This is a genomic window from Bacteroidia bacterium (assembly GCA_026932145.1).
Taxonomy (GTDB): Bacteria; Bacteroidota; Bacteroidia; order J057; family JAIXKT01; genus JAIXKT01.
Genome location: JAIXKT010000048.1, coordinates 1 through 57,671 on the forward strand (window position 1 = coordinate 1; position 57,671 = coordinate 57,671).

The window sequence follows — 57,671 nt, forward strand, 5'->3', positions numbered from 1 at the left end:
CAAATATATGAATATAGATACATTTTGGTCTAATTAAAATATCATTATCGTATTAACTCAACGGTTTATTTTTGGGGTTCTAATTTTGTCCGGTGTTTTATTGGGTAACGTAAGCCAAAACGCTGTGGCGGGGGAGAGAACTGCTGACGTAATATCGCTCAAGGGTTAGTTTGGTTTCAGCTATAAACCGGAATATTGCTACTTATTGCCAAAAGCTTTATTATACTTTCTGAAGAACAGATAGAATATCAAAAGCGAAACACCTAAAATAGAGCCTATTTTAGGCGTTTCGCTTTTGATAAGTTTAATTATTTTTTAGGCTTGGTGTGTTAGTGTGCGCGTACGAACGTCTAGCTCTTGCGCAATAACAATAGCATGATAAATATCTTCGTAGTATTCTTTAATCATTGCAAAATCAAGCATAGTTGTGAAAAGACGTGGCTCAAAAAGGTCATTTGAATGATAAATACCCACAGATACTCGGTTTCCAATAAAGGAGATGTAAATTTTGCATCCTGTTTTTTCCTTGAACTCTAAAATTATCTGTTGAAGATCTTTATTTAAGATATAATTTAGCTCATCTTGGTCATGGGAATAACAGAAAAAAGTATTATCAAAGTCAGTATTTCCGGTCTTCAAGGCCGATGGACGTATCATATCTAATTGCTTGTTCTTTAGTTTTTTATACAAACTATCTGAAGGGTCTGATAAAATAAAAACTTCGCTCGTGATTTGGTGGTCTAATTCGGCAGCAAAAAAGATACCTCTAAATACGTAATGCCACTCTGACTTTGTATCTTCACTTTTTACTTCTGAGGATTTAACTTCTGCCAAAACCTCCGATAATTCTATCTTGATATTCCCCACATTTCCAGAAACGAAGTCATCACCAGAAAAACGATTTAAAGATTTTGCAAATAATTTACTCTGAATAAAATGATTATATGAAATATGCTTCGTACTGATATAGCTCAAACTTGGATCTACATACTTCACAATTCTTTGAATAACTTTATTTTTAAAATCGTAATAAAACTCCTTATCAGATTTAAAAAAAGAAATAGTCATCCAAGCTATAGCCGGATAAATGAGTACCGGAATAAGAATTAAGCCGGTTGTATAACGCAGCCAAAAAATTGCTCCAATAGTTAAGGCAGTTAATATCGGGGTAACAACGATTACGATATAAATATTCTTAACAATTTTCTTCCGCTTGGCCTCAACAGCCTCAAGATCCTGAATAAGCTCTTGATTATAAAATTCCTGTAGATCTTCAATTGACTTCATAACGGTTACAGTCACTAAATACATCACAAAGGTAAGTATTTTTTACGAGAGAAAAACAATACCGGATAGAATAAATTTTATTAACACGCATATTTTTTTATGGACTTTTGAAAAATAGAGATTACTGCATAGGTTTTTATGGGGAAATTGAGTACTTTTTGCTCTTTTTTGCCAAAAACTAAATGAAATAACCTAATTTTTAAGCGTATTTAATATTTAATTATGAGATAGTTTATTTTCTTTCCGTTAATATCATTAGCTTAGATAATCCTTTTGTGGAAAATATGTTTACAATAGATCCCGTTTTAGGGCAAAAAGTATCATATCCGAAACTATTAATAACCGTTGTAAGGTGAGAAATACTTAAAAAAGCTATTCTATTGGAAATTTAACCTATAAAAATACGGATGGTTTTAAAAAAGTCGTAATTTCGCTCTCCATTAAAAAATTAAGGCGTAAGCTACTATGTCGCTTTTAAAGAAAAAAACAGGAGTACTATTATTTTTTTTAGTACTTTTTTGTATCCCGTCGAGTTGGGCATCACATGGTTTCGCATTTGATATTTATTTTCAATGTATTGGCCCCAATCAAATTCGAGTTATTTTAAAATTTTATCGAGATTGCGAGGGGATAGATGCGCCAACTCCGAGTATGTTAAGTTCATACGTTGATGTTACGGCAATGTGTGGAGTACCAACCCCAATAGGGTCATGGCAATATATGACTGATGATGACGGAAATCCAATTAATGCTATAGACGTAACTCCCTGCCCAACAGCACGTAATAAATGTGATAATCCTCCTGGAAGTTTACCCGGAATAGAAGAATCAGTATATTTTCGGGATTATGATGTAACCGGTATTAATTGCCAAATTTCCGCTTATTACGAAGACTGCTGCCGTAATTCTGCTATTCAAAACATAAGCAGTCCTGGTGGAGCAGATTTTGGTGTGTTGGCAAGTTATGACCTATCCCAAACAGGAAATTCTTGTAACAACACATCTCCTTATTTTTTAGAGAGACCGATTCCCTATTTCTGCAGTGGAGATACATTGACGATAAATCAGTTAGCTGTAGATTTAGATTCAGATTCCTTAGTTTACCGGCTTGGTAACCCAATGCCAAATACGGTATCATGGGCACCGGGTTATGGGACAAATACCCCCTTAGGTAACGCGCCCAGATACTTCAGCCTAAATAGTGCAACGGGAGAAGTTACAATATTTAGCCCAACTCCGCTTAGGGGAATATTTGTGGTCTATGTTGATGAATACCGAAACGGCCAACTCATAGGAACTATTATGCGGGATATGCAGTACACCATTATTAACTGTGCTGTTCCTTCAGGCTGCCCGCCACAGCGCGTTCCTATTGTTTCCGGAATAGATAGCACCGGAACAGATTCCATTTTTGTGTGCCTCAATGACTTTGTAGATTTTAAAGTATATGCTGTTGATTTAGATACGATGGGGGCTCCTTGTACCAAAGACAGTGTTTATATGGAATTTACCTCCCTTAACTTAAACGGAAACTATACCTTTAACACTCCTAATTTTCCGTTACCTTATTCAACTTGGGGTCAGTTTAACTGGACACCCACCGTTCCTTCGCCGCGCGCCTATGTATTTGCAGTGAAAGGATTAGATACAAAATGTTTCGGAAAAGGTATAACGAACCGAAAGTTTTATGTCATGGTCGGTGGTGGTGTTAAAATCCATAGTGAATATACTGTGCTTTGCAATACTGCGACAATGGTGGCGCACTTAGACTCATTCAGCTATCATCCTCCTTATAAATTTAGGTGGTCAGGACCGGGCGGCGTAAACAACAACCCCAGAAACCAAGATTCTACGTTTTCACACACCTATTCAAAACCGGGAGATTATCCCATAACTTTAACCGTTATTGACAAGTATGGTTGCGCTACCTCCTACCAAGACACTGTTCGGATACCGTTAGCAGTTGCCGTTGATGGAGATGCCGGCCCGGATGTAACAGTTTGTGCCGGAAACCCGCTACGCTTAGGACAACCTCCTCTCCCGCTACAAACTTATCTCTGGACACCAAGCACCGCCTTGTCCGACACAACAGTTGCTCAACCTAATTTCTTTTATCCCAATGATCCCCAATTGCCGGATACCATTCACTACTTGATTACGACCAGCAAAGGTATTTGTACCGTTACAGATTCTGTGATGGTTATTGTAAATCCTGTTCCGGATATTACCATATCTGCTTCAGACACAATAATCTGCCCTGGTGATACCGTAAAATTAAGTGCATCTTCAACTTCACCGAACGTTACATACATCTGGAGTACCGGTGATACAGGAAGCGTTATTTATGTTTCTCCGCACATTAACACAACAATTACTGCTTTCGCAGTGGGAAGTATTGGTTGTTTAAGTCCGGCAGGCTCTAAAACAATCCTAATATCAAATTCACCGACAGGGGCAATTTCAGGAGATACAGCCGTTTGCGGAGACCAGTCAGTAAGTTTAACCGGCTTTGGTGCCCCCAAATTCATTTGGAGTCATGGGGCGGTTGGCCCCGTTACCAGTATTCTGGTTACTCAGGACACAACAATTTTTGCTATACCACAGACCGGTACTTGCTTTGGAGATACTATTTATCATCATATTAGGCGATATACTAAGCCTACGGTTTCTATCAATCCGCAGAATGATCAATGTTTTGATGGAAATCAGTATTCATTTTCGGCGAGTGGCGTTTCGGGTAGCGGAGCTTCCTACCTCTGGCAATTCGGGGATGGTTCTTTCCCTGCAATAGCTACACAGCCAACCGCTCAAGTACGTTATCAAACAACAGGCACTAAAATAATTAAGTTAGTAGTTACCCAAAATAGTTGTGTGAGTGATACTGCTTATATAACATTTTCGGTAAATCCTATTCCCTTTGCAAGTGCAGTTGTTTCCCCATACGGAAACTGTTTAGTAAACAACTCGGTTATATACTATAATTATAGTCGTGCATTACCATCAGCAACCCATACTTGGGATTTTGGTTCAGCGGCTACGCCTGCTACTTACGTAGGGCAATTTCCACCGGCGGTAAGCTACAACGCACCCGGAACATATACCACAACATTAATAGTTTCACAATTTGGCTGTGCAGATACTTCTATTCAGGTAGTAGAAATCTACCCGCCTGCTCCCCCTCCGATAATGGTTGGCGATACAGTATGTTCTGGATACACGACCACATTATATGACGCGAACCCACTACCCAACACTACACAGTTATGGTATAACCAGCCGGTAGGTGGTTCAGCTTTCCATGAAGGCCCCACATTAGAATACCGCCCAGATTATTCCCAAACATTTTATGTTGAAAATAGAAATGACACCACCACCTGTTTAAGCGTGCGTGTTCCCGTTTCTGTTTTTGTAAAAGACCTTCCGCAATTAGATTTTTATGTAGCTGAAGATACCTTAGAGATGCCGGATGCTATAGCAGAATGTTTATTTACAGGAACACCGAATGCTGCGTTTTACTTATGGGATTTTGGGGACGGAGGATTATCAACGGCTGCACATCCTCTTCATCAATATGAAAATGTTGGCCGCTATAATATAGCTCTTTCTATTACGGATTCAAGTGGCTGCACAAATACCATTATCAAACAAAATGCTGTCCTCGTTCGGGAAACTATTAACCTGTTGATTCCCACAGCATTTTCTCCCAATGGAGATGGAGTGAACGATTATTTTTCAGTTTCTTCTCGACTATATCTCCCAGAATTTGAAATCGTTATATTCTCACGAAGTAGCGAAGTTGTCTTTACTTCAAAAGACTTGGGATTCCAATGGGATGGAACAGATTATAACAAAAAAGAACTCCCCGAAGGTGTTTATACCTATCGAGTACGTGCAGTGAACTATCACGGAAAAGCAATTGAACGTGTTGGAACTCTTATGCTGATTCGATGATATAAAAACCAATAGCAAATCAATGAATCCCGATAAGTATATTTTTTACTGTCGGGATTTATTGTTTTTAAAACAGTAAGTTTGCCCGAACTTTCAAGATAGTGGTCTAAAAAACAGAGCAATACCCATCCATCCGAACTTGAGGCAGGAGAAGTTTGTTTACCTAAAAGAAAAAATACTTTTTACTATGTATTGAAATAATCAATCATTAATTTTGCCCAAACACATATTAGAATGGAAGTAAAATTCACCAACAAAATAAAAAAAGACCCCAAAATTTTATTAGGTCTGCTGATTACGGATGAAAGTGCCCCGCTCTTTAAAGAAATACTCCCAAAACCTTTTTATAAAGCTATAGATTGGGATTCAGAACTTTTAAAAAAAGAGGATACTTTGCAGCATATCACTGATTCTGAAAAAATACTTGGCATTGGGCTTGGAAAACTTGAAACACTTACATACGAAAAACTTCGAAAATCATTACACACACTTTTTACCCGTGCAAATGCTTTAAAGTGCAGCCAAGTAACGGTTTTTTTCCCGGGCGCAGCAACGTTTTCTACCCCCAATAAATTGGCACGAGTATTAGGAGAAATGCCCTTTTTAAGTAATTATCAATATCTTAAATATTTTTCTAATGCAAATGAAAAAAAGAATACAGTAGAAAAAGTAAGCTATTTTATGGATGGAAACAAGTCGCTTTCATCAGAAGATGCTACAACTGGATTCTTAGAAGGTATTGCTATTGGCAAAGCTACTTGCACAGCACGGGATCTTGTGAATGACCCACCGAACCAACTTACGGCAACTACCTTAGCAACCATAGCTACTCAATTAGGTAAAACAAGCGGATTTTCGGTTGAGGTATTGGAAAAAACCAAAATAGAAGCCTTAAAAATGGGAGGCCTGCTAAGTGTTAATCGTGGAAGCATTCAGCCACCTACATTTAGTATTTTAGAATGGAAACCTAAAAATCCCGTAAATACTCAACCCATAATATTGGTTGGTAAAGGGGTAACCTTTGATACCGGCGGATTATCATTAAAACCGACTCCAAATTCAATGGATTCGATGAAGTGCGACATGGCCGGTGCAGCTACAGTAATTGCCACCTTATCAGCTTGTGCAGAAATAAAAATCCCACTACATATCATCGGTTTAGTACCTGCAACCGATAATCGCCCGGGTGAAGATGCCTACACACCCAACGACGTTATCTGTATGTATAACCAAACAACCGTAGAAGTTTTAAATACAGATGCCGAAGGCCGCCTGATATTAGCCGATGCCTTAGCCTACGCCAAACAATATAACCCAAAACTTGTTATTGATTTAGCCACCCTTACCGGCGCCGCAGTAGTTGCCGTTGGAGTACAAGGAATTGCAATGATGACCAACGCTTCCAAAAACATAAAAGAAGCTCTCCTAAAAGCAGGTGAAGAATCTTACGAAAGGTTAGTAGAGCTACCACTTTGGGATGAATACAAAGAACTTATCAAAAGCGATATAGCTGATATTAAGAATATTGGTGGCCCATACGCTGGAGCCATTACTGCCGGAAAGTTTTTAGAACATTTTACAAGCTATCCTTGGGTGCATTTAGACATTGCCGGGCCAGCCTACTTAAATGCTCAGGATAACTACCGCCCTAAAAATGGCACCGGAACTGGCGTTCGCTTACTAATGCAATTTTTATTAGACCATGCAACAGAACCCAGAAACAACTAAAATCCCAATATTAGGAATCACATTAGGCGACCCAAACGGTATTAGCTACGAACTACTGCTACGAACCTTTGAAGACAGTAAAATCTTCCATTTCTTCATCCCCGTTGTATATGGCTCCGGAAAAGCTATTTACTACCATAAAAACTTACTAAAACAACAAAAATTCAGTTACCAAAACATCCAAGAAATAGATCAGGCACAGGCCAATCGGGTGAACTTTATTGAGTGTGGACAAGGCTTTGAACGGGTTGAGATTGGAAAACCATCTAAAACTGCCGGCATTGTAGCTTATAATTCTTTATCTCGGGCAGTAGCTCACGCCCAAACGAACCTCATCTCCGCTATCGTTACCTTACCAATCAATAAAGCTGCAATACAAAGCGATGATTTTAACTTTCCTGGGCACACAGAATACCTAACACAAGCATTTCAAAGCACTGATTCTTTGATGCTTATGGTTTATGAAAATCTACGAATTGCTACCGTAACCGGGCATATTCCGTTAAAACAAGTTTCGGAATCAATTAATATCAATACGATTCTTTCCAAAATTCAGATTTTGCATCAGAGCCTTCGGACAGATTTTTGGATTGATAATCCCAAAATAGCCGTTTTAGGCTTAAATCCACATGCCGGCGACTCCGGCCTGCTGGGTAATGAAGAATTAGAAGTGATTATTCCCGCCATAGAAAAAGCCAATCAAAAAAATTGGCTGGTTTTTGGGCCATACTCTGCTGACGGTTTCTTTGCCAGTGGCCAGTACCTTAAATTTGATGCTATTTTGGCAATGTATCATGACCAAGGATTAATACCATTCAAAACTATTGCTCAAGGAAATGGAGTGAACTTTACTGCCGGTATTCCGGTCATCAGAACTTCTCCTGACCACGGAACCGCATTTAACCTCGCTGGAAAAGGAGTCGCTAAAAAAGACAGCTTCTTAAATGCTATCTGGCTTGCTATTGACATTCTACGAAAACGAACAGAGTCTAACATATTGTATTCTAATCCATTAAAAACAGTTTTGCCTGTAGAAGTACTTCAAGAAGATGAATAACCCTCAGTTTATTCAACATTTATCTGAAGAGCAAATCTTAGTATCCCGCTTAGTGGAACTATATCAATGGAGCCAAACTTCCGCTATCTGGCCTATTGGCTTTGGATTAGCTTGTTGCGGCGTAGAAATGGTCAGCGCCTATTTGAATCATTTTGAGCTTGATAGTAATGATTCTTTTCCCAAATATCCTCCGAATGAGGCAAATGTGATGATTATTGCAGGCACAATAACATTCAAGACAGTAGAGCGGATAAAAGCCGTTTATGAACAACTACTTTCTCCGAAATATGTAATTTCGATGGGCTCTTGTGCCAATATTGGCGGCCCTTATTGGGAACACGGCTATCATGTCTTAAAAGGAGTAAATCAAATTATTCCGGTAGATGTATTTGTTCCCGGATGCCCACCCAGACCGCAAACAATTGTTAGTGGCATTGTTGAGTTATATAAAAAAGTAAAAAACGGACGGTAATTTTGCGTAGAGGCATTTTAGTGCTGCCATTATAAAAAATAGCGTATCTACCCATTGACTATTTTTTTGCAAACCCTTCCTATTAGACATTATAAGTAAAAGGTTTTTCTATGAAAAACCATAGAAAATCAAATAGTTAATCTGTAAATAGCTTTTTATTTATAATCTCTAATAGAAACAGAATTGTACCCCATGAAATCTAAAATTTCGCTTACAATCCATTCCTGAGTAAAGACTTGACCTAATGTTTTGTGTTTTTAGGATTCTTATTTTTGCAGCTCTTGCCAAAATTACAAAAAATCGGATACGGGGGTAATCTTCTCAAAATCTAATTTTGTCTGATATTTTGTTGGGCGACATTAGCCGGAACGGCAAGCGGTTCGAACAGGAGATTAGTCCGGAAGGCTACTTACTTTTTTTAGCAACAAGAAAACTATGATACTATTATGATAGCAACAATATTTTCTGAACCAAGATCCTGAATTTGGTTATTATTTCAGTTTAAAGCGGATGGTTACTCTTGTTTTTTGAATTTTTCCGGATTCTATTGCGTTAAATCTCCATTTTTTGATAGCGTCCATACCGGCTTTTTTGAGTTCGGGTGATGTTCCTATAGTTTTGGCAGTTACGCTTTTAACGCGGCCGTCTGGGGATATTACTATTTCAAAGGTGATTTTGGCTTCTTCATCGACTTCATATTTGGGCTGAGGTAAGGCTAAGGGAACTCTTCCGTTTAAGCCGTCTCCTTCACCTGTTCCCCACGCATACAATCCTTCTGGGTCTAACACTGGGGAGTTAGGTGTACCTCTATTTCCTGTTCCGGAGGAATTGTTTCCGTGGTTAGACCCGCCGGATGTTTCGTCATTTAGGGTTTCTGCGGTACGTTTTACTTTCACTTTTTTCTTTTTGGGTTTTTCTTCGGCAGGCGGAGCAGAAACTTCACTTGGTTCAGAAGAAGATATTATTGGTTCTGTATTGTTAGAGGGAGTTGGGTCATCTTGAGCAGTACTGCTGGGTGCGTTTTCAGAAGGGGTTTCCGAAGCCTCAAAAAAGTTATTTATATCTTTACTGCCTTCGGTCATGTCTCCAAAGTCAATTCTACCGGCTGCTATCCACTGATTTTCCTCCGGATTCGGAACCTGCCCATGCACAATAACCAGAAAATAGGTTAATAGAAACAACAGTAACATTATTACTGATGTAGCTACCAAACTTATCTGCTTTCGTTTGCGTTCTTCAGCTTCAAAATCATATACTGCTGGCATGGTTCAAAACTACAAGGTTTTTATCTAACCGGAAAAAAAAGTTATACGAGAAACGCTACCTGCTTTGTTTCAGACTTGTGGATTTATCTTTTTAGGCTAAACTCTGATTTATAGTATTTTGATGTTTTTATAATACATTTAAAATAAATATTTTACATACTTATAGCGATATTATATTTGTAAATAATGCTAAGCAAATACTATATTCAAATATTGGTGCTATTAACGAAACTTATATCAAATACGGAATTATCTCTATAATTCATTACAAATCCAATTTCCTTCAGAATTGATTTTGAAGTGAAATACAGCGGTATCCCTAAATTTGCTATCTGGGATTGGGTTTCCTAAGGGAGGTGAAGAGTATATCCCGTTAATGATTGCTTTTACTGTCCAATTTTTGGGGGTAGTTTGCTCTTTGCTAATCAAATCAATGTTGTGTATGTGCCAACTCCCTCCACCTACAGCAGTACTTGATTTTAGATAATATAATCCGATTTGCTCTTTTATTTCATTATCTATATCACTATTTCTGTTGCAAGCCCAGAAAATTTGCGAAATACCTAATAATGTGATGGCTATGGTTTTTTGTAGCGATGCTGTATTGTTAAAAATATCCATAAATATCAGCAAAAGAAACACAGCAAAATTACTTCTGTTCACAAATCAGCAATGTTCATCGGCAGTTCAGGACTATCTTTCCAAAGAATTTTCCTTCTTTAAGGTCATTGATAGCTGCGAGAGCATCTGAGAGTGGCCGGGCTGGCTCAATAATCGGATGAATTTGATGTTTAGCAACAAAATCCAGCATTTGGGTAAAGTCTGTATCGCTTCCCATCGTGGTTCCTTTGATGGTAAACTGGCCAAAGAAGATACGTGGCATATCTAATTGTGGGACTGCGCCCAGCGTTGCTCCATAAAAGACTAATGTACCTGCCGGCTTTAAGATACGCAACAAGGTGTTAAAGTCTGGGCCGCCGGCACTATCTATAATTACGTCAAAACCACCAGAATCGCGTAGCAGTTTTTCGTGCCACTTAGCTTCTTTGTAAGATACCCCGCCGCTTGCTCCCATGGCTGTGAGTGTGTCAATTTTATCAATACTTCCGGAGGTTACAAAGACATTGGCTTGTGCGGCAATAGCAAACTGGGCTGCAAATTGCGCCACTCCGCCGCCAACACCGGTAACTAATACATTCATTCCGGGTTCAATATTTCCCTTGTAAAAACAGGCTCTGAAGGCTGTTAGCCCCCCCAAAGGTAATGCAGCCGCTTCTTGAGCATTCAAGTAAGTCGGTTTCTCATGCAAACGATCTATCGGAATAGCGATATATTCGGCCAGTGTTCCGTCAGCAGGCATTCCCAAAATACGGTATGACTTTGACTGAAACCGGGGGTCATCACCCCAATTTTGATTGGGGTTTAGAATTACTTGTTTACCTAACCAATGTTGATTTTCTGCTGTATCTCCTATCTCTACTACCACGCCGCAGCCGTCAGACCCTAATATTGAGGGCACAATTCCAGCATACAAGCCCATTCGTATCCAATGGTCTCGACGGTTAAAGGCGGCTGCATCCAAACGAATAAGAGCTTCGTTAGATTTAATTTGGGGGATAGGCCGTTCAACCAAAGATACTTTTCCCGGCTCTTCTAATGCAAAAGCAATCATTTTAATGAATAAAAAAGAAATGTCCCTGCTAATGAAATACCAACTCCAATACCGTACCCTAACCAGACTTTATTCCGTTTGATTTGCCATGAGCGGCTTATGTATGCGTCCACGTAGGGGCGGTTGTTCATAAGTTCTGGATTAGGATACCCTAAGTTATGAGATTTTGGAGGAGTTTTGGTTGTGAAAAAAGCGGGAACTAAACCACAAACGGGGCCACAAGCCGCAGCACTAACTCCTGTAAGAATCATCGGCGTAACGTAACCGTGATAAAAAATGCTGGCATCACGAATGGCTTTTTGATACATATCGCCACCAAAGAGATTAGCGTTTTCATTGCTATTAGGTTTATTAGAATTTCGAGCATCAAAAACCGCTATACGGCCATCTGAGTACCTGACTTCTACAACTTCCCGAAGATTTAGTAAAAAATAATTTCCATTCGGGGCAGCATAATATCGAAAGCTAATTGTGCTGTCTGTATATTGAATATCTGTAACCTGTAACCGCTCCCCATTCGTTTTAACGATAACATCTTGGGCAAATAGATTGACAAAAAATAAGTAAAAGAAAAACAGAAAATACAAACGCATACAGACAAAATTAGTTATAATTTAACTGACAATCAAATAAAGATGTATCAAAAAGTATTACTTTTTTATGGTAATTATCTGTCTTAAATATAGCTAACTACATAACTTAGTAGTATTTAAAAGCCATAACACCAATTAAAAAAAGGTGAAAACCACAACAACTCACTAACACAGAAAACTATATGTCAATGGCCAGTTAAAGGCTAATTCTTATATTAGTCTTTGAGAATACCTATTCTTTGAGAATCAGGAGTCTTTTTTCTTGTCTTCTTCAGCTTTATTTTTTATTTCTTGAACCTCCATACGAATTGTATGGGCAAGGTCTTTCAGGTCTTTCATCCCTTTTCTGATTCGGGTGCCGGCGGATTTATTTCCGTGCTCATAAAACTTGATAAAGTCATCTTCTAATGTTAAGATAAGCCCCTTAATTTCAGTGAATCTACTCATGGTTTTTGGTGTTAATTTGCGGGTAAAAATCGAAAAAAATTAATTAGCAACAAAATTATTTGTGTAAATTCCCGTATCTAATTTTTGGCGTACTGCTGAAAATGCTTCTAAGGTAGTCTGAACATCTTCTATGGAATGCGCAGCCGTTGGGATAATCCGCAGGATAATCACTCCTTTTTCTACAACAGGGTAAGTTACTATGGAAACGAAGATGTGGTAATTATGGCGTAAGTCTTTGGTTAGCAATGTGGCTTCAATTACTCCGCCTTTGAGGTAAACGGGTGTAACCGGTGTTGTTGTAATCCCAATGTCAAAGTTACGCTCGCGAAGCCCTTGCTGTAAAGCGTGAGTTATATCCCATAATTTTGTTCGTAACTCCGGATGATTCATCAATAATTCCAAACGCTTTAATGCACCGATAACTATAGGTAAGGGTAATGTTTTTGCGTAAATCTGGCTACGCATGTGGTAACGAAGATATTGAATAATCGTTTTGTCTCCGGCTACGAAAGCGCCTATAAGTGCCATAGATTTAGCGAAGGTGCAGAATATTATATCTACGTCTTTTTGTACTCCATAATGTTCTGCTGTTCCGGCTCCTGTGGGGCCCATCACGCCGAAGCCGTGTGCGTCATCAATTAACAGGCGGAATTTGTACTTTGACTTTAAGCGTACTATTTCGTCTAATTTTCCGGTATCTCCTTTCATTCCAAATACTCCTTCGGTAATAACGAGGATTCCACCGCCGGTTTGTTCTGCATATTTTGTGGCCTTTTGCAGGCGGTCATCTAACTGCGCCATATCGTTATGAGCAAATACAAATCGCTTTGCTTGGCTCAATAACATTCCGTCAATGATGCAAGCATGGGATAAATGGTCATAAACAATAACGTCTTTTCTATCTACAAGTGCTTGAACTATAGATACAAGTCCCTGATAACCAAAGTTTAGTAGATAAGCATCTTCTTTTTCCATGAAAGCGGATACTTTTTTCTCAAATTCTTCGTGGTAGTCAGTATTTCCGGTAAGCATTCTGGATCCCATTGGGTAGGCAAGCCCCCATTCGGTGGTGGCTTCGGTGTCTGCCTTACGGACTTCCGGGTGGTTAGCTAAACCTAAGTAGTTGTTTAAAGACCAGCAAAGTACTTCTTCACCCATGAAGTGCATCTTAGGCTGAATTTGCCCTTCTAACTTGGGAAAGCTAAAATAGCCGTGCCCCATCTCTGCATATTTTCCCAAATCACTGCGCATATTACGCGCTATTTTGTCGAATATATCCACTTGGTATTTTTGGTTGAAATTATCACAAAGATACACTGTTTTATAACGTTGTTCCGGAAAAAATATAAATTATCTCTATACCTTGACCCAAGATAAATAAACCGTAATCTCATAACTTTGAGCGGATAAAAATAATTTATCAGTACAAACAGCCCTAAAACAGAATCTTTTTGTTTCCTTAGGAAACTTTAAACGGTTCGTTACGTAACTTTGTTTTGGGAATATGGTTTGGGATAAGTTTCAAAAAAAAATAAAGCAATACGTTCATAAGCGAAAGTATGGTATTGATTTAGACCAGCGGCTGGAAGACCCTCTTTTAGCATTAGGACAGATTATGCGGGAGCTGCAAGCCTCTATTTCTGACCACACCAAAGGATTGGAAGTTACCAAACAGCGTCAAGCAGAAATCCGCCAGTATATTCAGCAATTTCAGCAGGAGCAGCATCGGCTGCTGCAAATACTTGACCGCGCCAGAAATAACCAAAATGTTTCAACCCACGAAATTCAACAGCAAATTGTTCTCTGCCAAAACCAAATCTCTCAGTATGAACAGCTAAATCTTTCTATGGAAAACTCCATTAAAGAAGTAGAACAAGCTATCGCTCGATTGCAATTTAAACTTAATGAAACAAGGGCTAAAGAAGCTGTTTTAATCTTAAAAAGAAATACTGCCCAAACCGAAAAAGAATTAGGAAGGCAGCTCAGTCGGGTAGATTTAGATGAACAGGAAGCCGAAATTAATCGAATGGAGGCCGAAGCCGAAGCTCTTCTCCAATTAACCCATACCAACGACCCACAGCAAGAACTTCAAGTATTAGACCAAGAACTTAAAAAGCAAATTCAATTGCAAGAAATTGAAAATCAGCTAATTAAACAAAAAAAAGAAACTGAAAAAAAACAAGCCCAATTATTAGATAAATACTTTGATGTTTTTAACCTAAAAACTAAAAAAGAAGAACCAAAACTACCTGATAAACAGCTATTAATAACAGATTTTTTCAAACCAAAAGATAAAAACCCAGATAATATAAAAAATTTCTTTTCGGAAGAAAAAAAATCTGAGTCATCAAAAGATGAGATTTTAAATTCATTTTTTGACCCAAAAGATGACTCTAAGAAAAAAAAACATCCTAAAGATTTATTGGACGATTTTTTTAAGGACTGAAGATAAATGAAAGTATTATTTAGATTTTTTAAAGCATCTTTTAGGTTATTAATAGATTTTTTGAAGGCTATAATCACCATACCTTTACAGCCGTTACTATTTATTTTCAATCCAAATAAATTCAGTTCTAAGCAGTTATTGCGTTTTTTAATAGGAGTTTCTGCGCTGGAAATCTTGTTTTTGGTTGTTGTAGCTCTCGCCATTTCATCTGCGTGGAAAGATTTGCGCCAAAACGATACCAGACTTATTATCCGAGAATATTTAGACAGCAAGTGGACTGATACAGCGAGAATTGCATTTAAGGAGTCCTTGGTAAGTCGTTTTGCAAACGGAACTTTTCCCGAACCTACCGATACTCCGTATCAAATTCTCCCAAGTAAGATAGTTATCACCTTTTGTGATAGCTTAGAGAACGCACTTCATAGCCAAGATAAATCCAAAAGTTCACACAATAAGATTTTGTCGTTGAAGGGACGTTGGTATTTGGCTTTGTCTGAAAAAAGGGATTCCATCGAAAAGTTATCTGAATACAAAGAATTTGCCCAAAATCATAATTTCCAAAATCAATCAATTACTGAATATACGCAATATTTTGCACCTAATTTATATGCCTTTTGGTTGATTTTATTGATACCGGCTGTTGTTATCGGGCTGTATTATAATCTGAGTTCTATCAAACTCCTTTGGAATATCCCGAATATTTACTTTTCAGAAATTCCTGATTTGTATGATTTTAACCAATTTAGTTCACCTGTGGTGGGGGTGATTCGCTGGTCTTTTCTGATGCTCTATTTATTGCTGTTAATAAACATCGTGATTGGCATTGTAGCACTTATTTCTATGCTGATTGGTTCTGTTATTATTTTGATATTAGGGATACTTGTTGGAGTTATTATAATAGCTACCCTTGGGTTAATTTTGTTGTCAGATAATTTTACGGTGGGAAATTCCTTTGGTGAGGTATGGGACTGGGCTACTTGGCCAGTCCGGTTTTTTGGTTGGGAGGAATCTATCTTACATTCAATAGGAATCACGCCGGAATCATTTATCCTTACTCAGGCTACTATTGCGGTTATTTTACCGGCAATAATTTGTATTTGGCTTTTGAGGCATAAAGATGCGCTGTGGCAATTTGCTAACTCAAAGATTGGTAAGGAATAATGGATAAGAATTATTCTTAGGTTTATTTTAACGTAGTAATCCTAAGACTTCGGTATCCTGCGGTAGATTATTTCCGTGCCATTTTCCCAAGCAAATTCCATTTTTCAGCAGCATAAATCCCAAGTTTGAACGTATCATCGTTTTCAGCACGGTTTGGTCCATACTTGCTACGCAAAAAGGAATTTTGTAATTTGCAATAGTAGCACTTTTAACGTCTCTGGTAGAGGCAGTAGCTCCTAAGACTTTTATTTCTTTGCGGGAAAGCCGTATTGCTAAGTTTGTAAGGCTCACATACTCATCACTATTAATGGAGGCCATATCCCGCATGATTATGATGAATGTATTTCCTTCAAACTCATCCATTTTGCAGTCAAGTCCAATGGGAGTATAATCTTTGGCTATAAATTCTCCTTTTTCGTTTAAAGTTGTGGTGTTATGTTTTATATCAGCACCTACTTTGTAGGGTAAAAAATCCAACATCGGTAAATTTGCCCAATTATACCAAGTTAAGAAACAAGTGCCTGCAAAAACGATGGGTACAAGTATATCATTAACAATATTTTCCCAGAAATTTGTGATTTTTTCTCTATGAACGAATAAGAAGCCAATCATGCCCATCAACACAAGATCTTTTATGAAAGATTCAAGGGGGGTTAGTTTCAGCACATCGCCAAAACAACCACAATCCGAAACTAAGCCGGTTCTGAATGAGTATCCAGTGAGTAGCGTAAAAAAGATTATCATCAGCAGCATAGAACTTGTGGTGAAGCGGGGAACGTAGCCTAACAAAAGTGTAATAGCTGTAAAAACCTCAAAAATAGCAATGGCAGCAGCTATCGCTATCGAAAAAGGCGTAAAATGAATAAACCCCGGAAATAAGTTCCGCTCAAAGACGTGAAAGTACTCTTCTAACTTGTATGCAAAACCAGTAATGTCATTTACCTTGATGAACCCAGATATTAAAAACAAAATACCTACTAAAATCCGAAATGTCCATAATACAAACATTACTTTGGGATTAACGACTTTTTTGTTTCTTAAAAATGGTGAATTCTTGGCAGCTACCATAAATTTATCTTCGTTGGCAACAAAGTTACAACATTCAAACTGTATTCAAACAATTTGGCTATTCTTGCTGAATACTTAAGCGTTAAGGCTGCTTTCGTTCGTTTTGAGAAAGCCTTTTAGCTAAGTTTAAAATAGAGTTTTGAAGCGATTTTAGGGTCTGGTTGGACTCAATGGTCTGGGAAACTTTGTTTCGCAGAAGTGCCCGAAAAGATCGCTCCAAATTGTATTGTTCTAAGCAAAATTCACAGGATTCAATTCGAGATTGGATGCTTTCCGCTTTTTCTTGGCTAATTTCTCCATCTAAAAGTTCTTCTAACTCTTGGATAATCTGCTCACATTCTTCTGAGGTGTAAGGAGAATCCGGCCTTTTAACGCCGTACTTGTTAGCTGGGTTGTTCATATAAAAAAAATACAAATTAGGGAGTGGTTAATAGTTTTACTTAGATAGATAACCCATTGAAATTGCGTAGGGGATTAGCTTGTCTTTCATCATTTTTCTGGCACGGTGCAGCCTAGAACGAACTGTACCTATGGGAACGTCTGTGATTCTGGCTATTTCTTCATAGCTAAAGTTTTCTATATCACATAGAACTACAATCATTCTAAATTCATCTGGTAAGGCACTTAGGGCACCGGAAATTTCATCTCCTAAAGCGTTTTCAAATAATTTATCTCTTGCGTCAATGGATTCTGCATATCTGGCACGCCCTGTGTTTAGAAACAGTTCAGCCTCTTCATAATCTATTTTACCGGGTTCACGGGTAACTTTTCGATATTGATTAATAAAGCTATTTTTTAATATCCGAAATAACCATGCTTTTTCGTTTGAGCCTTTTTGAAAGCTATGAAAAAAACGGAACGCTTTTAGGTAAGTTTCTTGCACTAAGTCATTTGCATCATCAGCATTACCTACTAAGCGGTAGGCAAAGTGATACAATGATCTTAGGTGCGGAAGCATCGCTGTTTCAAAAAAAGCGTATTCTTCTTCATTCAGCGTTGGGTCAGATTCATTATCCGATACCTCCAAATGGGTATCATTTGTAAAATCCTCCGCTTCTTCTATCCCTGAACTTGGGCGGCTATGGTATGTTGATCTTATAGTCATGGTTGTAGTTGATTAAATGGCACATTTTCTACTGCCCGCTGACGCTGCTGTGAAAATGTTAAAAAATAATCCTGCGCAGAAAATAACTCTTTGCTGTCTGTATTTAACTTATCTACCTTTCGATAAGTTCCATCGGGTGATAAAATTCTTGCCTTTTCATTATCTTTAAACATAGTATCTAAAATATCCATTGTTTGTTGCTTCACTAAATCATCATCTAAGGGAAACATTACCTCTACACGCTTATTTAGGTTTCTGGGCATCCAGTCTGCACTACCGGAATATAGGTTTACAATTCCATTATACTCAAAGTAATAAATCCTTGAATGTTCTAAAAATCTACCGACAATGCTTCTCACGGTTATGTTTTCGCTTACTTGCTTGATGCCGGGTATTAAAGAGCAAATTCCCCGAATGACTAAGTCTATTTTTACGCCGGCTACTGAGGCACGGTATAGCTGATAAATCATTTCGGTATCTAAGAGGGAGTTCATCACGATTCTGATACGGGAGGGTACTTCGGCGGTATGGTATTTGATACATTCTTCAATGAGTTCCAAGCATCGCTGACGCATATTTATCGGTGCTATATAGATTTTACGCCAGCCGGTTTGGCGGGAATAACCTGTTAGGACGTTAAAGAGTTCACTTAGGTCTTCACCGATAGCGCGGTTCGCAGTTAGCAGCCCTAAGTCTGTATAAATCTTAGCGGTAGTTTCATTATAGTTTCCGGTACTTAGGTGGGAATACAGCACAACGTCATCTTTTTCTTTCCGAACTATCTGCAATACCTTGCAGTGTGTTTTTAAGCCCATTACGCCATAAATAACGGTAGCACCTGCGGTTTCTAATTCTCTTGCCCAAACGATATTGGTTTCTTCGTTGAACCTTGCTTTGAGTTCTATAAGGGCGGTAACTTGTTTTCCATTGGCAACGGCTTCTTTCAGAGCAGCTACGATGGGGGATTTTCCGCTGGTTCGATACAAGGTTTGTTTGATGGCCAATACCGCAGGGTCTTTTGCCGCTTCTTTAATCAATTCGATAATGGGATAAAAGCTATCGTAAGGGTGGTGCAGTAAAATATCTCGTTTGCGAATAGCTTCAAAGATATTCGACTTATTTAGCAATGCCGGTGGTATCGCAGCCACAAATGGTGAATCTTTAATATCCGGATTTTCAATAACATCAGATAACGATTTTAAGGCATCTAAGCCCAACATCCCTTTGACCACATATAGGTCGTTTGGGTGCAACTTCATAATATCCACCAATGTTTTGCGGCTGCTTTCACTCATAGAGTCGCTCACTTCTAAGCGAATTACTTCTCCATGTTTTTGGTTTCGGATTTCCTTTTCAATCATCTTCAGTAAATCATCGGCTTCAGCTTCAGAAATATCTAAATCCGTATTTCTTGTAATCCGAAATTGGCTGATGTTGATAATTTTCATATTGGGAAAAAGCATATCAATATGTTCTTCCACGATTTGCTCTAAGAGGATTAGGTCATACTTACGGTGGTGATTAAAGTATAGATAGCGTGGTAATATTCCGGGCAAAGGTACTACGGCAATCTTATGGCCGGTTTTTCGGAAAGGTTCGCGAAGCTCTACCAATAAATTTAAGCCAAGGTTTCTGAATTTCGGAAAAGGGTGCGTTGGATCTATGGCTAATGGGGTTAAAATAGGAAAAACTTGATTCCGAAAAAACTTATGTACATATTCCTGCTGGTTATCCGTAAGTGTTTGATAATTCCTAAAACGCACTCCTTTTTTGCGAAGTTCGGGAACAATTTCTTCCAAGATAGTTTTAGAATGGCTTGCAATCATTGGATGGAGTAGCCTATAAATTTTTTCTAATTGCTCACGGGGAGTTAATCCATCCGGTGTGTGTGTAACTATTTCTGCATCAATTTGTTCCTTAAACCCAGCAACTCGAATCATAAAGAACTCATCTAAATTTGTGGTAAAAATAGTAGCAAACTTCCACCGCTCTAAAATGGGATGTCTTTTATCCTGCGCCTCTTCTAATACTCGTTCATTAAATCGGAGCCAACTTAACTCGCGGTTGATGTAATATTTTGGGTCTTGGAGATTTACTGTAGATTGCGTCTGAGCCATAGCTACAAAAATACAACCAAAAACGGCTATAAAATTAAAATAACGTTGAGATTAATTCCTACAATAAGAAGTAACTTTATTATTAACCGATACTATCCCCCAATTTATCTATGGTTTAAAAACCATAGATTTCATACTTTCTGAATCTAAGTATTTTTTAAAGAGATGCTATTATGAATCTTTTTTCTCCAAATTGGTCATTAAACGGGAGCACTGAAGAAAATTTATTTTCCTGAAAAAGATTTATCAATGTTTCTTGTTGGGTATAGTGGTGTTCTATGGCTACAAATCCATTGGGTGATAGTTGTTCTTGCGCGAGTAAGATTAAGTATCTATAGAAAATGATAGGGTCTGTTTCTGGAGAAAAAAGTGCTATATTTGGTTCATAATCAACAACGTGCGGCATTATTGTATGTTTTTCGCTTGCCGGCACGTAAGGAGGATTTGAAATGATTACATCAACTGTTGTTTTTGGATACATTCCAGAAAGTAAATCTACTTGGGAAAAATCAACAGAAAGTTGTAATTGTTGTGCATTTTGGCGGGCAATAGCTAAGCTTTCTAAGCTAATATCCCAACCCATAACGGTTGATTCGGGAATTAATTTTTTAATTAACAATGCAATACATCCGCTTCCTGTGCAGCAATCTAATATTGAAATGTTGGCTTGTTGTTTGATACGTTCATAAACCAAGTAAACCAGTTCTGCAGTTTCCGGCCTTGGGATGAGTACTGCAGGCGAAACGGTGATTTTTAAGTCATCAAAATAAGTGTAACCCATAACATACTGAACGGGTTCGTGCTGCCTCAGCCGTTGCAAATATTGAACTATTGTTTGATTTTGTTTGGCAGAAAAGGTTGTGTTTTGAGCTAATAGTTGAATTCTATTTTGGTTAGTAATGGCTTCAAGGACTCTGAATGTGATTTCACGAGCTTCTCCTGATGAATAGTATGGTGTAAGTGTTTTTTGAAATTCGGAAAGCCAGTGTGCAGCATTCATAGCTGAATATTCCTAAGTGCTCGTTTTAAGATATAGCGTGTTTCAGGAGTTTTTTCCTTGGTATTTGCCCAACGGGTACATAGGTCTTTTACCCATTCGGGGTTGTATTTTCCGGCATCGTTGAGCCAGTTTGCTACACTATTTTGGACGTATCTGCTGGTATCGGCACAAACGTATTCTAATAAATGGGCAGCTATTTCGGGGTTCTTTTTTAGAATAGGAATATGCTTTGTCCAAACGCCGCAGGGTCTAAGTACCTCAATAGCAAAACGGCGGACGTTAGCATCAGCATCTTGTACCCAAGATTCCAGCAGCCTGATAGATAAGGCAATATCATTACTAAGAACAGGCCGAACGCTTATCCAAGCACTTTCTCGAACGGCAAAGTGGGGATCTTTAGCATACTTCAAAATACTATCTAAGAGTAAACTAATATCTTCTTGGTATTGAGCAAAAAGCCAGAAACACGCCCACTGCCGAACCATATCTGCTTTGTGGTTATGGATAACAGCCCATACTTCGGGTAAAATACTTTCCTGCTTTGCCCAGCTAAATAAGTAAATACCAATTTGCTGAACTTTTTGATTTACAGATAATTCCGATAAATTAAACTGCCATTCAGGAGGTAATTTTTTCGGAAAATGAATTGAATACAGTAATTCTATTTGGTTCAGTGCTAAGTATTCTACCAGATTTGCGGTTTCTATTTCACCTATATTTAATTTATTTAGGATGTCTTTCGGAATTTCTGCTATTCTTTTAGCACCTATTCGTTTGGTTTCCAACACTTAATAGCTAATTCGGGTAAGTTGAATTTTTTTGGCTGCGCTTATGATTAAAGGTACTTTTTCAACTTTTACGGAACTGGTATCCAAGCCGAAGGCTTTGTCTTCGGGTAAACTATATTCCTTGATTAAAAAGTAGAGTTGCATTACCAATGACTCAAAAAACGGTAGATCATTTTCATTGGAGAGGTATTTTTCAAGCACTACGAAGCGAAAATCTCCGGTAATGTTATTCCGGTTTAATGATTCGTAGCGGCTGGTGATGTTTACTTCCTTATTTTTAACCATATCTTCAATAACGTACCGAAGCAGCAGGTTAATTCTGGGTTCAATTCTGAACCCTAAGCGAAAGTTGATCCAGATAATATCTTCTTGTAAAATTGTTTTTACCTGATACTCGGTAGTATGTGGGTCATCTAAGGTATCAACGTGAATAAACCAATAAATATCAGCACGTTTGGGTCTTTTGTTAATGATGGAATACAATACCTTTGATTCAATTTTGGAAGGGTCATTTGAGGCAGTCATATACACCAAATGTGTAGCATATTTATTGACAGACTTATCGTTTGAAAGTTCCCGTAGGGTTCCTAAATGGGGTTCTAAATCAACAAATTCTGTTAGTCTATCTTTGATTTTTCGGGATTTTAGCCACGTCCACATTACGGTGAATAAAAGGCCGCCGACAAGCAGCGTTACCCAGCCGCCGTGTGTAAATTTGCTTAAATTAGCAATTAAGAAAGAGGCTTCAAGGGACAGGAATATGAGCGTTATCGGGATAACTATTTTTCGGGAAACATTACGGCTAATCAAATAATAGGTTAGCAACCAAGTAGTCATCAGCATCGTTATGGTAATAGATAAGCCGTATGCTGCTTCCATATTGGCAGATTCTCTAAAATACCAAACAACTACTAAACAGCCGGTTAGTAGCATCCAGTTGATAGCCGGAATGTATAACTGCCCTTTTACGTTTGAAGGATATTTGATTTTAAATTTTGGCCAGATATTCAGGCGGATAGCTTCGCTGATGAGTGTAAAGGCTCCGGATATTAACGCTTGGCTTGCGATGATAGCAGCCGTAGCCGCAATTGCTATTCCGAGATACATGAACCAATTTGGCATGATTTCAAAGAATGGATTTAAGTCTAGCATTGGGCCGGTGCCGTCATTGGTTTGCTGCCCCACTTTGCTAAGCAGCCAAGCACCTTGCCCAAAATAATTTAAAATCAAACAGATTTTTACAAATATCCAGCTCATCCGCACGTTGTTTCGGCCACAGTGCCCTAAATCTGAATACAAGGCTTCAGCTCCCGTAGTACATAAGAAAACTGCCCCCAATAACCAAAAACCATTGGGAACGTTCGTAATGAAGTTAATAGCATAATATGGATTAACGGCCATCAAAACCTCTGTATGACCAGGTATTTTACTCACGCCAAGTACTGCTAACATCAAGAACCAGATAAACATAATCGGCCCAAACATTATCCCAATTCGTTCTGTACCAAATTGCTGTACTAAAAACAATGCTAAAATGATTCCGGTAACAATTGGGACGGTTGGGATTTCGGAGTTTAGGAGGCTAAGCTGCTCTATGGCGGAAGTAACCGAAATGGGCGGGGTTATTATCCCATCTGCCAGCAGCGCACAGGCTCCTATAATGGCCGGAAACACTAAAATTTTACTTCGCTTCCTTACCAAAGCATATAAAGATAAAATGCCCCCTTCACCGTTATTATCAGCACGTAAAGTCAAAATTACGTACTTAAATGTGGTCTGCAAAGTAAGTGTCCAAATGACACAAGAAATCCCCCCTAAAACCAAATCTTGCGTGATAATTGATTCTCCCACAAGTGCTTTTAGTACATACAAAGGGGAAGTTCCAATATCCCCATAAACAATCCCAAGGGTTACTAATAACCCTGCTAAACTAACTTTGTTAGCATGACTTTGCTGCCCACTCATCTCGAAGCAAATCTACGAATCTGTTTGGGTTATTTGGCCTGCTATAGTTTTGTTTTTAATTGCTTAAAAACAGTGAGTTATGATTTTTTTTAAAAAAACTCTGTTAGAGAAGCACTATTTTCAAGGATATTTAATGTATAAGAGCCGCCCATAATTAACGGAACATTTGCCGTTTCATGCCCTGCCGGAAAATTAAATAATACCGGAAACTGATATTCAGCAACAGTAGAAGCGATTATTTCGGCAGCATTATGGCCAAATTTAACCGGATTGTCTTTCATATCTGTAAAACTTCCAATAATCATTCCTGATAGGGATTTTAATTTTTCGGAACGTTTTAGTTGCCACATCATTCTATCTATGTGGTATAAATATTCGTCAATATCTTCGATAAACAAGATGGCATTGCGAAAGTCTGGTTCTGATTTTGTGCCGATGCTGTGAACTAACAAGGATAGATTTCCGCCTATTAGATGTCCTTTGCAACTTCCTAAGCGGTTTCGTGTATGTTGTTGCTCTATGGTATAATGGATTCTTTGGCGGCCTTTTAAAATTTGGAATAACAGGGATAAATTTTCTTCTTGTCCCGGATTTAGGAGGGATACTGCCATGGGGCCATGAATTGACTGTGCATTATTTCTATTAGCTTCTGCCAATAGAACCGTTATGTCGCTATAGCCGATAATCCATTTTGGGTTACGTCTAAATTTTTTCCAATGAATTTTGTCTAAGATTCGGGTAGTTCCGTATCCGCCTCGGGCACACCAAATTGCATTTATTTTGGGGTTATCTAACATCATTTGCAGGTCAAGGGTACGCTGCTCATCTGTTCCGGAAAACTGATGCTCGCTGTCATACAAATGATTTCCCAAAACGTATGTAAACCCTTCTGCTATAATTCTATCTAAAGCTGGCTGGATTTCTTTTGGAGTAACTTTTCGAGCTGTTGCAATTATTCCAATAGTAGAACCTTTATACAGAATGGGAGGGCGCTGAATCACTTATTTATTAAATAACTAATTTGAGTTCTAAAAATCCCGATGTAGCTGAAAAATCTTAGATTATGTTGTTTGTTTGGTGGATTTAGTTATGGTTTAATATACCACAAAACGGCGGTGTAGGCGGGTTTTATTATTTACTTCAAGGGTAAGTAAATAGTTTCCGGCAGCCATTTCTTCGGTAGAAATAGTCAGTGTTTGGGGGGAATTTATCGGCATCTTTTGAATTATTTGGCCTTCAGAATTTCGTATAGTTATCTGTGCTTTAGCTTTATGCTCCCAACGGATATTTAGATAATGATTGGTAGGGTTCGGGAAAATGGTCAGTGCTTGGTCATATTGGTTTAAAGGTAGAGCTGTTGTAACCAAAGAGTCTTTGATGCCTAGGCAATATTGCCCGAATTTTAGGGAATCTACCCGCATTTCGCCCACTTTGTCGTTAAGGTTATTTAGGTAGTTGGGGGTAGCCGAGATTTGTGCCCAGTCGTCTTCTGTGTTTTTACGGTAAAACATAACAATAGAGTCTTCTCGCATGGTGAGCCAAGGTGTGTCTAAGTAGCGAAAGGCTCCGGTTGTTCTGGCATCATAAGCAAAGTAGCCGGATACAACTTGGTTAGTGGCAGCAATACCTTCTACTGTCCAATAGCGGCTGGCAAGACGTACTCCTGAAACCGGTACTTTGAAGTTATCGGGTGTAACCCAGTGCATTTGAACCCGCCAAAAAGCAGAATCCGTAGGAGATGCCGTTTTGACATCTAAGCTGCATTGTGTTTGAGGATAGTCAATTTTGCCCGAAAAACCAGCCTGAACTATCTTGTAAGCATCCGTAGTGGCATCGCAGAGTTTCTCTTCAAGATCAATCATTGCCAATGTTGGCACAAAAGGCAAAGTAAAACTCTGCTGCCCTTGCAAACCGGAATAAGTCATCACTTGTACAGATTTATGCCAATTATTATCCATAAACGTAATTTCTACCCGATTGTTATTCACATAGTTAGGTTTGTTATTTAGCTTTTGGCTAAGATAAATGGTTGCTGTATTTCCCTGGGTAGAGAATGAGTCTATTTCGTGGTGAGTCCAGCCGGGGGAAAATACCCAGCCGTCAAAAAAGCCCTGTAAATTTAATCCTGAGTAAGAACTGAGGTACTGTTTTAGTGAATCTGAACTATGGTGCCGGAATTTAAAATGATCAAGATATTGCTTCATTGCTGCGAAAAAGGTAGAGTCTCCCAGATGCCCCCGCAACGAATGAGCAACCGTAGCTCCTTTTTCATAAGAAGTAGTGCCGTATGTTTTATCTTGCGGTACTCCAGATACAGGATAATAATCACCGTCATCTAAATGTGCATTGATTAGCACAGACCGGTGGATGTTTCGTAAGTATATTTTAAGTTCATCGTAGATAGCTTCTTTAAAGATGGCTTCACAATAGCGGGCAAAGCCTTCGTTGAGCCACATATCTTCGGCGGTAGCGCAGGTTGCTAAATTCCCAAACCAATGATGCGAAAGCTCGTGTGCCCAAAGAGTTTCATAGATAGTATTTCCATTGATGGTAACGGTTGGGTAGGCAATATTAGTAGCGTGTTCCATAGCCCCACCGGTAAATGGAACAGATACATAACCCACTCTTTCCCAATGATATGGCCCAAAACGATTTTCAAAAGCTAATAAAGTCGCTTTTAGTTTAGCGAAGGAAAGAGTTGCTTTTAGTGAATCTGTTGGACGCACATATAATGCGATTGGAATACTTCCCAATGCACCTTGAACCGTATCACGAACCACAGTATATTGAGAAGCTGCCATACCGGCCAAATATGTAGGAATCGGATCTCTGAGCTGCCAGTGAAAGGTGTGTGTGCCGTTTCCATTATCGGTTGTTGTTAGTAATGTTCCGCTACAAACGGCTGTACGGGCAGTTGAAACGGTGATGTAAAAATCATAAGTAGCTCGATCAGTGAAGTTATCTACACAAGGAAACCAAACTTTCCCAAAATTATGCGGTATTTGGGTCAGGGAAACCCCTAAGTTAAAAGCAACGCTGGTATCATTGCTAAAATAAAAACCTCCGAAACCGGCAGGATCTTGCATTGGTTGCCCATGATAAAAAACCTGTATAGTGCTTTGCTGCCCATTAGCCAAAGGCGTAGGAAGGTTCACCCGAAGAAGTGTATCATTGTATAAGTAGGTGGTCGGTACATTGTTTACCCAAACAGAATCTACAATTAACCGGAGAAGTTCAAGTTCAACGGTTGTTAGGCCGGCTTGCTGGGCGTGAATGGTAACATCGGTTTTGGCATAAACCTGTTTTGCAGCAAAGCTCGGAATAGACATCTGAATGGCATAATGCTCTACATCAAATTGTTGTGAGAATAATGCGAAACAGCTTCCGAAAAAAAAAGGCAATAGAAATAGTTTTTTCATATTCAAGACGATGCGGGTAAATGTACTGTAAATGTTGTTAATATTGGTGAGCTATGGACGAAGATAGCACCTTTTAGATCTTCTTCTACGATTCTACGTACTAAATAAAGCCCAAGTCCGGTATTTTCACTTTTGTTTTTGGTGGTAAAGAAGGGTTCAAATATACGTGAGCGTATGTCTGGGGGGATTTCCTGCCCGTTATTCGCGAAGCTGATTTGCCAATGTCCTACGGTTCTGGTAGCTGTAATGGTAACTTCCCCCGCAGTTCCTATAGCAGCTATTGCATTTTGCAGTAGTTGAAACCAAACTTGATTTAGGCTATCGGGTGAGCAACGCAAGGTTTCTGTTTTTGCCTCGTGGATATTCTTGATAATCTTGGTGCTCGGTGTTAGCCGATTTACCAGTAACGATAGGGAAAACTCAATGCTGTCTGCAATATTAATTTCTTTTTGGAAGCTATTGACTCGTAGCTGCTTTACAAGTGCACTGATTGAATGAGTTGTCTTTTCTGTTTTGAGTAACGAACTTTTGATAAATCCGGAATTTGATTTCAGAGAAACTACAGAATGAGCAAACTGAATCAAAGAACGCCCGTAATTATCTTTTAACAACGGAATTAAATCATCTAATTGGGTTCTGTTTATGCCTAATCGGGTTAATTTTTCGGCAAACCATTGCCCGTCTTGAATACCGGCGGATTCTAAATAAACCGTTAAGGCTTTATTATTTTGGCGGGTTTCTTTATTAGAAAGTTCAGTTGGGTTATTTAGGCTATTGTGCCAAATGGTTTCTAATTGAGAACCAATATGTTTGGGAAATAATTCGGTGATAACTTTTATTTGGGCTGTTATTTCGGTAACGGCTGTTTCTATATTGCTTGCTCCTGTTTTTAAAGTGCTTAAAGTGCCATTAACATCGTGGGCAAATCCGGAGAGCAGTTTAAAAAGGTCTTCTTGCTTGCGGCAATCTCCCGTATTTAAGGCAGCAATAACTGCATTTAGCCCATCATCAAGATTATCAGCGTTTTTTATAAGTGAAATTTCCGGAATGTTTATTTTTCTTAACTCCAGTAGAGCTTGGTGGTTTTGTAGTTTTATTTCTGATTTATATTCAGCGAATTGCTGCTCAAAAAGATGATATTCTTGGTAGCTTTTCAGGGCTTGAAAGTAATCTTCTTTTTGGGTATAAACTTCCGACCAAAGCGGCTGAATAGCTATTTTAGCTTCAAGGTTAGGATATTTTTCAATTAGGTGTTCAATAATATTCTGAGCCGAAACAAGGTATGAGGCAGCAGCATCTGAATTTTTCTTTTTTAGGTTAATAAGACTTAATAAATGCAGGCACTTTATGCTCAAAAAGCTATCTGAAAGTTGCTCTATAATTAACCACGCATTTTCAAAATATTCTTGGGCTTCATCTAAATTGTTGTTTAATAGATGGTTATTTCCAATGTATAAAAATAATTTTGCTGCAAAATATTTGTTAGAAGTGTGGTTAGCGGTTTCTAACGCAGCTAAAAAGTAAGTGTGAGCCTCTTGAAACTGGCCGGAGCTGCTTAGCACAACGCCAAGTTCGGCTAAGGCGTTAAGCCGCTCACTCACAAAACCTAATTGGTCATATAATTCAATAGATTTTCCTAAAAATTGAGAACTTTCTAAATAATTTTTTTTAATCTTATGAATGATTCCCAAATAAAAATATGCTATTGCTAAGTTTGGGTGCTCTTTTTTTTCGGAAAAGAACAAAACACATTCTTGCAATAAGTTAATGGCACGTTCTGTTTCGCCAATAGCGACATAGATTTTGGCTATATTCAGTAAGGTTTTGTGGGGTGTGAGGTTTTTGGGGCTTTTTATGCCTTTCCAGACTGAAATAGCCCAGCTAAGGTAATCTGCCGCTTTGGCAATATCCCCAATGAAGTAGTAAAATTCACTGATTTCCTGAAAACATTCTGATAAATGCTCCCAGTCGCTTTCTTGGTTATAGCTGCTGATAACATCTGTAAGAAGCTCAAGTGCTTGGCCATAAAGATGCTGGTGTGTATAAACAAAAGCAAGCGTTCTGGCACAAAGCCGGTGTAAATGAATATCATCAAACTGGCTGGCAATAACTTCCGCACCGCGCACAAGTTCCGTAGCAATTTTTTCATCAATATAAACTGCTGTTTGGGCAAGGTCTAAGAGTGCAACTACCTTCTCGGGAGAATCCGGTAGCTGAATAACTGATTGTGAGTATTCTGAAAGGTTTTTCATATAGGGCGAGAAGGAGGTTGCTGTTTTTTAAAAAAATCTGGAACTACAAAATAGCGTTGTATAACAAACTTTTGAACCGATCTTACTTCATTAGAATTGCTAACTACTCCTAAAAAACTATTCACTTCTTGCTCTTGTTCATACAATTTTAACTGTGTATTTTTGTTATTCGTTGTTTGAATATCAATTAGATAGTTTGGTTTTATGGTTTTTAAACTATCTAAACAGTTTGGGCAAAAGCTATTCATAAATCGTTCCCCAAAGGTAGGTGTAAATCTATCTAAATAGGCTATAACGGCAGTTGAATCAGTAGGTTGTCCATTGATAATCCAGCCATTGGGAGCTTTTACTAAGTTAAAAGAAGAATCTGCGCTGGGAGATTTAATAGATACTTGCGTAATTGTTTCTGGGCTGATGTCAAACAGGAGGTTTTCGCGCCAAGCGTCTATTTCGGTAGGGAAGCGGCTGGTTAAATATCCGTGAAATCCGGGTATTTCCAGCACAAAAGGTTGGTCAGCTCCTTCTTTCAACATGATAGTTCCGCTGCCGTCTGCCGCAGTTCCCCCAATATAGTAGCGATAGGTTTCGTTATTGGTTGTTATTTTTAGATGAATGTGGCTACGTTTAATTGTTTCAAAAACAGTTTGGTGCGCATTTGGGTGAACGGGTTCGCGTACTTCTAAACGAAAAAGAGTTGTTAGAAGTGTTTGTATCATAGATGTTTGGGCTTTGTATTGGTTATTAACCGTCCACTGCCCTTTGCCCGTTCTTTTTAAAATAATTCTTCCCCGTTCTTTGTCGTTTTGGAGCTTTACTAACTCTACTTCAGAGATAGCGGAAGTATCGCTGATGGCAAATTGGCTCTCAGAGCTATCCAGAGAAGTTGTCTTTTTGTCTTTAACCCAAAGCCAATAAGTTGCAATAAATACAATGAAAATTACAGATAAAATAAGAGTTGTTCGTTGCTGTGTCATGCAAAACAATTGCCTTGCGAAAATACGATTATTTCTTGCCGGTATTTTTTATCGCACTAAAAAGTCCTAAAATGGCTTATTAATTGGTATGAAAAAGCGGTTAGGGTTCAGAAAGCATGAAAGTTATAGTTTTATTGATGAAACATGATTACAATTCTTTCCTGCTAATTCTTATTAGCATACATTCTAAAGCATAACCTCCAAAAATTGCTAAAAAAATATTTCTTTGGGTTGGTAATTGTTTTAATTGGTAAAAAGGTATTACCTTTGCGGCTTGTAACGAGGCGAGATAGCTCAGCTGGTCAGAGCGTACGATTCATAATCGTAAGGTCGAGGGTTCAAGCCCCTCTCTCGCTACATTAGTTTATGGTTCATTGGGGGAAGGGCATTTAGCTGCCTCTGTTTCAGAATGTAAATTTTTCCCTGACCAGATAATATCACAAATCTTTTGGTGGGTTGATGTAGTTGCGTTTGGGATGTTCATCAGAAATCCGGTGGCTTGATAGGTTCCGCTCCCGGGTTTAGCCTTTGAGATTCTGATACGTGGCCGAGAATATGCCGTTGTTTTCATATCCGGCGCAGCTTGTATAAAGTTTAGCTCAAAGCGAAGTAACGATATTTTATTTTCAGTATAAACCGGTGCAAACCACTGCCGGCAGCCAAGCATCCAATGATCTCTATCTAAAATTAGATGTAATTGATTAATTCCGAATACGTTCCAATTTCCTTCGATCTTTTTTTCTTGAACTTTTGGTTTATTAGACACCGTTTCGGTTGTCCAAGCTAAGTTTTCCTTTAAGGTAATGTTTTCATGTGTAATATCATCTCCTACCAAAATGAGCACCTCTACAATGCAGGTATAATCTACGTTATTGGAGAATTTTTCGCAATCTAAGGTACCGCAGTTTGCCAAAAAATTAACTTCTAAAGAATAAGTAACTTGTTTTTGGTGGTAGTTCATACCCAGTGAGTTCACTTTAATTTCCAATTCTTGTACTTTATCTGCCTGTTTATTGGAATACAGATCAAATCCGTTTAGCAAGACCAGCACTTGTGTGCCTTCTGCTAAATCTTCATTGACAGGGATTGTCCATGACTGAGAGAAATATAGGCGATTTTTTTCTTTTGTAAACAGCAAGAGTTTATGCTGTTGATAATAAGCGCCTATATTTTTTTCAGGTTGAACTTTAGTATAGAAAGTGGCTACGTGGCAGCTATCTTTGCCGGTTCCTGTAGCGGCGGCCTGCCATAAAGAATCTTGGGTTAAAACGCTCCCTATCCGGTTCATGCGGTGGTTGTACGTCCAATCAACAGCAAAGCCATTCCAGACAAAAAACGGATTTTGGGCTAATAGGGATAATTTTCCCCACAAAATAAAAATTCCGAATATTATTTTCCGGGATGTGCAATAACGATGCAGTTGGGTAACCATTGGCGAATTTTAGCTATTTCTTGGGGGGTAAAACCGTTCGTATCCAAATACAAGCGTTTGAGGAAACGTAACTGTTTCATAGATTCCGGTAATGTAGTTAGATAATTCACATTCAAAAAGAGAACTTCTAAATGTTGTAGGCGGCCTATTTCTGTTGGTAAACTCTCTATTTTATTATCATCTAAATCAAGTTGTTGTAGATTTATTAGGCTTCCAATAGAAGTTGGCAAGGTTTTTATTTTATTGGAAGATAAATCTAACGCTCTTAACTTGGTTAAACTACCAATGCTATTGGGAACATCACTTATGTTACAATCCTCTAAGTCTAATTTGGTTAAACTGAGTAACTTAGACAGCTTAACCAATTCAGTGTTAAAATCTGCAAATTTATTTCCATTTAAAACCAACTCTTTGATGCTGTTTAAATATTCCAGATTAGTTGGGAGTTGAGTGAGGGCACATTTGTAGAGGTTTAAGGTTTCTATTCTGGTGATTTTCTGTATAATTTGAAGGTCATGTAGAGAGAGCTGGAGAGGGTTATCCCCTAAATTTAGCTCCCGTAGTTTTGAAAATGTAGAAATTTGATCCGGAATATTTTTAAGATTTAAGTGTGCCAGTTCAAGGGTTTCTAAATTTGGAGACTTAATTTTTTCAAGGTCTTGGGCAATATTTCGTAAGGGAATATAGCTCAAAACAAGCGTTTTCAAATTTATCAGACGGGAAAAACTGCTTGGCAGTTCATTAAATTTATTATTGAAAAGTCTTAATACATTTAAACTTGTCAGTTGAGTAATTCCTTCCGGAAAAGTCTCAATATAATTATTATCTAAATCTAATTCTTTGATATTTTGTAACTTACTTATAGACTGCGGTATATCAAATATATTACAGTAACTTGCTTCTAATTTTTCGAGATTGGTAAGTTTTCCAATATTTGGGGGAAGTTCAGCTAACTGTGGGTTGTGATGTAAGGATAATGTTTGTAGATGTATCAGTTGGCTAACTTCATCCGGTAATGTTCGTAGTCTGTTGTAACTTACGTCAAGATATTCTAAATTAGTGAGTTGATTGATGGTTGCAGGGATTTCGGAAATTTGATTATTGGTTAAAAAGAGGATTTTTAAGTTTGTAAATTGTACTATTTCTTCTGGGAAACGGGTGAGTGCGTTATTTTTGGGGCCATAGTTTGTCAAGTTAAGGCGTTGGACTTTTTCGGGTTCTTTTAATGCCTCTACCAATGAAGTATATTCTTTTACTACCTCACGTGGTTTAATGGTATCTAATACCGGAGTGATTACCGGAGGTAACGTATTGGTATCCAACGGATTTACTTTCACAATATTAGTTGTATCTGTTTCACTGGGGTCGCCCTTAGGAATCTCTGGCATACAGGCAGAAACAGTTAGCAAAAGCCAAATCGCAACTATATTTCGCATATTTTACAACGATTCGCCCAAAAGTACAGTTTTTTATGGCAAAAATCAGGATATTATAAAAGTTTTTTCGGTTTAACAAAGCATTACTTACCTAATGAATGACTATTTGTAGCCCAAAATAGTCATCATAAAGTTCTGAATTTAAAATTTTTATGACTTTAAAATGGGAGTAAAGTAGTGCAAAAATAGCTTAGAATATATTCTGTCGTTCAAAAATTTCTATTGGGATAAATAAGTTAGAATTTGTTACTTTGCCGTTCAGAAATAGAAAATCTTAATAAGGTATGAGTATTTTGGTCAATAAAGATTCCCGCATAATTGTTCAGGGTTTTACCGGAGGCGAAGGCACTTTTCATGCACAGCAGATGATTGCATACGGAACACAGGTAGTCGGTGGCATTACCCCGGGAAAAGGCGGTACAAAACATTTAGAAAAGCCTGTTTTTAACACTGTTTATCAGGCAGTTCAAGAAACGAATGCAAATGTTTCGATTATATTTGTTCCGGCTCCCTTTGCTGCTGATGCTATCATGGAGGCAGCAGACGCAGAGATTCCTTTAATTGTGGCTATTACAGAAGGCATACCTGTTCGGGATATGATTTATGCCAAAGAATACGTTACTGAGCGGGGCGTGCGGCTAATTGGGCCAAATTGCCCTGGCGTTATCACACCGGACGAATGTAAGGTAGGAATTATGCCCGGCTTTATCCACAAATCTGGCACCATCGGAATCGTAAGCCGCTCCGGAACATTAACCTACGAAGCCGTTGACCAAGTAACCAAACAAGGACTTGGCCAATCTACTTGCGTAGGGATAGGCGGAGACCCCATAATTGGCTCTACACACTTAGATATTATTCGCTTATTTAACGAAGACCCTGCTACAGAGGGGATTATCTTAATTGGAGAAATCGGCGGGCAAAATGAAGAAATTGCTGCCGAATACATCAAAAATCATGTGCGGAAGCCGGTCGTTGGATTTATAGCCGGCCAAACAGCCCCTCCCGGCAGACGTATGGGGCACGCAGGCGCAATCGTATCCGGCGGAAAAGGAACAGCCAAAGAAAAAATGAGCGTCATGGCAGCCTGCGGCATCTATGTAGTAGAATCACCAGCCGAAATAGGATACATGATGGCACAAGCCCTCATCAAAACCAAAGTATAAATTAGCACAACAAAAAATATAAGGTTAGACGTGGGTGAAAAAAAAACGTACTACGTCATCAAAATAAAGGGAAAAGCCAAAATTCCTGACTATATCCAAGTAAGAGATAGCTCATTCACTCTGGTTGGCTATTTTCGGATAGGGCACAACGAACGCTCAAGTGAACGTAATGCCAGTAGCAATACTATACTATTCAAAAAAATAGACCAACTAACTGTAGATACCCCGTTTGGAATTGTAACTCCAATAGAGATTTCTGATGATGACTAACTATCTGGTAGAAGCCGAAAGTTTATTTCTCAACTTCGGCACAAAAGTAATTTTAGAGAACATTACTTTTAAGATTCAGCAGGGGGAGTTTGTGTATCTAACAGGCAGAACCGGATCTGGAAAGAGTACGCTATTACGCTCTTTGTATGCAGATGTTCCGGTTCATAAAGGTTCTCTCCGAATAGGGAAATATCAGTTGCAAAATCTGCCTCATGCTCAGTATCCGTATTTACGTAGGACGCTGGGCGTTGTTTTTCAGGATTTTCAGCTTTTGCCGGATAGGTCTGTTGCCGAAAATATTGCTTTTGTGATGCGTGCTATCGGGATAAATAAAACAGCCGAGATAAAAGCCCGAGTTACCGAAGTCTTGATGCAAGTTGGCTTAGCGTCCCGCGCTAACAATTACCCCCACCAGCTATCCGGCGGGGAGCAGCAACGTACTGCCCTTGCACGCGCATTGGTAAATAACCCTCTCCTAATCATCGCAGATGAACCTACCGGAAACTTAGACCCTGAAGTTACTGATTATCTAATGAAACTTATTCGGGAAATAAACCAAAAAGGTACTACCATCATCATGGCTACCCATGAAATAAGCCTTATCCAGCGTTATCCGGCAAGGGTGCTGACCTGCGAAGCCGGAAAACTATTTGAAACCCAACCTAAATTTATCTAAATACAAAATATCATGCCCATTATCAGACCTTTTTTGGGGCTATCACCCAAGATACATTTATCAGCCTTTATTGCAGAAAATGCTACAATTATCGGAGATGTAGAGTTAGCAGCGTGGAGCAGCGTTTGGTATAACGCTGTTTTGAGAGGAGATGTTGGCAAAATTGCCGTTGGTGCACGCTCCAATATTCAAGACGGTGTTGTGATTCACAGCACAGCCGGTTATTCTACTGTTCAGATTGGCGAAGATGTTACCATAGGGCATTCCGCAATTTTGCACGGCTGCGTTATTGGAAACTGTGTGCTGATTGGTATGGGAGCTATTGTTTTGGATAACGCAATTATACCCGATAACTGCATGGTTGCTGCCGGCTCCGTTGTTTCAGAGCGTTCTCAGTTAGAATCCGGATTCTTGTATGCCGGAATCCCTGCCAAAAAAATTAAACCTCTCACAGAGCAGCGTATTCAAAGTATTTTATTATCGGCATTTCACTATGTAGAAAATGCCAAAAATTACCGCTAAGCCAAATTGCGGCTCAGCAAGAAAGCTATGATTTTGTTGGTGAATCATTATTGCTATCATAGCATCATGGGTTCTCTGGTTTCTTGAAAAAGCAAGTAGTTCTCCTCGCTAACAGCCTGCTTCTATCTTGTAATGAGTTATTTACGTTTTATATTTCCTTCGTTAATTTCAATCAGGAAACTGCTTAATAGTGGATAACCCAACTTTGATTTTCAGATAAAGACATATTAGAAACCGTCTGTTGGATTTTGGGAATAATACTTGGTTGCTGAATATCCCAGCGTTCACAAAAGTCGTTAGAAACTTTATTTAGTCGGGTGCAGTTATTTTGTAGCAAGGTGGTGCGTACCGATTTGGCTTGTTGGTGGTGGTTTTGCCATAAAGTAACTTCCGGCTGCCACACAATATCTTCGGAAATAGTTCCGGGTAAATCTTCCGCACCAAGTGTCCAGTAAGCAGTGTCTTTTTCTACAAAAAAACGATTAAGCTCCCATTCTAACCCATAATGAGCCGTTTTTTGCCAGCTATTTGCAAAGTCTGCCCACAAAATTACTGCTGGATATTGCTGCCGAATATCGTTTGTAAGTTTTTCTAATAGAAGAGCTTCTCCAATACGTTCATTAAAAGGAACAAAAATAATCAGTTTAGGCTGTTTTCCGGTATTGATAAATGATTCTAATGGTTTATGGTCATCTTCTTTATCCAGAAGAAGTAATTCACTATTTAAGGCAGTTTTTTGAAGATTTGTTTGCCAATTTTGGCTTCGGCTACTTGCCATATTTCCACCCTCAACAATTAAGATTTCATAATTCAAAGAACTTACAAATAGCTTGTTATCAACTATTTTTGAATATTTCCACGACATAATGGCTGCTTTTTTTAATATGAAATTTTAAAACCTAAAAATCATCCATCTGATTATCAATAATATAGATAAAGATTTTAATTTCTTTTAGCCATTGGGAATGTAATTTCCCGTTCTTCTTCATCTACGGTTCCGAAAATTTTGGAGACCATAGAGTCTTTTGAGATTCGAATATAGCGGACTTCCGTAGGAAAGTCATTGCTTACATTTGCAAAAATGAGGGTATCCGGCGTATCTGATACAAGTTCAAAGTCCGTAATCTCTTGAAGGGAAATTTGTGTGCGAAAGAATACTTTATCTTCTCTTTGGCGAATTTCTAAATCTTCTCGAAAAACGGTATCATCATTAGCTAATTGAAAGCCTAATCCTTGTAGGGTACTGTCATTTTTCAGGTGCCAAATTTCAACAGAGGTATTTCCGCTGACGGTATTTTCCCACCGACCTATCAGCCATTGAAAATCTTGCAGCCGCTTAGACGGAACATCTGAGCATGAAAAAATACCTATAAATAGCATACAGAATACTTTTAGCCGAAGTTTCATGCACAAGTCTATGCATTTTTGCGGTTTAAAACAAGATGTCATTAAACTTTTTTTACGAAAATGCTGCTTCGCCAAATTTAATATTAAGCTGGCTTACGCAATTTCCTTACCATACATTTTTGCAATCGTTTAATAATCAAAATGATAAATACAGCCAATTTGAATGGATTGCTGCTTGGGCTACCGAATCTTGCCTAAAAATAGAAACCTTAGCGGCCTTAGATATTTGTCTAAAAAATAACCCTGAAAAATATTGGTTTGGCGGATTTTCATATTCTTTGATTGAATCTATCGAACCTAGCGTTAAGTTGAAAAAAAAGGCTTCCATTCCCTTTCCGGAAGTATTTTTATTTGCTGCGGAAGGGGTCGTACTCAAGCCCAAGGGTGGCCAGCCGATAACGCATATTTTTTCGGATAAAAAACCAGAATGGTCATCACTGTTTAATGAAAACCAACATTCAAGTTTAATTTTAGCAAATCCTGTTTTAGAATACTCTGATTATCAGCAGTTAGTAAAACAAGTTTTGGATGAAATTTATGCCGGAAATACCTATGAATTAAACTTGACTTGTGAGTTTTTGGCTACCGGAAATTTTGCTGCGAAGCAATTTTACCGGTTATTATCAAATGTTTCGCAAGCGCCATTTACCTATTGGTTTGCGTGGAATCATAAGTTATTGATAGGCAGCTCTCCGGAGCGTTTTTTGGCCAAAAGAGACCAACTCTTGATAGCGCAGCCAATAAAAGGCACTATCGCCCAAAAAAATACTTTGCAGGAAAATATAAACGCAATCCGGCAATTTCAGTCCAATGATAGATTTCAGGCTGAAAATGTGATGATTGTAGATTTGATGCGTAACGACTTTTATAGAATCTGTTTACCGCATAGTGTTGAAGTGCCGCAGCTCTTTGCCGTACAAACATTAAATAACTTATTTCATTTGTATTCAACGATTACGGGTATTTGTAGGCCGGAAACGACTTTGGGAGAAATTATTCGGGCGGTATTTCCAACCGGTTCTATGACAGGCGCTCCCAAAATAAAAACAATACAGCTAATTGATAACTATGAAGTTACTGGAAGAAGTGCTTATTCTGGATCACTTGGTTACATTTTACCCGGAGGGGATTTTGACTTTGCCGTTGTCATTCGAACATTGATTTATGAAGCCCTACAACAGCAAATCAGTTTTCATGTGGGGGGAGCTATCATTGCGGAATCCGACCCAATAGAAGAATGGAACGAACTATTGCTGAAAGCAAACAATATTCAGCAATGTCTAAAGAATCTAACTAACAGATAATCAGTGATTATACATAAGCTATCACGGAGATTTCTACCGGAACTTCTTTGGGTAAACGGCTAACTTGGACGGTTTCACGAGCGGGATATTTTGCTGAAAAATAGCTTCCATAGACAGCGTTTACGCGGGTAAAATCATCTAAGTTGGTCAAAAATATAGATGCTTTAACTACGTTTTCGAGGCATGATCCGCCGGCTTCTAAAATACTTTTTATATTTTGCATAACCCTGTGGGTAGCCTCTTCGATAGAGCCTGTTACTAACTCTCCGTTTTGTGGATTAACCGGAATTTGGCCAGAAACAAAGACTAAGTTTCCAACCTTAATCGCTTGACTATAAGGCCCGATAGGAGAGCCGGCTTCTGCTGTAAATATAACTTCTTTCATAATTTTGGGAAAGCAAATATACAAACTTGTGTCTTTGAGTGAGCTAAAACTATTATTTAGCAGTTACGTGCTTCGTTACGGGAGAAAAAATTAGAGGCTATCCTTTTCGGAGAGCCTCTAATTTTTGGGTTTTTAAAATAGTTTCTCAATATAAAGCATACAGATAGTTATCTTCTGCACCGATATAAATAACTCCGTTATCTATTGTTGGGGAGTTTGTAAAATTAGTTTCGGATTTATGTTTCCATAAAACAGTGCCGCTTTTGGAGTCTAAGGCGTAAAAGAGTTTATCGTTACCGGGGATATAGACCATACCTTCGGAAAGTACCGGAGAGGCTGTAACCTTAGCTGCTGTCTTGAACTTCCATTTCTCTGTACCTGTTTTGGCATCTAAGGCATAAACAAATTTATCTTCTATGCCGATAAATAACATTCCATCAACAATTGAAGCTGATGAAACGATGTTAAAAGCATTAGAAACTTTCCATTTTACTTCTCCTGTTTTTACATCTAAGGCGAGTAGGTTTTTGGTTGCGGTTGGGTTTTCTTCGGCATTTCCGATATAAAGCATTCCGTAGGCAATAGAGGGTGTTGCATACACACGGCCTTCGATTTGGTCATATTTCCAAAGTTCTGAACCGTCTTTAACATTGAGAGCGTAAATAGTAGCTTTGGTGTAACCATTTGCACCAAAGTAGATTACATTTTCAAAGAATACAGGTGATGCGGCTACGTTTCCGTCAGTTTTGTATTTCCAGATCACTTCACCAGTTTCTTGCTTTAGGGCATAAAAGTAGGCATCATCAGAACCAAAGAAAATCATTCCGTTTGTAACGATGGGTGTGGTTGCGATATTACTTTCTGTTTTGAATGTCCAGACTTGGGATCCTTTGGCGGTTTCTACAGCATAAAATATACCGTCATCACTGCCAAAATAAGCAATACCATTAACTACAACGGGGTCTGATTTAATAGCTTTGTTGGTAACAAACTTCCAACGTAGTTTTCCTGTACGAAAATCAACGGCGTGTAACTTTCCATTTTCGCAGCCAAAATATACAGAATTATCGGCTACGGTGCAGGTTGTGGTGATGGGAGAACTCATATTGAGTTTCCACTTAACGCCGGTATATTTTCGGATACCTTTGGTTTCATAAACGCCCGTCCGTTGCAAATTAGCTTTGAACATAGGCATTTTTTGGGCTAATAAATCAGATACAGAAAGCAATAAAATTGCTGCAATTATTCCAAAATACATTTTCTTTATCATAGTATAAAAAAATTAAGGTTGATCTTTGGGGTTTACTGGTAGCGTAATTGTAAAACAGGTTTTTCCCGGAACGGAATTAACAGAAATCGTGCCATGATGTTTTTCGATAATTTTTTTACAAATATCGAGGCCGAGGCCGCTGCCTTCTCCTTGCGGTTTGGTGGTAAAAAACGGATTAAAGATTTTGGGCAAAATATCTTCGGGGATACCGGGACCTGAGTCCGTAATACGCACAACAACATTTGTTTGATTCGTATCAGGCTCTATATCAATCCATAAAGTACCTTTTCCGTCCATAGCTTGAATAGCATTGTAGATGATATTTGTCCAAACTTGGTTTAGCTCATCCGGCCGGCACCAAATCATTGGGGCAGATTCTACGTAGTTTTTGATAACTTCTACGCCATATTTCAGTTGGTTATGATGAATATTTAACACAACCTCCATATTTGCAGAAATATCGGCCTTTATAAATTCTTCGGAGACTTGGTGGTGAGAATAGCTCTTGAGGGATTGTACAATTTTAATGATTTTTGAGATAGCTAATTTGGTATTATCTAAGCTGAGCTTGATTTTACCAATATTGCTGACTTGCTCTAATAGTTCTGCACCTTGCGGCAGTTTAAAAATTCTTTCAAAAGACTGTAAATCAGCGAAGATACCGATTTTGACTAACTGACTGGCCAATGAATTAGCGTCAGCAACCCCCATGGACTCAAGTTCTTCAAGTAAATTCTTTTTATGCTGCCGTTCTTCGCGGCTGCTTAGGGTTCCACTAAATTGTAAAGACTTTTCTATTAATTCAAAGAAGGTATTTTCATCTTCATAGGCTAAGTGTTTGAGTATCTGAGGTAACTGCCTTAAGGTAGGTTGAAATATTTTTAAAATATTATCTGAAGATGCGTTAATAGCTCCTATGGGGGTGTTGATTTCATGAGCTACTCCCGCCACAATTCTTCCCAGCGAAGCCATTTTATCCAAATCTATAATCTGGCGGGTAGCTATTTCGATAAATGTTTCTAAGGTATTTACTTTTTCTTGTAACTCAATAGATTCTTGTGGAATACCTTGTGCGGGTGAATGAGTTAATTGTGTAGTGTTATTTTTTAATTCTTCGGATAATTTACTCAGAATATCTATTTCTCTTTTTAGTTGATTTATTAAGTGCTGGTTTTCAGTTATTTGTGATTCTTTTGTTAAGATAGTTTCTTTAGCAGAGATTAGCTGGTTTTTTAGGTTAAAGTTTTCCTCTTTAAAGCGGTCTGTTTCAAAGCTAAGTAGCTGAATTTGCCGTTCATTTTCTTGGAGGTCTCGTTCAAAATTTTCAATGAGGCTTCTTATTTCAGATAAATCTGTATATTTATCACTTCCGGTACGTTCTTTTAGGCGGTGTTCTTTAATCGTTTCAGCATATTGGCTTATGAGTTTATTTAGTTGCCTATTTTGCTGTGCTAACTGCTCAACGGCTTCCAAAAACAACAAGTCATGATTTTGAGAATTTTCGTAATTTGTTGATTTTAAGTTATTTATATCAATATAAATAGCTTCGCCAAATAGCTCAGAAAGTTGGTATTTCAAAGCTGAAACAGTTTCTCCGGGGTCTTTAATTAACACGGCAATATATTTCATAGCTACAAATGCTTCAATAAAACCTCAGCCCGCAAATTAACTCATTTTGGGAGAACTTTTACCCACGGTTTAGCTGAAAATTTTCCCCGAGGTAAACTTTTCTAACGGTTTCGTCAGCAGCGAGTTCTTCGGCAGTACCGGCTTTTAGGATAGAGCCTTCAAAAAGCAAGTAGGCTCTGTGGGTAATATTCAGGGTTTCATGTACATTATGGTCTGTGATAAGGACACCTATATTTTTGGAAATCAATTTTTTAACTATATTTTGAATTTCTTCTACGGCGATTGGATCCACGCCGGCAAAAGGTTCGTCTAATAGGATAAACTTGGGGTTCACGGCTAATGCGCGAGCTATTTCGGTGCGTCTGCGCTCGCCTCCCGAAAGTAAATTCCCAATATTTTTTCGTACATGGGTCAAGCTAAGTTCTTCTAATAGCTGTTCTGTAACCGTTTTTTGTTCCGCCCGAGAAAGCGAAGATGTCATTTCTAAAACCGCCATGATATTGTCTTCTACGCTCAGTGCCCTAAAAACAGAAGGTTCTTGGGCTAAGTACCCAACGCCCAATTGCCCGCGTTTATACATCGGAAATCCGGTAATGTCGGTATCCTCTAAGGTAATCCGGCCACTGTCTGGCCGAATCAAGCCAACAATCATGTAAAAAGTGGTCGTTTTTCCAGCTCCGTTAGGCCCCAGCAGCCCCACAATTTCTCCTTGCGAAACCTCAACACTTACTTGATTAACTACTGTACGAGATTTATATTTTTTTTCTAACTGATGTGCCGCTAACCGCATTGCTTAAGTAGATTGATTATTGTTAAAATTAGTTGTTTCCGGCAAAATAATCCTAAAAGTAGTACCTTTTCCGACTTCTGAATGTTTTACAAATATTTTTCCTTGATGATAATTTTCAATAATTCTTTTTGATAGGCTTAGCCCTAAGCCCCATCCGCGTTTTTTGGTAGTGAAGCCCGGGCGAAATAAATATTTAATATTTGTGGAAGGGATTCCTTTGCCGTTATCGGCAACGTCTATGATTAGTTTTTGGGATTTCCGGAATGCTGATACTTCAATTTTACCGCCTTCTGCCGGCAAGGCATCAACGGCATTTTTAACCAAATTTTCGACAACCCATTCCAATAAGTTTTTGTTAATGGGCATCATAAATTCCGGTGATATATCTAACTTGCTGGTTATCTGGATTTTTCCATCTCTTGACATTCGTTGAGCAAGATAAGAGATATTTTTACTGATGAGTTCAGCAACCTTTTGGCTGCTTAAAACAGGGTCAGATCCAATCTTAGAAAACCTATCTGCGATAACTTCCAGCCGGTAAATGTCTTGCTCTAATTCGGTTAAGGCGAGTTTATCAGCTTCGCTGCGGTTCTCTTCCAATTTCAGAAGCTCTACCCAAGCCATCAAGCTGGAAATAGGAGTGCCTAACTGGTGAGCAGTTTCCTTAGCCAGCCCAACCCAAAGCTTATTTTGATAGCTCCGTTGAATGATAAAAAATAAGCCAAAGACAGTTGAACCAAAAATAACTACCAAAATAATGGCTATGTATGGATAATACCGAAGTTTTACAAGAACATTTGATTCACAATAGTAGATATAATTAAACTTTCCGGGTAAAAATTCTATGGCAATAGGTGGACGGTTTAGAGAATCTAAACGCATCTTAGTTAGCTCATTTTGGACTATTTCCTGCCTTTTTTCCATCGTGAGTTCTGCTGAAAGCTGCAGATTATCTCCAATAGCGATTCCTTGCGGGTTTGCAATAATTGCCGGCACGGATTCATTAATCCGTACTAAATTGTTAAACAAAAATTCTGATTCGCAGCCGTTGTTGTTATGAATATTTCCAATAAATTTAAGTGCTTCTGCATATAGCAGAACACGTTGTTCTTCGTTCTGTGAGAGTATTTTAACCAATGAATTAGAATACAATAATCCACTGATAGTCAATAATAATCCCGTTAAAATGATGATGTAGTAATAATATGGAAGCCGAATGTTCGGAGCTTTCATGGGTATAGAAAGCTTTGGACTGTCTTTATGAAAGTTTGGGCATTCTCTACGGGTATATCGGGGTAAATTCCGTGCCCTAAATTTGCAATGTGTCTTCCGGCGGGAAAAGTCTTGAGCATTTTTAGTGTTTCTTGCTGAATTTTTTCAGGATCTGCATATAAAACGCAGGGATCTAAGTTCCCCTGTAATGCCTGTTTAAATCCTTGACAATAAGCCGGTGAGGTATTCCAATCCAGGCCGATTCCGGCACAAGATAAGGTAGCAATTTCCGGTAGGGCAAAGAATGCTCCTTTAGCAAACACGATAACCGGCACACGAGTAACTTGCCGGCAAATCTCCGCTAAGTACGGCAAAGCATATTGAGTGTAAGCCTCCGGACTAAGCAGCCCAGCCCAACTATCAAATAATTGAATAGCATCAACTCCACAATCTATTTGCGCATTTAGGTAAGTGATTGTTGCCGTTGTGATTTTTTCTAATGCTTGGTGGGAAAACTGACTGCTGCGATAAAGCAGCGATTTCGCTTTAGAAAAAGTCTTAGAGCCGCTACCTTCTGTCATATATGCAAAGATTGTCCAAGGTGCGCCGGCAAAACCAATTAACGGAAGCCGGTTTCCTAATGACCTGCGAACTTCTTCAATAGCAAGCAAAGTATGTTTTAGGTTCGCGTCTAAATTGGCTTCATGAAGCTGTGCCAAATCTTGCAGGGGAGTCGGAAAAACGGGGCCTTTTTGTTCTTCCATCTGAAAAGGAACTCCAATAGCTTCGGCAAGAACCAAAATATCCGAAAATATAATAGCTGCATCAACTCCCAGTATATCAGCGGGTTGTAAAGTAACTTCGGCGGCATAGCTTGGGTTAGCCAACATTTGCCGGAAAGAGCCTGCTTGTTTTCGGACGTGTAGATATTCCGGTAAATATCTGCCGGCTTGCCGCATCATCCAAACCGGTGGGCGCGAAACACTCCTGCCAGCCAGTACGCGCAACAATAAATCATTTTGTAATTGCCTCACAAGGCACAAAGTTCTGAATTAATTTTGAAGTATATCAAAATAACTGGTCATATACTGCCTGAAAATAAACCATTGCGCCCACTGTTGGAGAGCCGTAGGCTTCGATATGCCGGTTATTCAGAATATTGGTTCCGCCTATACGGAAGTTTGTTTTGAGTGTTGGAACCCGATATGAAATTTGGGCATCTATAACGCTGTAAGTAGGTACCATTCCTTTTCCAAAACCATCATAAAACTCATAAGCATCATTCCACCGGTAATTTATAGCAAAGCCAAAGTTTTTAGCAAGATTTCTACCCGCAAAGCCAACATTAGCTTTGTGTTTTGGCGTGTTGAAACCATTGATAATATCGTCTCTCAGAATTTCTTCGGTTAAAAACTGCTTATTATAGTTGTAGTTAGCTGTTATAGAAAACTTTGGAGAGAAAGCAAACATCGTTCCGGCAGCAAATCCGTGCGCCATTACCTTAGTTGGGGTGTTAATATATCGTTGATAACGAATAAGATAATCGTCTCGATTAGGCTTCGCCATTAATTCCGGGGTTAAGTGGTAAAACTGGCCTGTAGAATCTTTTTTGGGTCCCCACAATCCAAAACTTCCTATAAAGTCATAGTATTGGTTTACATAATAATTCAAATCTATGTATAAACACTTGAGTAGTAGTGTTTTGTATCCAAATTCGAGAGCTTGTATTTTTTCTGGCCGGATACTTTCAATAGATGCTTGCCGCAGGTATTTTTCAGGATTTGCTACGCCATTTTTAACGGCTCCATCATATTCAGTTACAGAGCTTGAAGTATAGCTATTCCCGATAATTCCGTGAAGTTCGTCAGCAGCCTTTAAAGCACTAATGTATTGAAATACATTAACAAATAGATTAATATATTGAGCTTGAAGGGTTGGCATACGGAATCCTGTTTGGGCAGAGGCTCTAAAATTGTGGTTGTTATTTTTTCCCAACGAGACTACGGCAGCTATTCTGGGGCTATATTGCCATTGGAAATTGGTATTTTTATCTGCACGAATAGAGCCAATTAGTTTTAGGTGGTTCTTTAGGAGTTTTTTGGAACCTTGCAAATATGCTCCAAATTCATGATTTTTAAGGGCACCGTTAGTATCAGAGAAGATAGTGCCTTGTGAGTTCATGACATAGGTACGGTAGCTTCCGCCGGCTAATAAGTCCATGAATTTAACTTCATTTTTGAAATCATACTGGCCTTCTGCATGGTACATGGAGCTTTTATCAATAAACTTAGCTCCGGTTTCAAAGTTAGCTACCGATACAACGCTGTTTAAGGCTTGTGCAAATTCCGGTGTACCTGCTTGATACGCGGCTCGACCTTTAAATGGGAGTGCCGAAGGGTTATTCGGATCTCCTCCAAATAGCTGAACTAAACTGCGGTAAATATCTTCGTTATTGGCATTGGCAAAGGCGCGGGCTGCGTCGTGGTCAAAGGGCTTAATAGCAGGACCATTGGGGCGAATGATATTGTAAATCTGGCTTAGTAACGGGTCGTTTACAAGTTTTCCGCTGTAAGCAACAAAGTATTGATTAAACCAGTTTTCATCGCTTTTTGCCATCCTGTTTACATTGATAGCAGCGAAACGGCTGTCATAGGATTTGCCGGCGTTTTCAAAACTGCCATAACCGCGTAGAAAGAAATTATCTCCATTAAGCTCTATTTTGTGCTGAAAAAATTCAAAGTCCTTGATTGAATAGCGGTTTTGGACTTGATAAACGGTTGTTCCGTTGCTATATTTGCTGAGGGCGGAGATTTCAACTTTTTCATTTAGGCGGTAATGCAGGCTAATGTCAGCTTTAAAGTTGTAGGTGTTGTAGTCCACTAAGTCTTGTTCTCTGAATCCGTTTCGGGCGATGCGTGTTTTTTTGAGGGGTACTCCGGTAAGGCCGTAGTTTGCCAAGGTGAGGGAGTCAATGACAGCACTTACTTCGTCGCCGTAGATATTCAGGCCGTCATAACCGGGGTTTTGTGGGCCGGGTGTGTTTACTTCAACACCGGAGTAGTCTGCTACGTCTCGGTAATCCGTTGCGTGCCAGTCGTTTGCTTTTACCATACTTAGGTTAAATTTAAAACCTAAGCGGTTGTTGATTACTTTGGCAAAGCGAATTGCTGCATCGTAATAAGGGCTTATCGGGGCATCTTTTTTATCCAAATGATTAGCTCCTCCGCGAACAGAGGCACTGATGCCCGGGTATTTGAACGGGTCTTTGGTTGTAACGTTCAGAATACCGTTAAAGGCATTGGGGCCATACAAAGCGGAAGCCGCCCCCGGAATCAATTCAACGTTAGCAATGTCTAAATCTGCTCCGCCGGTAATTGAGCCAATTGAGAAGTTAAGACCCGGAGCCTGGGTATCCATATTATCAACCCGTTGCACAAAACGAGTATTGCCCGTACTGTTAAAACCACGAGTATTTATAATCTTAAACAACATACTGGTTCCCAACTGATCTACACCTTTCATGGTTGCTACGGCGTCATAAACAGAGGTTGCCGGGGATTCTTTAATGGTGAGTAAGTCAATTTTTTCTACGGTGATGGGGGATTCTAAGATGGTTTCGCTCACGCGGGAAGCGGATATAACCACTTCTTTGGCCATAATACTTTCTTCTTTCATTTTGATAGTAAGGTTGGTATTTGACCCTTTAGAAACCGGTAACGTTATGCTTGCGTAGCCAACATAGCTAAATACCAAATTGATAGGCTTAGCTAAATCCACAGAAAAACGAAATGTTCCGTCATTTTCGGTTATTGTGCCGGCAATTTTTCCCTCTACTTTTATATAAACGCCGATTAGTGGCTCTTCATCAGCCTCATCAACTACTTTTCCGGTAATTTCAGTTAAAATTGAATTTGGATTAGCCGATTTAGGCTGTGAAGTAGTATTGGTGGAGATGTTTTTGGGGTTTTTACTTGTATCCCTTGTGCGATTATTTTCCTGTGCAAAAGATAAAAAGTGAATAAGGTAACATCCTAAAAGCAGTAACGTTCGCTTCATGATTTTGTTCAATGACGTTTGCGAAATAAATAAATTATTAAATACATTATTTTACCAGATTTAAAAAAATACCAACAAAAACTGATAAAACCTCACGAAGAATTAGTTTTTAAGTTTAGTGTGGAAACTTTTAGAACGTCTTTGATAGCAAAAAAACAAACTCACCAGCAAAGCGAATAGCTACCTATTTTTGAAATCTATTTTTACGCCTATTAGAACTACTCAGAAAATACTGTACTTTTGAGATCGGATAGTCATTAGTTTTTGTGTTTTTTCAACCATAAATATATTGATTATCAGTATTTATCCAAATATTCTAAATATCTATTTTGCTAAAAATAAACCGCTTATTTGCCTTTTTAGTGAAATATTGTTAATAAGAGTTTAAACTATGTCTTTTAGTAAAATAAAGCTATCAATATTTTCATTATTAGTATGTTATGTTGTTATTTTATATACAGCATTTATTTTTTATCCAAGGTGGAATCAGGCAAAGACTGAGGCTACGCTTAGCTGGGATGTGTCAGGATACTATCTGTATTTACCGGCTATATTTATTTACGGAGATATTGAACATTGCGCTTTTAAAGACAGCATTTTAGCTAAATACAGCCCTACGCCGGATTTTCAGCAGGCTTTTATTCATCAGCAATCAGGGCACTATGTGATGAAGTACTCAGCAGGGCAAGCTATCACCATGCTGCCATACTTCACAATTGCTCATATTTGGGCTAAAAGTTCTTCCATTTATCCTGCTGACGGATTCTCGTTTCCGTATCAGGTTTGTATAGGAGTGGGGATGATGCTCTATGCGCTGATAGGGTTGTTCTTTTTGCGAAAAATATTACTACACTACTTTTCTGATACCGTAACGGCTATAGTCCTGCTGCTGTTGGTAATCGGAACAAATTATCTAAACTACTCTGCCATTGACCAAGCGATGACCCATAATGTGCTGTTTACTATCTACACATTGCTAATATGGTGCAGTATAAGATATTACAATAAAACGAACCTAAAAATAGCTTTATTTATTGGCTTTTTGTGTGGTTTAGCGACCTTAATTCGACCTACAGATATAATTTCAGTTTTGATTCCTGTTTTATGGGGAATAAATAGTATTCAAGAATTTAGAGAAAGATTTATGCTCATTACCAAGAATTATAAACATTTCTTGATTTCAGCAGTTGTTTTTGGGCTAATCGTTTTGATTCAGCCAATTTATTGGAAATTGGTAAGTGGTGATTGGGTAGTTTATAGCTATCAAGATCAAGGATTTAGCTGGCTAAGCCCACATTTAAAGGACTATCTGTTTAGCTATCGTTGTGGTTGGTTAAGATACTGCCCTATGATGCTGATTCCATTTATAGGTGTTTTTTTCTTGTATAAACCTAAGGTTAATTTTATCCCAACATTATTTTTAATGTTTATCAGTCTTTACATTGTATCAGCTTGGGATGTATGGGATTACGGAGGTACTGCCGGGCGGGCGATGGTTCAATATTACCCGATTTTTAGCATTGCCTTTGCCGGAATAACTCAATTTGTACATACCCGAAAAATAGCTATGGGTATCTTTTATCCCATAATTCTGTTATTTATGTATCTGAATATCTGGTGGATATACAATGCCCATGTTGGAACAGTGCAAGTTTCTGAAGTTAGTCATGAATATTACTGGGAAAAAGTGGGAAGATGGACAAGCAATGAATCTGACCTAAAATTGCTTGACAATAAATTTTCGTTTACCGGATACCCTAAGTGTTCCGAACAGATATACTTAAATACATTTGACGGAGATACATCTGCAAATGCAACCATTTTAAACGAAAACCCAAAAATACAACTGACAAATGACCTGCAATATTCCCCAAAATACATCGTAAACAATAACAAACTACCCAAAAAATGGGCAAGGGTGTATGCAAAATTCGGCTGCACAGTTAAAGAATGGGATGTGTGGAAACAAACACAATTTTCTGTAAATTTTTACAAAAACAATGAGAATATACAACAAAACCTAATCAGGGTTCATCGTTTTTTGCAAAATGGAGAAGAAAAAGAAATCTACCTTGATGCCATTTGCCCAAAAGAATGGGATTATATGTCTATTTATTTTTGGAACGCAACCAACGATAAAACACTGTATATTGATGATTTAAAAGTAGTCCTGTTTGATGAATAGGCTGTTTTGATTCTTGATAAGGATATAACCAATTTAAACTTTACTCCCAAAAATATCATTAACACAAACAGGTTTTAGCATAAAATTATCTCAGAACAATAAGCTTTGAACCAGCCCAAATCCCCAAAAAACAGAGAATCAGGCTCAGCAAAACATATAAAACCCCCAAAGAATAGCTACCCAGTTTGAAAAACAGTATCGTTTCGGCAGCAAAAGTCGAAAATGTAGTGAATCCACCACAAAAACCGGTTAATAGAAGTAATTTATAGAGTTGATTTTCAGGATTTTGAAGAGATAACCAATTGTAAATTATTCCAAAAATTAAGCATCCTAAGAAGTTGGCACAAAGCGTTGCCCAAGGAAATAAATTGGTTTTTGAGACCAATAAAACCGATATTCCATATCTAAGCATTGACCCAGCTGCGCTCCCAATTCCAACCCAAATAAAATTCACTGCTTTTTTGAAATACACCTAAACGGTCTATAATTACTCAAAGACATTAGCACTCCGGATAAGTTTTTTTATATCCAGAATCCTGATTTTTTTCCCTGATAAAGAAATGATATGGGATTCATTCAGTTCAGATAAAAAGCGGGTTGCTGTTTCGCGCACTGTGCCGGCAATTCCGGCAATCTCATCCCGCTTTAAGTTGATATTCAGGGTAGCACCATCTTCTTCGAAACCATAAATTTCTTTTAGAATCAAAATTGATTCGGCGACTCTCTCCCGAACTGTTTTTTGAGCCATACGCATAGCTTTTTCCTCTGCATTTTTTAAATCAGTAGCTAGCAAACTTAAAAAACGAAAACTCAACTCCGGAAAATCCCGTATTAACCTAAACAAAACAGATGAAGAAATATAACAAACATGAGACTCTTCGATAGCCGATGCTGAACAAGTATATTTATCGTTATTAAACAAGGTTCTATAACCCAGCACATCACCTTCTCTGGCAAAACGAACAATTTGCTCTCTCCCTTCGTAGCCGTATTTAGAGATTTTAACTTTCCCTTTATTCAAAATATAAATTCCAGAAGGAAACTGCCCTTCTTTAAAGATAAGTTCTCCGTAGTAAAAGACCATTGTGCTTTTGACGGCCATAAGCTCCTCTAATTTTTCAGGAGGCAAGACACTAAAAACAGACATCTTCCTGCTGTCGCACTTATCGCACTCCAAACAACAATCCTTTATTTTAGTGTGTTTCATAGGGGATTTTTTACAAAATAATGCGGCACATAAAACCACCCGCTAAGTTATAGCAACTTAGTTTAGTTACATTTATATGTGGCGAATGAACGCAAATGTAATGCTTTTCTATTGAAAAAAATAAACTTAGATAATTTATTTGTATAGGGTATCTAAAATTGTACTTTTTATGGATAGATTTTGAGCTGAATTTTGTTACGTGAAATAGTTAATTTGTTATTTTGTACTTTTGAAAGCAATTTATGAATGCACTTTCTGTAAACCCTGCTCCTGAGAATGAGCCTATTTTAGGGTATTTAGCCGGTACTTCTGAGCGGCTTCGTTTAGAGGCAGAACTTGCCCATCAACGCAGTTCTACCGTTGAAGTTCCGATGTATATTGGTTCTGAGCGTGTTTTGACCCAAGACCGCCGGCGGATGTCGCCCCCGCATGACCACCAGCATACTTTGGGTTATGCCCACTTTGGCAATACAGCTCATGTTCAAGCAGCTATCCAAGCGGCTTTGGCAGCCAAATCTAACTGGGAAAACTTACCTTGGGAGCACCGAGCCGCGATATTCCTAAAGGCTGCCGACTTAATCTCTACCAAATACAGAGCACGTATTTTGGCCGCTACCATGTTGGCACAGTCTAAAAATATCTTCCAAGGAGAAATAGATGCTGTATGTGAATTAGCTGATTTCCTGCGATTTAACGTTCATTATCTACGGGAAATCTATTCAATGCAACCGGTTTCCTCTCCCTTGATCTGGAACCGCGTAGAATATCGCCCATTAGAAGGTTTTGTATTTGCCATTACACCATTTAATTTTACAGCTATTGCAGGAAATCTGCCGGCTTCACCGGTTTTGATGGGAAACACCTGCGTATGGAAACCTGCTGATAGTCAAATATTTTCAGCTCAAGTAGTGATGGAGATATTCTTAGAAGCCGGACTGCCTCCGGGAGTTATTAACCTGATTTATGTTGATGGCCCGGCTGCCGGAGATGTTATTTTCAAACAGCCTGATTTTGCAGGTGTCCATTTCACCGGCTCTACGGCTGTTTTTCAGCATATCTGGAAATCAATAGGAGAAAATATTCGTTGTTACAAAAGCTATCCCAGAATTGTGGGGGAAACAGGCGGTAAAGACTTTGTATTAGTACACAATTCTGCCGATGTTGCCGGAGCTATCACCGCCATCACAAGAGGTGCTTTTGAATTTCAAGGCCAAAAATGCTCCGCTGCTTCACGCGTTTATCTGCCGGAATCAATCGCTCAATCAATCATAGAAGGCGTAAAAAAAGACGTTGAGTCTATGTCCGTAGGCAAAACCGAAGACTTTTCTAATTTCATAAATGCTGTTATTGACGAGCGAGCTTTCGATAAAATTATGAATTATATCGAAAAAGCCAAAAATGACCCGCAACTTACGCTTATTTGCGGCGGTGAAGGCTCTAAAGAATCCGGCTACTTTGTGAAACCAACAGTATTTGTAACCCAAAATCCGCGCTCTTTAACTATGTGCGAAGAAATTTTTGGCCCGGTTTTAACAATCTATGTATATCCAGATAACGAATGGGAAAAAACATTAGAATTAGTAAACACAACCTCGCCTTATGCCTTGACGGGTGCTATCTGGAGTCAAGACCGCTACGCAATGCAGCAAGCAATGACAGCCTTAACACACGCAGCCGGTAATTTATATCTAAATGATAAACCTACCGGAGCAGTAGTAGGCCAACAGCCTTTTGGCGGCGGAAGAGCCTCCGGAACCAACGACAAAGCCGGCTCGCTATTCAACCTATTGCGTTGGGTATCCCCCAGAACAATCAAGGAAAATTTCGTACCACCGACAAATTACCGCTACGGATACCAATAAATCAACTTTGGTAATTACACTGAATTTCAAAAAATTTGAGTAACCTAAAATTACTTGCTCGGGCAGATTATGTAGAGGGAGTTGTTAATGCACCACCGTCAAAAAGCGAAGCCCAACGTTATTTAGTAGGAGCACTATTAGCTAACAATCAAACATCCCTGCTTAAAAATCTGGGAGAAAGTACGGATGTTTTAGCTGCGCAGTCTGCCATTCAGCAGTTAGGAGCATCTGTAATATCTGATAATCAAATTGTTACTGTTTTGGGTGCGCAGCACTTAGCTGCGCCCAAGCAGTTATTTTGCGGAGAATCCGGATTAGGGTTTCGGCTGCTGATGCCAGTCGTTTCTTTACAGCCGGAACCGGTTATGTTGACGGGAATCGGTACATTACTTTTTCGGAAGCAGGAAGGCTATCGGGATGCCTTACCTGAATCCGGTGTATTCTTTGCAACATCTTATGGCTATCCTCCGGTTATTGTACGCGGCCCAATGCAGGGCGGGAAAATATCATTATCCGGAAAATTTGGTTCTCAGTATTTAAGTGGTTTATTATTTGCCTTGCCAAAAGCTCCACAAGATAGCTTTCTAACCGTTGAGAACCCAACCAGCAAGCCATACATTCAGCTTACATTGCAAATTTTAGCTCAGTTTGGGATTCATATTGAAGCGAATGAGGCATTAACTACGTTTAGTATTCCGGGCAGGCAGAGTTATCAAGGTGCAACTGCAACCATAAGCGGGGATTGGAGTGGAGCCGCTTTTTTAGCCGCTGCCGCCGCTATTAACGGACACATTCAAATAGCTGGTCTTCAAGCTAATAGCTACCAAGCGGATGAAAAAATCCTCACTATACTGCAAATGATGGGAGCCAAAGTTGAATGGAAAGATAGCATCCTAAGTATTCAAAGTACCGGATTTTTACAGGGAATTTCTACGGATTTAACACACTGTCCGGATTTATTTCCGGTAATAGCGATGTTAGCTTGCTTTGCTCAAAGCAATTCGTATTTACGTGGTATTAAGCGTTTAACGAATAAGGAAAGTAATCGAGCTGCTGTAATTCAAGCGCAATTTTCCAAAACTGGCGCAGCTATTAGTTTGCATTCAGAAACGGATACTATGATGATTTCGCCAGCACAAACTCGCCCACGAGTAGCTGTATTTCGTCCTGAAAATGACCACCGCATTGCTATGGCTGCAGCCTTAGCCGGGTTCTTTTTATCGCAAGGGGCTATTATAGACCAGCCTCATTGTGTGCAAAAGTCTTTCCCCGATTATTGGAGCGTATTGCAGCAAATCGGCTTTAGCACTCGGACTTATTCCTAAAACATTCAGTATCAGAGTGTTTTAAAACCGAACAACCATTCGGACGTTTATCAGGCGTGCCGATAAATAGTTGGGGATAGCTATTTGGGTGTTGTAAACATCTTTTATCCAGAGATAAGAAACGGTATTGTTTACTCCGAAGAGGTTAAAAATTTCGGCAGAAAGCCAAAGAGATTCTACACCCAATTTTCCGCGTTCTTCTCTTGTTTTAAATAATAGTAATTTAGAAAACCCTAAATCAACTCTGCGGTAAGCCGGTGCTGAAAATTGATTGCGGGCAAATAGGTTTTTAGGAGGCCCAAAAGGCAGGCCAGAACCGTAAACTAAATTAACATGAACCTTAAAAGTAGGATTTCTGGGTAGTTCATCTTGAAAATAGAACCCAACCGTTACGCGCTGGTCGCTTGGCCTCCGTATATACCCGCGTGTGTCTTGCGATAAATCTTCTTCGGTTTTAAGATAAGAAACGGTTAGCCAAGAATCTATTCCGCGTATAAATTCTCCGTTAATTCGGTTATCCCAGCCATAAGCATAACCAACGGCAGAGTTTGTGGCTAAATACCGGATTCTGACGTTATCAACTTCGTAGGGAACAATATCCGTTAGTTTTTTATAGTATAATTCAGAAAACACTTTGAAATTTCGCCGCCAGAGCCGAAAAACATAATCTCCCCCTAAAATAAAATGAGTGCTTTTTTGCGCTTGAAGCGAAGTATTTACTGTTCCGGCATAGCTTCTCATTTCTCGATAAAAAGGAGGTTGTACATAGGTTCCAACGGCAGCCCGAAGCTGTAATTGTTTTAGGGAATCCCGTAAAACGGGTTCCCACACAGCTTGTAATCGTGGGCTAATAGTCAATTCGTGATTCAGTGTCCAGTAGTTTGCACGAACGCCGGCCATTACCCGCAAGGGTAGGGATTCATGGAATCTCCAATTTAACTGGGTATAACCCATTAAGCGCTGGGAGGTTAAGTTATTTTGGGTTTGGATATAATCTTGTTGTTTTACATAGTCTGAAGAGTCGGTTGCCGTCCATTCTTTGAGTTCGTCAGCTATCCATTCTTGCTGGGCGCGTACCCCCCATAAAATTTTCCGAGTTAAGTTGGAGTTTAGATAATACTCTCCTTTGTGCTCTGCATAGACAACAGAGGCATTTAAGTAATTTCGTGCATGATTGAGATATGTACCAATTCCCCGGACAAAAACTTCTTCTCCAAATTCTTTAGAGCCAAAGTTAGTGTTGATGTCGCTTAAACGGTATCCGCCTTCGGTAGTAAATACCTCAGCTTCTTGGGTTTGAAATCCAGAAGCAATAAACTTTAAGTTATAGCGATAGGTTGGGCGGTATTCTACCAGCAGTGCTGTTTGTCCCGTAAGATATTGGGTGATTTCTTTTCCTTCAAAAGCCACAAAGAGCCTAAATGCTTGCTGAAATGTGCCAAAAGTTGTTTCCCTATTTTGGGGGATAAATTGAAAGCGGTTTCGGGAAGCTGCTAACAAGTAAGATATTTTTAGCCGTTCTATTGAACTTGATGTTCCTGAATCACCATCAGAGTGTTTTCTGGGCTTAGGTACGTAGGTCAAAAAAAGCTGACCGTCATAGAAACTGGGATGATAATCTCCCTGGGTGTCTAAAGATTTAATTAAATACTGCGTAGAATATCTTCTAAGGCCAATAAGGTAGGTAAATTTTCCGGAGGATTCAGGATCTTTTTTATTTTTAGAGCTGCCTTCTAAATGTAGATTTGTGGTCAAAATACCTACTTCGGCTGAACCCCGAAATTGTTTGGGTTTATTATAGGTTAAGTTTAAGACAGATGAGAGTTTGTCTCCAAAGCGGGCTTCGAAGCCGCCGGTGCTGAAGGCTGCATTGGAAATGAGTTCCGCATTGCTGAACCCTAAACCTTCCTGCTGGCCAGAACGAATCATCTGTGGACGGTAAATCTCAATGTCATTTACATAAATTAAATTTTCATCAAAATTTCCGCCACGAACCCGATATTGAGATGAAAATTCATTATTAGAAACCACTCCGGGCATCGTAACTAATTTACTTTCAATATCTGACTTTGGAGTTGGTATCTCTACAATTTTTTTGGGATCAATAGGTAAAACATCTAAAAAAGGATTTTCTTGGGTTTTGGTGGTATTGGGTTTATCAATAATATCAACGCCTTCTAACTTTTTTTCATTAGCAGTGAGGATGAAATTACGGTTTAAAGTTGCTCCAAGCGGCAAATGAACATCGAGCGTTTCCGAAAAAAAGTTGATGTGTGTGATTATAATCTGATAATTTCCAGGGGGAACACTGAGGGAAAAATGGCCGTCAGCAGCAGATTTCCAAACTTTATCTATTTTATAGATCCGAATCAAAGCATCTACAACAGGGTGGTTTTCTCTATCAATAATTTTCCCTCTCAAAGTTGATTCCTGCGCAAAACCCTGAAAACAGGTAAAAGCCAGAAAAGAAATTCCCAAAAACAGATTTGTTAATGGCTGTTTTTTTTTCATAGACAGTTTGTATGACACAGTTGTAGCATTTGAGAAATGGTTTCGCTTGGTTTAGGTGTCTTAAAAATAGCGTTACCGGCAACTAACACATTGGCACCGGCTGCGGTAATTTTGGCTGCATTTTCAAGAGAAACGCCCCCGTCAACCTCGATGTAAGGATTACAGCCAAGTTCTTTTGATAATTCGGTGATTCTTTGGAGCTTAGAATAAGTATTTTGGATAAAACTTTGTCCGCCGAAGCCCGGATTTACGGACATGA

Annotated in this window: 47 protein-coding genes and 1 tRNA gene (1 of these 48 running past the window's edge); 15 read left to right on the forward strand and 33 right to left on the reverse strand. The window is 38.8% G+C overall.

The genetic code is table 11. The features are described 5' to 3' along the window. Positions 1-315: 315 nt before the first annotated feature. Positions 316-1,287, reverse strand: coding sequence for a DUF3137 domain-containing protein (locus LC115_11050; GenBank protein MCZ2357201.1), 972 nt, complete (start codon positions 1,285-1,287; stop codon positions 316-318). A gap of 651 nt (positions 1,288-1,938) precedes the next feature. On the opposite strand from LC115_11050, the gene LC115_11055 reads away from it, so the two are divergent. The 4 genes from LC115_11055 to nuoB all read left to right on the forward strand — a co-directional run bounded on the left by LC115_11055 (position 1,939) and on the right by nuoB (position 8,495). Next, entirely contained in the window at positions 1,939-5,238 is a 3,300-nt protein-coding gene (locus LC115_11055) for a PKD domain-containing protein (GenBank protein MCZ2357202.1), read from the forward strand. A gap of 234 nt (positions 5,239-5,472) precedes the next feature. Further along, positions 5,473-6,966, forward strand: coding sequence for a leucyl aminopeptidase (locus LC115_11060; GenBank protein MCZ2357203.1), 1,494 nt, complete (start codon positions 5,473-5,475; stop codon positions 6,964-6,966). Continuing rightward, positions 6,941-8,023 carry a 4-hydroxythreonine-4-phosphate dehydrogenase PdxA gene (gene pdxA / locus LC115_11065; GenBank protein ID MCZ2357204.1) on the forward strand — a complete coding sequence of 361 codons (1,083 nt, stop codon included), beginning with the start codon at positions 6,941-6,943 and terminating at the stop codon, positions 8,021-8,023. Before LC115_11060 ends, pdxA begins: the two co-directional genes overlap by 26 nt. Continuing rightward, positions 8,016-8,495, forward strand: coding sequence for an NADH-quinone oxidoreductase subunit NuoB (gene nuoB, locus LC115_11070; GenBank protein ID MCZ2357205.1), 480 nt, complete (start codon positions 8,016-8,018; stop codon positions 8,493-8,495). The genes pdxA and nuoB overlap by 8 nt, the downstream gene beginning before the upstream one ends. 491 nt (positions 8,496-8,986) lie before the next feature. Here nuoB and LC115_11075 read toward each other — a convergent pair whose 3' ends face one another. From LC115_11075 to LC115_11100, 6 genes are all read right to left on the reverse strand, one after another. Further along, positions 8,987-9,760, reverse strand: a complete 774-nt coding sequence (locus LC115_11075; GenBank protein MCZ2357206.1) for an energy transducer TonB — start codon at positions 9,758-9,760, stop codon at positions 8,987-8,989. A gap of 255 nt (positions 9,761-10,015) precedes the next feature. Continuing rightward, positions 10,016-10,381 (reverse strand): hypothetical protein, encoded by a 366-nt coding sequence (locus tag LC115_11080; GenBank protein MCZ2357207.1) that lies wholly within the window; start codon positions 10,379-10,381, stop codon positions 10,016-10,018. Between the two features lie 55 nt (positions 10,382-10,436). Beyond that, complete coding sequence (locus LC115_11085; protein ID MCZ2357208.1) at positions 10,437-11,432, reverse strand: zinc-binding dehydrogenase; 996 nt, start codon at positions 11,430-11,432, stop codon at positions 10,437-10,439. Continuing rightward, entirely contained in the window at positions 11,429-12,025 is a 597-nt protein-coding gene (locus tag LC115_11090; protein ID MCZ2357209.1) for a hypothetical protein, read from the reverse strand. Before LC115_11090 ends, LC115_11085 begins: the two co-directional genes overlap by 4 nt. Positions 12,026-12,271: 246 nt before the next feature. After that, entirely contained in the window at positions 12,272-12,472 is a 201-nt protein-coding gene (locus tag LC115_11095) for a histone H1 (GenBank protein MCZ2357210.1), read from the reverse strand. Positions 12,473-12,511: 39 nt separating this feature from the next. Then, positions 12,512-13,753: an aminotransferase class I/II-fold pyridoxal phosphate-dependent enzyme gene (locus LC115_11100; GenBank protein MCZ2357211.1), complete on the reverse strand. Its 1,242-nt coding sequence runs from the start codon at positions 13,751-13,753 to the stop codon at positions 12,512-12,514. Positions 13,754-13,976: 223 nt separating this feature from the next. Between LC115_11100 and LC115_11105 the strand changes: the two genes are divergently transcribed. Both LC115_11105 and LC115_11110 read left to right on the forward strand, forming a co-directional pair. Then, a complete protein-coding gene (locus LC115_11105; GenBank protein ID MCZ2357212.1) occupies positions 13,977-14,918 on the forward strand; it encodes a PspA/IM30 family protein in 942 nt (313 codons plus the stop codon). A gap of 60 nt (positions 14,919-14,978) precedes the next feature. Further along, complete coding sequence (locus LC115_11110; protein MCZ2357213.1) at positions 14,979-16,079, forward strand: hypothetical protein; 1,101 nt, start codon at positions 14,979-14,981, stop codon at positions 16,077-16,079. A 27-nt stretch (positions 16,080-16,106) separates the two neighbouring features. Here LC115_11110 and LC115_11115 read toward each other — a convergent pair whose 3' ends face one another. The 11 genes from LC115_11115 to LC115_11165 all read right to left on the reverse strand — a co-directional run bounded on the left by LC115_11115 (position 16,107) and on the right by LC115_11165 (position 30,767). Next, the gene (locus tag LC115_11115; GenBank protein MCZ2357214.1) at positions 16,107-17,147 is read right to left on the reverse strand and encodes a DoxX family membrane protein; all 1,041 of its coding nucleotides are present in this window, start codon (positions 17,145-17,147) and stop codon (positions 16,107-16,109) included. A gap of 82 nt (positions 17,148-17,229) precedes the next feature. After that, positions 17,230-17,547 (reverse strand): hypothetical protein, encoded by a 318-nt coding sequence (locus tag LC115_11120; GenBank protein ID MCZ2357215.1) that lies wholly within the window; start codon positions 17,545-17,547, stop codon positions 17,230-17,232. A 36-nt stretch (positions 17,548-17,583) separates the two neighbouring features. Further along, entirely contained in the window at positions 17,584-18,252 is a 669-nt protein-coding gene (locus LC115_11125; protein ID MCZ2357216.1) for a sigma-70 family RNA polymerase sigma factor, read from the reverse strand. Then, the gene (gene ppk1 / locus LC115_11130) at positions 18,249-20,369 is read right to left on the reverse strand and encodes a polyphosphate kinase 1 (protein MCZ2357217.1); all 2,121 of its coding nucleotides are present in this window, start codon (positions 20,367-20,369) and stop codon (positions 18,249-18,251) included. The genes LC115_11125 and ppk1 overlap by 4 nt, the downstream gene beginning before the upstream one ends. A 157-nt stretch (positions 20,370-20,526) precedes the next feature. Beyond that, on the reverse strand, positions 20,527-21,369 hold the full coding sequence (prmC, locus tag LC115_11135) for a peptide chain release factor N(5)-glutamine methyltransferase (GenBank protein ID MCZ2357218.1): 843 nt from the start codon (positions 21,367-21,369) through the stop codon (positions 20,527-20,529). Further along, positions 21,366-22,154 carry a DNA alkylation repair protein gene (locus tag LC115_11140; GenBank protein ID MCZ2357219.1) on the reverse strand — a complete coding sequence of 263 codons (789 nt, stop codon included), beginning with the start codon at positions 22,152-22,154 and terminating at the stop codon, positions 21,366-21,368. The genes prmC and LC115_11140 overlap by 4 nt, the downstream gene beginning before the upstream one ends. A gap of 3 nt (positions 22,155-22,157) precedes the next feature. Next, the gene (locus LC115_11145) at positions 22,158-24,122 is read right to left on the reverse strand and encodes a KUP/HAK/KT family potassium transporter (protein ID MCZ2357220.1); all 1,965 of its coding nucleotides are present in this window, start codon (positions 24,120-24,122) and stop codon (positions 22,158-22,160) included. An 89-nt stretch (positions 24,123-24,211) separates the two neighbouring features. After that, positions 24,212-25,123 (reverse strand): LD-carboxypeptidase, encoded by a 912-nt coding sequence (locus tag LC115_11150; GenBank protein ID MCZ2357221.1) that lies wholly within the window; start codon positions 25,121-25,123, stop codon positions 24,212-24,214. Positions 25,124-25,216: 93 nt separating this feature from the next. Further along, positions 25,217-27,541, reverse strand: a complete 2,325-nt coding sequence (locus tag LC115_11155; GenBank protein MCZ2357222.1) for a T9SS type A sorting domain-containing protein — start codon at positions 27,539-27,541, stop codon at positions 25,217-25,219. A gap of 2 nt (positions 27,542-27,543) precedes the next feature. Beyond that, positions 27,544-29,793, reverse strand: coding sequence for a tetratricopeptide repeat protein (locus tag LC115_11160; GenBank protein MCZ2357223.1), 2,250 nt, complete (start codon positions 29,791-29,793; stop codon positions 27,544-27,546). Continuing rightward, positions 29,790-30,767 (reverse strand): DUF4340 domain-containing protein, encoded by a 978-nt coding sequence (locus LC115_11165; protein MCZ2357224.1) that lies wholly within the window; start codon positions 30,765-30,767, stop codon positions 29,790-29,792. Before LC115_11165 ends, LC115_11160 begins: the two co-directional genes overlap by 4 nt. A 283-nt stretch (positions 30,768-31,050) precedes the next feature. Here LC115_11165 and LC115_11170 point away from each other — a divergent pair. Further along, a tRNA-Met gene (locus LC115_11170) sits at positions 31,051-31,124 on the forward strand. Between the two features lie 7 nt (positions 31,125-31,131). Here the strand turns inward: LC115_11170 and LC115_11175 are convergent. Next, the gene (locus LC115_11175) at positions 31,132-32,199 is read right to left on the reverse strand and encodes a hypothetical protein (protein ID MCZ2357225.1); all 1,068 of its coding nucleotides are present in this window, start codon (positions 32,197-32,199) and stop codon (positions 31,132-31,134) included. Then, a complete protein-coding gene (locus LC115_11180; protein MCZ2357226.1) occupies positions 32,157-33,635 on the reverse strand; it encodes a leucine-rich repeat domain-containing protein in 1,479 nt (492 codons plus the stop codon). Before LC115_11180 ends, LC115_11175 begins: the two co-directional genes overlap by 43 nt. Before the next feature lie 284 nt (positions 33,636-33,919). Between LC115_11180 and sucD the strand changes: the two genes are divergently transcribed. The 4 genes from sucD to LC115_11200 are packed head-to-tail and all read left to right on the forward strand — an operon-like array spanning position 33,920 to position 36,269. Then, the gene (gene sucD, locus LC115_11185) at positions 33,920-34,801 is read left to right on the forward strand and encodes a succinate--CoA ligase subunit alpha (GenBank protein MCZ2357227.1); all 882 of its coding nucleotides are present in this window, start codon (positions 33,920-33,922) and stop codon (positions 34,799-34,801) included. 30 nt (positions 34,802-34,831) lie between these two features. Next, the gene (locus tag LC115_11190) at positions 34,832-35,071 is read left to right on the forward strand and encodes a fructose-6-phosphate aldolase (protein MCZ2357228.1); all 240 of its coding nucleotides are present in this window, start codon (positions 34,832-34,834) and stop codon (positions 35,069-35,071) included. After that, a complete protein-coding gene (locus LC115_11195) occupies positions 35,061-35,747 on the forward strand; it encodes an ATP-binding cassette domain-containing protein (protein MCZ2357229.1) in 687 nt (228 codons plus the stop codon). Before LC115_11190 ends, LC115_11195 begins: the two co-directional genes overlap by 11 nt. A gap of 12 nt (positions 35,748-35,759) precedes the next feature. Further along, complete coding sequence (locus LC115_11200; protein ID MCZ2357230.1) at positions 35,760-36,269, forward strand: gamma carbonic anhydrase family protein; 510 nt, start codon at positions 35,760-35,762, stop codon at positions 36,267-36,269. Between the two features lie 184 nt (positions 36,270-36,453). On the opposite strand, the gene LC115_11205 is transcribed toward LC115_11200, so the two are convergent. Both LC115_11205 and LC115_11210 read right to left on the reverse strand, forming a co-directional pair. Continuing rightward, positions 36,454-37,134 (reverse strand): hypothetical protein, encoded by a 681-nt coding sequence (locus LC115_11205; GenBank protein ID MCZ2357231.1) that lies wholly within the window; start codon positions 37,132-37,134, stop codon positions 36,454-36,456. Positions 37,135-37,211: 77 nt separating this feature from the next. Beyond that, on the reverse strand, positions 37,212-37,676 hold the full coding sequence (locus LC115_11210) for a DUF6265 family protein (GenBank protein MCZ2357232.1): 465 nt from the start codon (positions 37,674-37,676) through the stop codon (positions 37,212-37,214). Positions 37,677-37,711: 35 nt separating this feature from the next. Between LC115_11210 and LC115_11215 the strand changes: the two genes are divergently transcribed. After that, on the forward strand, positions 37,712-38,980 hold the full coding sequence (locus LC115_11215) for an anthranilate synthase component I family protein (protein MCZ2357233.1): 1,269 nt from the start codon (positions 37,712-37,714) through the stop codon (positions 38,978-38,980). Between the two features lie 7 nt (positions 38,981-38,987). Here LC115_11215 and LC115_11220 read toward each other — a convergent pair whose 3' ends face one another. From LC115_11220 to LC115_11250, 7 genes are all read right to left on the reverse strand, one after another. Beyond that, positions 38,988-39,365 carry a RidA family protein gene (locus LC115_11220; GenBank protein MCZ2357234.1) on the reverse strand — a complete coding sequence of 126 codons (378 nt, stop codon included), beginning with the start codon at positions 39,363-39,365 and terminating at the stop codon, positions 38,988-38,990. 145 nt (positions 39,366-39,510) lie between these two features. Further along, the gene (locus LC115_11225) at positions 39,511-40,635 is read right to left on the reverse strand and encodes a PQQ-binding-like beta-propeller repeat protein (protein MCZ2357235.1); all 1,125 of its coding nucleotides are present in this window, start codon (positions 40,633-40,635) and stop codon (positions 39,511-39,513) included. Positions 40,636-40,647: 12 nt separating this feature from the next. After that, complete coding sequence (locus tag LC115_11230) at positions 40,648-42,264, reverse strand: GHKL domain-containing protein (protein MCZ2357236.1); 1,617 nt, start codon at positions 42,262-42,264, stop codon at positions 40,648-40,650. A 58-nt stretch (positions 42,265-42,322) separates the two neighbouring features. Then, positions 42,323-43,054 carry an LPS export ABC transporter ATP-binding protein gene (gene lptB / locus LC115_11235; GenBank protein ID MCZ2357237.1) on the reverse strand — a complete coding sequence of 244 codons (732 nt, stop codon included), beginning with the start codon at positions 43,052-43,054 and terminating at the stop codon, positions 42,323-42,325. A 3-nt stretch (positions 43,055-43,057) separates the two neighbouring features. Beyond that, positions 43,058-44,287, reverse strand: coding sequence for a HAMP domain-containing histidine kinase (locus LC115_11240; protein ID MCZ2357238.1), 1,230 nt, complete (start codon positions 44,285-44,287; stop codon positions 43,058-43,060). After that, positions 44,284-45,300, reverse strand: a complete 1,017-nt coding sequence (gene hemE / locus LC115_11245) for a uroporphyrinogen decarboxylase (protein MCZ2357239.1) — start codon at positions 45,298-45,300, stop codon at positions 44,284-44,286. Before hemE ends, LC115_11240 begins: the two co-directional genes overlap by 4 nt. Positions 45,301-45,334: 34 nt before the next feature. Continuing rightward, positions 45,335-48,322, reverse strand: a complete 2,988-nt coding sequence (locus LC115_11250; GenBank protein ID MCZ2357240.1) for a TonB-dependent receptor — start codon at positions 48,320-48,322, stop codon at positions 45,335-45,337. A gap of 391 nt (positions 48,323-48,713) precedes the next feature. Here LC115_11250 and LC115_11255 point away from each other — a divergent pair, with 391 nt between their 5' ends. After that, a complete protein-coding gene (locus tag LC115_11255; protein MCZ2357241.1) occupies positions 48,714-50,507 on the forward strand; it encodes a glycosyltransferase family 39 protein in 1,794 nt (597 codons plus the stop codon). Positions 50,508-50,592: 85 nt separating this feature from the next. Here the strand turns inward: LC115_11255 and crcB are convergent, their stop codons facing one another. Beyond that, on the reverse strand, positions 50,593-50,961 hold the full coding sequence (crcB, locus tag LC115_11260; protein MCZ2357242.1) for a fluoride efflux transporter CrcB: 369 nt from the start codon (positions 50,959-50,961) through the stop codon (positions 50,593-50,595). A 33-nt stretch (positions 50,962-50,994) separates the two neighbouring features. Continuing rightward, a complete protein-coding gene (locus LC115_11265; protein ID MCZ2357243.1) occupies positions 50,995-51,654 on the reverse strand; it encodes a Crp/Fnr family transcriptional regulator in 660 nt (219 codons plus the stop codon). Positions 51,655-51,956: 302 nt separating this feature from the next. On the opposite strand from LC115_11265, the gene pruA reads away from it, so the two are divergent. After that, on the forward strand, positions 51,957-53,576 hold the full coding sequence (gene pruA / locus LC115_11270; protein ID MCZ2357244.1) for an L-glutamate gamma-semialdehyde dehydrogenase: 1,620 nt from the start codon (positions 51,957-51,959) through the stop codon (positions 53,574-53,576). A 35-nt stretch (positions 53,577-53,611) separates the two neighbouring features. Continuing rightward, the gene (gene aroA, locus LC115_11275; protein MCZ2357245.1) at positions 53,612-54,901 is read left to right on the forward strand and encodes a 3-phosphoshikimate 1-carboxyvinyltransferase; all 1,290 of its coding nucleotides are present in this window, start codon (positions 53,612-53,614) and stop codon (positions 54,899-54,901) included. 21 nt (positions 54,902-54,922) lie between these two features. Here the strand turns inward: aroA and LC115_11280 are convergent, their stop codons facing one another. Together LC115_11280 and rpe are read right to left on the reverse strand one after the other, a co-directional pair. Continuing rightward, positions 54,923-57,412, reverse strand: coding sequence for a TonB-dependent receptor (locus tag LC115_11280; protein ID MCZ2357246.1), 2,490 nt, complete (start codon positions 57,410-57,412; stop codon positions 54,923-54,925). Beyond that, positions 57,409-57,671: the end of a ribulose-phosphate 3-epimerase gene (gene rpe / locus LC115_11285; protein MCZ2357247.1), read on the reverse strand. Its footprint extends 457 nt past the window's final position; 263 of the gene's 720 nt are visible here — the last part of the coding sequence; the start codon falls outside the window, past its right edge; it ends in the stop codon at positions 57,409-57,411. Before rpe ends, LC115_11280 begins: the two co-directional genes overlap by 4 nt.

What these genes read in the sequence shown, in the direction of transcription:
- LC115_11180 (MCZ2357226.1), bottom strand. Translation starts at nt 33,635, where the DNA reads ATGCGAAATATAGTTGCGATTTGGCTTTTGCTAACTGTTTCTGCCTGT.
- LC115_11200 (MCZ2357230.1), top strand. Translation starts at nt 35,760, where the DNA reads ATGCCCATTATCAGACCTTTTTTGGGGCTATCACCCAAGATACATTTA.
- prmC (MCZ2357218.1), bottom strand. Translation starts at nt 21,369, where the DNA reads ATGAATGCTGCACACTGGCTTTCCGAATTTCAAAAAACACTTACACCA.
- LC115_11055 (MCZ2357202.1), top strand. Translation starts at nt 1,939, where the DNA reads ATGTTAAGTTCATACGTTGATGTTACGGCAATGTGTGGAGTACCAACC.
- pdxA (MCZ2357204.1), top strand. Translation starts at nt 6,941, where the DNA reads ATGCAACAGAACCCAGAAACAACTAAAATCCCAATATTAGGAATCACA.
- LC115_11240 (MCZ2357238.1), bottom strand. Translation starts at nt 44,287, where the DNA reads ATGAAAGCTCCGAACATTCGGCTTCCATATTATTACTACATCATCATT.
- LC115_11145 (MCZ2357220.1), bottom strand. Translation starts at nt 24,122, where the DNA reads ATGAGTGGGCAGCAAAGTCATGCTAACAAAGTTAGTTTAGCAGGGTTA.
- LC115_11250 (MCZ2357240.1), bottom strand. Translation starts at nt 48,322, where the DNA reads ATGAAGCGAACGTTACTGCTTTTAGGATGTTACCTTATTCACTTTTTA.
- LC115_11120 (MCZ2357215.1), bottom strand. Translation starts at nt 17,547, where the DNA reads ATGAACAACCCAGCTAACAAGTACGGCGTTAAAAGGCCGGATTCTCCT.
- LC115_11125 (MCZ2357216.1), bottom strand. Translation starts at nt 18,252, where the DNA reads ATGACTATAAGATCAACATACCATAGCCGCCCAAGTTCAGGGATAGAA.
- LC115_11165 (MCZ2357224.1), bottom strand. Translation starts at nt 30,767, where the DNA reads ATGACACAGCAACGAACAACTCTTATTTTATCTGTAATTTTCATTGTA.
- LC115_11105 (MCZ2357212.1), top strand. Translation starts at nt 13,977, where the DNA reads ATGGTTTGGGATAAGTTTCAAAAAAAAATAAAGCAATACGTTCATAAG.
- LC115_11075 (MCZ2357206.1), bottom strand. Translation starts at nt 9,760, where the DNA reads ATGCCAGCAGTATATGATTTTGAAGCTGAAGAACGCAAACGAAAGCAG.
- LC115_11085 (MCZ2357208.1), bottom strand. Translation starts at nt 11,432, where the DNA reads ATGATTGCTTTTGCATTAGAAGAGCCGGGAAAAGTATCTTTGGTTGAA.
- LC115_11095 (MCZ2357210.1), bottom strand. Translation starts at nt 12,472, where the DNA reads ATGAGTAGATTCACTGAAATTAAGGGGCTTATCTTAACATTAGAAGAT.
- LC115_11115 (MCZ2357214.1), bottom strand. Translation starts at nt 17,147, where the DNA reads ATGGTAGCTGCCAAGAATTCACCATTTTTAAGAAACAAAAAAGTCGTT.
- LC115_11210 (MCZ2357232.1), bottom strand. Translation starts at nt 37,676, where the DNA reads ATGAAACTTCGGCTAAAAGTATTCTGTATGCTATTTATAGGTATTTTT.
- LC115_11205 (MCZ2357231.1), bottom strand. Translation starts at nt 37,134, where the DNA reads ATGTCGTGGAAATATTCAAAAATAGTTGATAACAAGCTATTTGTAAGT.
- LC115_11230 (MCZ2357236.1), bottom strand. Translation starts at nt 42,264, where the DNA reads ATGAAATATATTGCCGTGTTAATTAAAGACCCCGGAGAAACTGTTTCA.
- LC115_11215 (MCZ2357233.1), top strand. Translation starts at nt 37,712, where the DNA reads ATGTCATTAAACTTTTTTTACGAAAATGCTGCTTCGCCAAATTTAATA.
- LC115_11280 (MCZ2357246.1), bottom strand. Translation starts at nt 57,412, where the DNA reads ATGAAAAAAAAACAGCCATTAACAAATCTGTTTTTGGGAATTTCTTTT.
- LC115_11265 (MCZ2357243.1), bottom strand. Translation starts at nt 51,654, where the DNA reads ATGTCTGTTTTTAGTGTCTTGCCTCCTGAAAAATTAGAGGAGCTTATG.
- LC115_11080 (MCZ2357207.1), bottom strand. Translation starts at nt 10,381, where the DNA reads ATGGATATTTTTAACAATACAGCATCGCTACAAAAAACCATAGCCATC.
- LC115_11090 (MCZ2357209.1), bottom strand. Translation starts at nt 12,025, where the DNA reads ATGCGTTTGTATTTTCTGTTTTTCTTTTACTTATTTTTTGTCAATCTA.
- LC115_11195 (MCZ2357229.1), top strand. Translation starts at nt 35,061, where the DNA reads ATGATGACTAACTATCTGGTAGAAGCCGAAAGTTTATTTCTCAACTTC.
- nuoB (MCZ2357205.1), top strand. Translation starts at nt 8,016, where the DNA reads ATGAATAACCCTCAGTTTATTCAACATTTATCTGAAGAGCAAATCTTA.
- LC115_11050 (MCZ2357201.1), bottom strand. Translation starts at nt 1,287, where the DNA reads ATGAAGTCAATTGAAGATCTACAGGAATTTTATAATCAAGAGCTTATT.
- pruA (MCZ2357244.1), top strand. Translation starts at nt 51,957, where the DNA reads ATGAATGCACTTTCTGTAAACCCTGCTCCTGAGAATGAGCCTATTTTA.
- LC115_11225 (MCZ2357235.1), bottom strand. Translation starts at nt 40,635, where the DNA reads ATGATAAAGAAAATGTATTTTGGAATAATTGCAGCAATTTTATTGCTT.
- LC115_11220 (MCZ2357234.1), bottom strand. Translation starts at nt 39,365, where the DNA reads ATGAAAGAAGTTATATTTACAGCAGAAGCCGGCTCTCCTATCGGGCCT.
- ppk1 (MCZ2357217.1), bottom strand. Translation starts at nt 20,369, where the DNA reads ATGGCTCAGACGCAATCTACAGTAAATCTCCAAGACCCAAAATATTAC.
- LC115_11155 (MCZ2357222.1), bottom strand. Translation starts at nt 27,541, where the DNA reads ATGAAAAAACTATTTCTATTGCCTTTTTTTTTCGGAAGCTGTTTCGCA.
- sucD (MCZ2357227.1), top strand. Translation starts at nt 33,920, where the DNA reads ATGAGTATTTTGGTCAATAAAGATTCCCGCATAATTGTTCAGGGTTTT.
- LC115_11060 (MCZ2357203.1), top strand. Translation starts at nt 5,473, where the DNA reads ATGGAAGTAAAATTCACCAACAAAATAAAAAAAGACCCCAAAATTTTA.
- LC115_11175 (MCZ2357225.1), bottom strand. Translation starts at nt 32,199, where the DNA reads ATGGTTACCCAACTGCATCGTTATTGCACATCCCGGAAAATAATATTC.
- LC115_11255 (MCZ2357241.1), top strand. Translation starts at nt 48,714, where the DNA reads ATGTCTTTTAGTAAAATAAAGCTATCAATATTTTCATTATTAGTATGT.
- lptB (MCZ2357237.1), bottom strand. Translation starts at nt 43,054, where the DNA reads ATGCGGTTAGCGGCACATCAGTTAGAAAAAAAATATAAATCTCGTACA.
- LC115_11160 (MCZ2357223.1), bottom strand. Translation starts at nt 29,793, where the DNA reads ATGAAAAACCTTTCAGAATACTCACAATCAGTTATTCAGCTACCGGAT.